This is a genomic window from Solibacillus sp. FSL R7-0668 (assembly GCF_038006205.1).
Taxonomy (GTDB): Bacteria; Bacillota; Bacilli; order Bacillales_A; family Planococcaceae; genus Solibacillus.
Window position 1 is genome coordinate 2,151,829 of record NZ_JBBOUU010000001.1, and the last position, 56,576, is coordinate 2,208,404.

At 38.0% G+C, this 56,576-nt stretch carries 70 protein-coding genes (2 of these 70 only partly in view); 22 read left to right on the top strand and 48 right to left on the bottom strand.

The annotated features are described in order from the left end of the window. The 12 genes from MKX47_RS10440 to MKX47_RS10495 all read right to left on the bottom strand — a co-directional run. Positions 1–2,173: the 5' portion of an S-layer homology domain-containing protein gene (locus MKX47_RS10440; RefSeq protein ID WP_340773757.1), read on the bottom strand. It extends 56 nt beyond the left edge of the window; 2,173 of the gene's 2,229 nt are visible here — the first part of the coding sequence; its start codon is at positions 2,171–2,173; its stop codon lies off the left edge, out of view. Positions 2,174–2,382: 209 nt separating this feature from the next. Continuing rightward, the gene (locus tag MKX47_RS10445; RefSeq protein WP_340773760.1) at positions 2,383–3,210 is read right to left on the bottom strand and encodes an ABC transporter permease; all 828 of its coding nucleotides are present in this window, start codon (positions 3,208–3,210) and stop codon (positions 2,383–2,385) included. Between the two features lie 15 nt (positions 3,211–3,225). Then, the gene (locus MKX47_RS10450; RefSeq protein WP_340773761.1) at positions 3,226–4,167 is read right to left on the bottom strand and encodes an ABC transporter permease; all 942 of its coding nucleotides are present in this window, start codon (positions 4,165–4,167) and stop codon (positions 3,226–3,228) included. Between the two features lie 15 nt (positions 4,168–4,182). Continuing rightward, positions 4,183–5,751, bottom strand: a complete 1,569-nt coding sequence (locus tag MKX47_RS10455; RefSeq protein ID WP_340773763.1) for an ABC transporter substrate-binding protein — start codon at positions 5,749–5,751, stop codon at positions 4,183–4,185. A gap of 19 nt (positions 5,752–5,770) precedes the next feature. Further along, positions 5,771–6,736, bottom strand: coding sequence for a P1 family peptidase (locus MKX47_RS10460; protein ID WP_340773768.1), 966 nt, complete (start codon positions 6,734–6,736; stop codon positions 5,771–5,773). Positions 6,737–6,767: 31 nt separating this feature from the next. Beyond that, complete coding sequence (locus MKX47_RS10465; protein WP_340773770.1) at positions 6,768–7,745, bottom strand: ABC transporter ATP-binding protein; 978 nt, start codon at positions 7,743–7,745, stop codon at positions 6,768–6,770. Beyond that, positions 7,720–8,748 (bottom strand): ABC transporter ATP-binding protein, encoded by a 1,029-nt coding sequence (locus MKX47_RS10470; RefSeq protein ID WP_340773773.1) that lies wholly within the window; start codon positions 8,746–8,748, stop codon positions 7,720–7,722. The genes MKX47_RS10465 and MKX47_RS10470 overlap by 26 nt, the downstream gene beginning before the upstream one ends. Before the next feature lie 21 nt (positions 8,749–8,769). Next, positions 8,770–10,218, bottom strand: a complete 1,449-nt coding sequence (locus MKX47_RS10475; protein ID WP_340773775.1) for an aldehyde dehydrogenase family protein — start codon at positions 10,216–10,218, stop codon at positions 8,770–8,772. Further along, complete coding sequence (locus MKX47_RS10480; RefSeq protein ID WP_340773777.1) at positions 10,218–10,964, bottom strand: SDR family NAD(P)-dependent oxidoreductase; 747 nt, start codon at positions 10,962–10,964, stop codon at positions 10,218–10,220. Before MKX47_RS10480 ends, MKX47_RS10475 begins: the two co-directional genes overlap by 1 nt. 1 nt (position 10,965) lies before the next feature. Beyond that, positions 10,966–12,057, bottom strand: coding sequence for a tartrate dehydrogenase (locus MKX47_RS10485; RefSeq protein ID WP_340777789.1), 1,092 nt, complete (start codon positions 12,055–12,057; stop codon positions 10,966–10,968). Next, positions 12,057–13,289: a M20 family metallopeptidase gene (locus tag MKX47_RS10490; protein ID WP_340773778.1), complete on the bottom strand. Its 1,233-nt coding sequence runs from the start codon at positions 13,287–13,289 to the stop codon at positions 12,057–12,059. The genes MKX47_RS10485 and MKX47_RS10490 overlap by 1 nt, the downstream gene beginning before the upstream one ends. A gap of 412 nt (positions 13,290–13,701) precedes the next feature. Then, the gene (locus MKX47_RS10495) at positions 13,702–14,232 is read right to left on the bottom strand and encodes a YusW family protein (RefSeq protein ID WP_340773782.1); all 531 of its coding nucleotides are present in this window, start codon (positions 14,230–14,232) and stop codon (positions 13,702–13,704) included. A 365-nt stretch (positions 14,233–14,597) separates the two neighbouring features. Here MKX47_RS10495 and MKX47_RS10500 point away from each other — a divergent pair, with 365 nt between their 5' ends. Continuing rightward, complete coding sequence (locus tag MKX47_RS10500) at positions 14,598–15,176, top strand: cupin domain-containing protein (RefSeq protein WP_340773785.1); 579 nt, start codon at positions 14,598–14,600, stop codon at positions 15,174–15,176. A 339-nt stretch (positions 15,177–15,515) separates the two neighbouring features. On the opposite strand, the gene thpR is transcribed toward MKX47_RS10500, so the two are convergent. From thpR to MKX47_RS10530, 6 genes are all read right to left on the bottom strand, one after another. Further along, positions 15,516–16,085: an RNA 2',3'-cyclic phosphodiesterase gene (gene thpR, locus MKX47_RS10505; RefSeq protein WP_340773787.1), complete on the bottom strand. Its 570-nt coding sequence runs from the start codon at positions 16,083–16,085 to the stop codon at positions 15,516–15,518. Between the two features lie 66 nt (positions 16,086–16,151). Then, positions 16,152–17,105 (bottom strand): magnesium/cobalt transporter CorA, encoded by a 954-nt coding sequence (gene corA, locus MKX47_RS10510; protein ID WP_340773789.1) that lies wholly within the window; start codon positions 17,103–17,105, stop codon positions 16,152–16,154. Positions 17,106–17,280: 175 nt separating this feature from the next. Next, complete coding sequence (locus MKX47_RS10515) at positions 17,281–18,186, bottom strand: NAD(P)/FAD-dependent oxidoreductase (RefSeq protein ID WP_340773791.1); 906 nt, start codon at positions 18,184–18,186, stop codon at positions 17,281–17,283. A gap of 153 nt (positions 18,187–18,339) precedes the next feature. Continuing rightward, positions 18,340–19,959: a Na/Pi cotransporter family protein gene (locus tag MKX47_RS10520; protein WP_340773793.1), complete on the bottom strand. Its 1,620-nt coding sequence runs from the start codon at positions 19,957–19,959 to the stop codon at positions 18,340–18,342. A gap of 641 nt (positions 19,960–20,600) precedes the next feature. Next, positions 20,601–20,825: a hypothetical protein gene (locus MKX47_RS10525; protein ID WP_340773795.1), complete on the bottom strand. Its 225-nt coding sequence runs from the start codon at positions 20,823–20,825 to the stop codon at positions 20,601–20,603. A 188-nt stretch (positions 20,826–21,013) separates the two neighbouring features. Next, entirely contained in the window at positions 21,014–21,907 is an 894-nt protein-coding gene (locus tag MKX47_RS10530) for a 3-hydroxyacyl-CoA dehydrogenase (RefSeq protein ID WP_340773797.1), read from the bottom strand. A gap of 130 nt (positions 21,908–22,037) precedes the next feature. Here MKX47_RS10530 and MKX47_RS10535 point away from each other — a divergent pair, with 130 nt between their 5' ends. The 4 genes from MKX47_RS10535 (at position 22,038) to MKX47_RS10550 (ending at position 25,195) form a co-directional block, all read left to right on the top strand. After that, positions 22,038–22,628, top strand: a complete 591-nt coding sequence (locus MKX47_RS10535; RefSeq protein ID WP_340773799.1) for a hypothetical protein — start codon at positions 22,038–22,040, stop codon at positions 22,626–22,628. Continuing rightward, the gene (locus MKX47_RS10540) at positions 22,622–23,122 is read left to right on the top strand and encodes a response regulator transcription factor (protein ID WP_340773802.1); all 501 of its coding nucleotides are present in this window, start codon (positions 22,622–22,624) and stop codon (positions 23,120–23,122) included. The genes MKX47_RS10535 and MKX47_RS10540 overlap by 7 nt, the downstream gene beginning before the upstream one ends. A gap of 31 nt (positions 23,123–23,153) precedes the next feature. Further along, complete coding sequence (locus MKX47_RS10545; protein WP_340773803.1) at positions 23,154–23,714, top strand: AAA family ATPase; 561 nt, start codon at positions 23,154–23,156, stop codon at positions 23,712–23,714. 224 nt (positions 23,715–23,938) lie between these two features. Further along, a complete protein-coding gene (locus tag MKX47_RS10550; protein ID WP_340773807.1) occupies positions 23,939–25,195 on the top strand; it encodes an RNA-binding domain-containing protein in 1,257 nt (418 codons plus the stop codon). 47 nt (positions 25,196–25,242) lie between these two features. Here the strand turns inward: MKX47_RS10550 and MKX47_RS10555 are convergent, their stop codons facing one another. Then, positions 25,243–25,617: a hypothetical protein gene (locus MKX47_RS10555; RefSeq protein ID WP_340773810.1), complete on the bottom strand. Its 375-nt coding sequence runs from the start codon at positions 25,615–25,617 to the stop codon at positions 25,243–25,245. A 33-nt stretch (positions 25,618–25,650) separates the two neighbouring features. After that, complete coding sequence (locus MKX47_RS10560) at positions 25,651–26,145, bottom strand: hypothetical protein (RefSeq protein WP_340773813.1); 495 nt, start codon at positions 26,143–26,145, stop codon at positions 25,651–25,653. Positions 26,146–26,286: 141 nt separating this feature from the next. Between MKX47_RS10560 and MKX47_RS10565 the strand changes: the two genes are divergently transcribed. Both MKX47_RS10565 and MKX47_RS10570 read left to right on the top strand, forming a co-directional pair. Beyond that, positions 26,287–26,859 (top strand): DUF5412 family protein, encoded by a 573-nt coding sequence (locus MKX47_RS10565; RefSeq protein ID WP_340773815.1) that lies wholly within the window; start codon positions 26,287–26,289, stop codon positions 26,857–26,859. A 43-nt stretch (positions 26,860–26,902) separates the two neighbouring features. Then, on the top strand, positions 26,903–27,151 hold the full coding sequence (locus tag MKX47_RS10570; protein WP_340773817.1) for a hypothetical protein: 249 nt from the start codon (positions 26,903–26,905) through the stop codon (positions 27,149–27,151). A gap of 136 nt (positions 27,152–27,287) precedes the next feature. Here MKX47_RS10570 and MKX47_RS10575 read toward each other — a convergent pair whose 3' ends face one another. From MKX47_RS10575 to MKX47_RS10620, 10 genes are all read right to left on the bottom strand, one after another. Next, positions 27,288–28,544, bottom strand: a complete 1,257-nt coding sequence (locus tag MKX47_RS10575) for a DUF4179 domain-containing protein (protein ID WP_340773819.1) — start codon at positions 28,542–28,544, stop codon at positions 27,288–27,290. Continuing rightward, positions 28,528–29,058, bottom strand: coding sequence for a sigma-70 family RNA polymerase sigma factor (locus tag MKX47_RS10580; protein ID WP_340773822.1), 531 nt, complete (start codon positions 29,056–29,058; stop codon positions 28,528–28,530). The genes MKX47_RS10575 and MKX47_RS10580 overlap by 17 nt, the downstream gene beginning before the upstream one ends. A gap of 289 nt (positions 29,059–29,347) precedes the next feature. Further along, positions 29,348–29,857 carry a DUF3658 domain-containing protein gene (locus MKX47_RS10585; protein ID WP_340773824.1) on the bottom strand — a complete coding sequence of 170 codons (510 nt, stop codon included), beginning with the start codon at positions 29,855–29,857 and terminating at the stop codon, positions 29,348–29,350. A 30-nt stretch (positions 29,858–29,887) separates the two neighbouring features. Continuing rightward, the gene (locus MKX47_RS10590) at positions 29,888–30,148 is read right to left on the bottom strand and encodes a DUF1835 domain-containing protein (protein ID WP_340773827.1); all 261 of its coding nucleotides are present in this window, start codon (positions 30,146–30,148) and stop codon (positions 29,888–29,890) included. Positions 30,149–30,175: 27 nt separating this feature from the next. Next, positions 30,176–30,655: a hypothetical protein gene (locus MKX47_RS10595; protein WP_340773830.1), complete on the bottom strand. Its 480-nt coding sequence runs from the start codon at positions 30,653–30,655 to the stop codon at positions 30,176–30,178. Between the two features lie 3 nt (positions 30,656–30,658). Beyond that, positions 30,659–31,174, bottom strand: a complete 516-nt coding sequence (locus MKX47_RS10600; RefSeq protein ID WP_340773832.1) for an LptM family lipoprotein — start codon at positions 31,172–31,174, stop codon at positions 30,659–30,661. A gap of 409 nt (positions 31,175–31,583) precedes the next feature. Further along, positions 31,584–31,808, bottom strand: a complete 225-nt coding sequence (locus tag MKX47_RS10605; protein WP_340773835.1) for a sulfurtransferase TusA family protein — start codon at positions 31,806–31,808, stop codon at positions 31,584–31,586. A gap of 12 nt (positions 31,809–31,820) precedes the next feature. Next, positions 31,821–32,870, bottom strand: coding sequence for a YeeE/YedE family protein (locus tag MKX47_RS10610; RefSeq protein ID WP_340773837.1), 1,050 nt, complete (start codon positions 32,868–32,870; stop codon positions 31,821–31,823). Positions 32,871–33,103: 233 nt separating this feature from the next. Beyond that, entirely contained in the window at positions 33,104–33,421 is a 318-nt protein-coding gene (locus MKX47_RS10615; RefSeq protein WP_340773839.1) for a hypothetical protein, read from the bottom strand. 191 nt (positions 33,422–33,612) lie between these two features. After that, positions 33,613–34,248 carry a pentapeptide repeat-containing protein gene (locus MKX47_RS10620; RefSeq protein ID WP_340773841.1) on the bottom strand — a complete coding sequence of 212 codons (636 nt, stop codon included), beginning with the start codon at positions 34,246–34,248 and terminating at the stop codon, positions 33,613–33,615. Between the two features lie 148 nt (positions 34,249–34,396). Between MKX47_RS10620 and MKX47_RS10625 the strand changes: the two genes are divergently transcribed. The 3 genes from MKX47_RS10625 to MKX47_RS10635 all read left to right on the top strand — a co-directional run bounded on the left by MKX47_RS10625 (position 34,397) and on the right by MKX47_RS10635 (position 35,503). Continuing rightward, entirely contained in the window at positions 34,397–34,768 is a 372-nt protein-coding gene (locus MKX47_RS10625) for a hypothetical protein (RefSeq protein WP_340773844.1), read from the top strand. Positions 34,769–34,837: 69 nt separating this feature from the next. Then, entirely contained in the window at positions 34,838–35,101 is a 264-nt protein-coding gene (locus MKX47_RS10630) for a hypothetical protein (RefSeq protein ID WP_340773847.1), read from the top strand. A 102-nt stretch (positions 35,102–35,203) separates the two neighbouring features. Further along, entirely contained in the window at positions 35,204–35,503 is a 300-nt protein-coding gene (locus tag MKX47_RS10635; protein WP_340773850.1) for a hypothetical protein, read from the top strand. A gap of 71 nt (positions 35,504–35,574) precedes the next feature. On the opposite strand, the gene MKX47_RS10640 is transcribed toward MKX47_RS10635, so the two are convergent. The 5 genes from MKX47_RS10640 to MKX47_RS10660 all read right to left on the bottom strand — a co-directional run bounded on the left by MKX47_RS10640 (position 35,575) and on the right by MKX47_RS10660 (position 38,729). Continuing rightward, positions 35,575–35,982, bottom strand: coding sequence for a hypothetical protein (locus MKX47_RS10640; protein WP_340773853.1), 408 nt, complete (start codon positions 35,980–35,982; stop codon positions 35,575–35,577). Between the two features lie 93 nt (positions 35,983–36,075). After that, a complete protein-coding gene (gene psiE, locus MKX47_RS10645; protein WP_340773855.1) occupies positions 36,076–36,504 on the bottom strand; it encodes a phosphate-starvation-inducible protein PsiE in 429 nt (142 codons plus the stop codon). 350 nt (positions 36,505–36,854) lie between these two features. Continuing rightward, positions 36,855–37,454 carry a class I SAM-dependent methyltransferase gene (locus MKX47_RS10650; protein WP_340773857.1) on the bottom strand — a complete coding sequence of 200 codons (600 nt, stop codon included), beginning with the start codon at positions 37,452–37,454 and terminating at the stop codon, positions 36,855–36,857. 85 nt (positions 37,455–37,539) lie between these two features. Further along, positions 37,540–37,854 carry a thioredoxin gene (trxA, locus tag MKX47_RS10655; protein WP_340773859.1) on the bottom strand — a complete coding sequence of 105 codons (315 nt, stop codon included), beginning with the start codon at positions 37,852–37,854 and terminating at the stop codon, positions 37,540–37,542. 242 nt (positions 37,855–38,096) lie between these two features. Then, the gene (locus tag MKX47_RS10660) at positions 38,097–38,729 is read right to left on the bottom strand and encodes a hypothetical protein (RefSeq protein ID WP_340773860.1); all 633 of its coding nucleotides are present in this window, start codon (positions 38,727–38,729) and stop codon (positions 38,097–38,099) included. Positions 38,730–38,860: 131 nt separating this feature from the next. On the opposite strand from MKX47_RS10660, the gene MKX47_RS10665 reads away from it, so the two are divergent. Next, positions 38,861–39,280, top strand: a complete 420-nt coding sequence (locus MKX47_RS10665) for a hypothetical protein (protein WP_340773862.1) — start codon at positions 38,861–38,863, stop codon at positions 39,278–39,280. 91 nt (positions 39,281–39,371) lie between these two features. Here MKX47_RS10665 and MKX47_RS10670 read toward each other — a convergent pair whose 3' ends face one another. Both MKX47_RS10670 and MKX47_RS10675 read right to left on the bottom strand, forming a co-directional pair. After that, positions 39,372–40,553, bottom strand: a complete 1,182-nt coding sequence (locus MKX47_RS10670; RefSeq protein WP_340773864.1) for an MFS transporter — start codon at positions 40,551–40,553, stop codon at positions 39,372–39,374. 605 nt (positions 40,554–41,158) lie between these two features. Next, positions 41,159–41,386, bottom strand: a complete 228-nt coding sequence (locus MKX47_RS10675) for a hypothetical protein (RefSeq protein WP_340773866.1) — start codon at positions 41,384–41,386, stop codon at positions 41,159–41,161. A gap of 166 nt (positions 41,387–41,552) precedes the next feature. Between MKX47_RS10675 and MKX47_RS10680 the strand changes: the two genes are divergently transcribed. Continuing rightward, complete coding sequence (locus MKX47_RS10680) at positions 41,553–41,816, top strand: hypothetical protein (protein ID WP_340773869.1); 264 nt, start codon at positions 41,553–41,555, stop codon at positions 41,814–41,816. Positions 41,817–41,855: 39 nt separating this feature from the next. On the opposite strand, the gene MKX47_RS10685 is transcribed toward MKX47_RS10680, so the two are convergent. The 5 genes from MKX47_RS10685 to glsA form a co-directional block, all read right to left on the bottom strand. Then, positions 41,856–42,698 (bottom strand): alpha/beta fold hydrolase, encoded by an 843-nt coding sequence (locus MKX47_RS10685; protein ID WP_340773871.1) that lies wholly within the window; start codon positions 42,696–42,698, stop codon positions 41,856–41,858. 28 nt (positions 42,699–42,726) lie between these two features. Then, on the bottom strand, positions 42,727–43,248 hold the full coding sequence (locus MKX47_RS10690) for a GNAT family N-acetyltransferase (RefSeq protein WP_340773873.1): 522 nt from the start codon (positions 43,246–43,248) through the stop codon (positions 42,727–42,729). 76 nt (positions 43,249–43,324) lie between these two features. Then, complete coding sequence (locus MKX47_RS10695; protein WP_340773875.1) at positions 43,325–43,810, bottom strand: tetratricopeptide repeat protein; 486 nt, start codon at positions 43,808–43,810, stop codon at positions 43,325–43,327. 88 nt (positions 43,811–43,898) lie between these two features. Beyond that, a complete protein-coding gene (locus MKX47_RS10700) occupies positions 43,899–44,186 on the bottom strand; it encodes a hypothetical protein (protein WP_340773877.1) in 288 nt (95 codons plus the stop codon). A gap of 275 nt (positions 44,187–44,461) precedes the next feature. Next, a complete protein-coding gene (gene glsA, locus MKX47_RS10705) occupies positions 44,462–45,382 on the bottom strand; it encodes a glutaminase A (RefSeq protein ID WP_340773878.1) in 921 nt (306 codons plus the stop codon). Positions 45,383–45,602: 220 nt separating this feature from the next. On the opposite strand from glsA, the gene MKX47_RS10710 reads away from it, so the two are divergent. From MKX47_RS10710 to MKX47_RS10730, 5 genes are all read left to right on the top strand, one after another. Then, the gene (locus tag MKX47_RS10710) at positions 45,603–46,043 is read left to right on the top strand and encodes an NUDIX hydrolase (protein ID WP_340777791.1); all 441 of its coding nucleotides are present in this window, start codon (positions 45,603–45,605) and stop codon (positions 46,041–46,043) included. 13 nt (positions 46,044–46,056) lie between these two features. Continuing rightward, positions 46,057–46,536: a GNAT family N-acetyltransferase gene (locus tag MKX47_RS10715; RefSeq protein WP_340773881.1), complete on the top strand. Its 480-nt coding sequence runs from the start codon at positions 46,057–46,059 to the stop codon at positions 46,534–46,536. Between the two features lie 9 nt (positions 46,537–46,545). Further along, complete coding sequence (locus tag MKX47_RS10720; RefSeq protein ID WP_340773883.1) at positions 46,546–47,535, top strand: S66 family peptidase; 990 nt, start codon at positions 46,546–46,548, stop codon at positions 47,533–47,535. Between the two features lie 64 nt (positions 47,536–47,599). After that, positions 47,600–48,064: an NUDIX hydrolase gene (locus MKX47_RS10725; protein ID WP_340773886.1), complete on the top strand. Its 465-nt coding sequence runs from the start codon at positions 47,600–47,602 to the stop codon at positions 48,062–48,064. A gap of 4 nt (positions 48,065–48,068) precedes the next feature. Further along, the gene (locus MKX47_RS10730) at positions 48,069–48,254 is read left to right on the top strand and encodes a hypothetical protein (RefSeq protein WP_340773888.1); all 186 of its coding nucleotides are present in this window, start codon (positions 48,069–48,071) and stop codon (positions 48,252–48,254) included. An 87-nt stretch (positions 48,255–48,341) separates the two neighbouring features. Here the strand turns inward: MKX47_RS10730 and MKX47_RS10735 are convergent, their stop codons facing one another. From MKX47_RS10735 to MKX47_RS10755, 5 genes are all read right to left on the bottom strand, one after another. Then, entirely contained in the window at positions 48,342–48,758 is a 417-nt protein-coding gene (locus MKX47_RS10735; protein WP_340773890.1) for a hypothetical protein, read from the bottom strand. Between the two features lie 124 nt (positions 48,759–48,882). After that, positions 48,883–50,040 carry a sensor histidine kinase gene (locus MKX47_RS10740; RefSeq protein ID WP_340773892.1) on the bottom strand — a complete coding sequence of 386 codons (1,158 nt, stop codon included), beginning with the start codon at positions 50,038–50,040 and terminating at the stop codon, positions 48,883–48,885. Continuing rightward, positions 50,040–50,723 carry a response regulator transcription factor gene (locus MKX47_RS10745; protein WP_340773895.1) on the bottom strand — a complete coding sequence of 228 codons (684 nt, stop codon included), beginning with the start codon at positions 50,721–50,723 and terminating at the stop codon, positions 50,040–50,042. Before MKX47_RS10745 ends, MKX47_RS10740 begins: the two co-directional genes overlap by 1 nt. Positions 50,724–50,821: 98 nt before the next feature. Then, positions 50,822–51,169 (bottom strand): DUF6176 family protein, encoded by a 348-nt coding sequence (locus MKX47_RS10750; protein WP_340773897.1) that lies wholly within the window; start codon positions 51,167–51,169, stop codon positions 50,822–50,824. Between the two features lie 12 nt (positions 51,170–51,181). Beyond that, the gene (locus tag MKX47_RS10755; protein WP_445683588.1) at positions 51,182–51,910 is read right to left on the bottom strand and encodes a DUF2087 domain-containing protein; all 729 of its coding nucleotides are present in this window, start codon (positions 51,908–51,910) and stop codon (positions 51,182–51,184) included. 413 nt (positions 51,911–52,323) lie between these two features. Here MKX47_RS10755 and MKX47_RS10760 point away from each other — a divergent pair, with 413 nt between their 5' ends. From MKX47_RS10760 to MKX47_RS10770, 3 genes are read left to right on the top strand one after another with little or no spacing between them, the layout of a single operon-like run. Further along, positions 52,324–53,190 carry a GNAT family N-acetyltransferase gene (locus MKX47_RS10760; protein ID WP_340773901.1) on the top strand — a complete coding sequence of 289 codons (867 nt, stop codon included), beginning with the start codon at positions 52,324–52,326 and terminating at the stop codon, positions 53,188–53,190. 15 nt (positions 53,191–53,205) lie between these two features. Further along, positions 53,206–54,018 carry an alpha/beta fold hydrolase gene (locus tag MKX47_RS10765; protein ID WP_340773903.1) on the top strand — a complete coding sequence of 271 codons (813 nt, stop codon included), beginning with the start codon at positions 53,206–53,208 and terminating at the stop codon, positions 54,016–54,018. Next, the gene (locus MKX47_RS10770) at positions 54,002–54,808 is read left to right on the top strand and encodes a DUF2785 domain-containing protein (RefSeq protein WP_340773906.1); all 807 of its coding nucleotides are present in this window, start codon (positions 54,002–54,004) and stop codon (positions 54,806–54,808) included. Before MKX47_RS10765 ends, MKX47_RS10770 begins: the two co-directional genes overlap by 17 nt. Positions 54,809–54,963: 155 nt before the next feature. Here the strand turns inward: MKX47_RS10770 and MKX47_RS10775 are convergent, their stop codons facing one another. Continuing rightward, complete coding sequence (locus MKX47_RS10775; protein ID WP_340773909.1) at positions 54,964–55,323, bottom strand: hypothetical protein; 360 nt, start codon at positions 55,321–55,323, stop codon at positions 54,964–54,966. 259 nt (positions 55,324–55,582) lie between these two features. On the opposite strand from MKX47_RS10775, the gene MKX47_RS10780 reads away from it, so the two are divergent. Together MKX47_RS10780 and MKX47_RS10785 are read left to right on the top strand one after the other, a co-directional pair. Beyond that, positions 55,583–56,488 (top strand): ABC transporter ATP-binding protein, encoded by a 906-nt coding sequence (locus tag MKX47_RS10780; protein WP_340773911.1) that lies wholly within the window; start codon positions 55,583–55,585, stop codon positions 56,486–56,488. Beyond that, a protein-coding gene (locus MKX47_RS10785) for an ABC transporter permease (protein WP_340773913.1) crosses the window boundary here: on the top strand, positions 56,488–56,576 show its 5' portion. The gene runs 1,516 nt beyond the window's last position; 89 of the gene's 1,605 nt are visible here — the first part of the coding sequence; its start codon is at positions 56,488–56,490; the stop codon falls past the right edge of the window. The genes MKX47_RS10780 and MKX47_RS10785 overlap by 1 nt, the downstream gene beginning before the upstream one ends.

Genomic DNA, 56,576 nt, shown 5'->3' on the forward strand with positions numbered 1-56,576 from the left:
GTGCTAATTGTGCATACGTTACTTCACTTTTTGGCTTTAGCTGATTATTTTCCGCTTCAAGTAATCCCATTGCATACGCTAATGCGACATAGCCACGTAGTTCCTTATCTACTTGTGCTGCATCACTGTAATTTAACGCATATATATCGCTATATTGCGCTACTTTATCTAGCTTCAGTGAGCCAATTACCCATTTTGCTAGTTCCTGATTTGAAAGGGATGCAGCCGCATTGAACGTTTTAGTAGACGCATCAAGCATGCCTATTTTCAATGCACGTGTTACAAATGGATATAAAGAATTATCTGGGGCAATGTCCGAAAACGATTTATTCGTCGTTTCATGCTCATTAAAACTAGAATCAAAATACATATATGTTACAGATTTCAGTAATATTTTTAGCGCTTCCTCTTTTGTCACGGGCGCATCTGGATTGAATGTTTTATCTATTTCTAAAATACCTGTATGAATTAAATAATTTAATTCCTCCGCAGCTGTTGGATGCTCGATTGTCGGCTTATTTGAGCTTGCCATACCAAATGCATCTAACCATTCCCCTGTTTTGGCATCAATGACCGCATACGCGCCTTCTTTGAAAATCGGTTGATATGCTAAGCTATAATGTTGCTCATTTCCTACTTTTGGATGGTTTACATATTGTAACTCCAGCTTTAACTGTTCTTTCAATAACTTTGAAGCTTCTTGTTGTGTCAAAATATCTTTCGCTGCTGGCCACTCGATATCATCATACGCGTTCACAAACAAACTTAATAAATCACCGGTTTCTGCATCGATACTTACTGAGATTTGGTCTCCTTCTACCGTTAAACCATTTACAATACGTGGGAACGTAAAGTAATAACTGTCATTGTACTCCTGGTAAAATGACCCAGATACTGGTAATGCATATCGATGTGCATAAGAAGGTACCCATTCTTTTACATATGCAATCGCCTTTTCTACTGCCTGTTGTCGTGTTAATTCTACTTTTTTATTACTATCATTATCTAGTTCCTTGAGGCTACTTTTAATATCACTATAATTAATAATCTCCCCTGTTGCTTTATCAATTATTAATTCTGTGCCTGTCCCACCATTTCTATAGCGATACATATATTGAATATTATATACGGCCTTACCCGTCTCCATTATTTTTTCTTCAATAGACTCAATCGTTAATTTTACACCAGGCTCATCTGTTGCAAGCAACTTTTCCGCCATCGCTTGTGCCTGCTCTAATGTTAAATTCGGCTGTTTTGCCGCTAATGGTTTCGTCACAATCGGTGTAATCTTTTGATTTGATATCGTAGAAGATAGTCCTTCTGGTGTGAGCCATTCCCCCGTAAGAGCATGTACACCTGATGTAACCTCGCTATTCGGCTGATAAACAAGCTTTACTGTGTGATCCCCTGTTGTATTATCTGTGTTAATCTTGTATGACAACTGCGCATTTAATGCATCCTGTATACGTTTGGCACTGACTGTTTCACTTTGCTTCTTGGACGGATCATCATACGTTAAATTATCTGTTACATCTTGATTTTTATAATAAGATGTTACTGTGCCATCCCCTAATACACTTATACTAATAGACTGATCTGAAATTGGTATACCAGACTTTTTCTTCGTAAACGTAAACGAATATTGAACGGGCTGCGTCAAAATAGATGATGAATAATAATTGTATTCATTTGGTACAAGCTCGTACCCTCCACTTTTATCAAACTTTTCAATAAACTTAGTCGCTACTTTTTGCGCTTCTACTTTTGAATATTTTGCTGGGAACAATACATCCTTTGAATTTATTGGTTGATAATGAAATTGTTCTAACTCTAACGATTCTCCAACGAATGTAAAGCTTCCATATATATATTGATTATCAATGTTCTTTGAGAAATTAAGTTCATAACGCACCGTAGAGTCTTTAGGATGCGAGAAGCCTGTCCCCATACGAAAATCTTTTTCAGTTACATTTGGAAACTCATTTGGAAATAGCGCTCGAAAACGCTTCATTAAATCACTTTTTGTTACCGTTGTATTCGTTTGCGCGACTTGTATTGGCAATGTCTCCATACGCTCAATACCTAACATTGAGGCGCTTGCCATTGGTGCTAATAAGCCAACAGATAGCGCTGTTGCAGATAACAATACACCCGCCTTTTTAATAATTACCATTCTTCATCCTCCTATCTCTTTTTCGTAAAACATATGTTTACACTACCATTATACATAATTTACAAATACAATATTCTATATTTGTAATAATAAACCAAATATGTAAGTGATCATTACTTCTTATCAGGCAAAAGATGAGTTTGGTTTCACAATCTAAAAAAAGCAATTCCTTTAGCATGTGAGTGCTTGGAAATGCTTTTTCTGATTTACTAGGCTTTTGAACGTGGGTCCATAAAATCGCGAAATGCGTTGCTGAGCATGTACAGCCCAAGTACTAGTAATGTGATAGCTCCCCCCGGTGCATATATGTACCAAGGTGCACTCGTTAAATATGCCTGTGAATCTTTTAACATACGCCCCCAACTTGGGTTTGGAGGTTGTACACCAAGCCCTAAATAACTAAGCGCCGCCTCCGCTAACATTGCCGTCGCAAATGTCACCGTCGCTGCTACAATAATTTGTGATGAAATATTAGGTAAAATATGACGGAACATGATTTTAAAAGGATTTACACCAATTAGTTTAGCAGCAAGTACATATTCTGCATCTCGGTGTTGCACAAAGCCACTACGGGCAATTCGTGCAATGCCTGGTATCGCTATAATACCTAACGCGATTGCGGTATTGACAACTCCTGGTCCAAAAATGGCCACTAACATTAACGCTAAAATAATGCCCGGAAATGCCATTAGAGCGTCCATAAAACGCATGCAAATTTCGTCAATCCAACCACCGACATAGCCAGTGATAGCACCGATTAAAATACCAAATGTCACGCCGATTACTACCGTTAATATACCCACTGCAAAAGCTGTTTGTGTGCCCTTCATAATACGGCTAAAAATATCACGACCAAATTCATCGGTCCCAAAGAAATACACACTACTTGGCCCTTTTAATTTTTCTGAAATATTCATCGCGTTCACATCAAACGGGGTGTAAAAAAAACTAACAATAATCACCAGGAAAAATCCGACAACGATTAGTAGACCAATGATTAAGTTAATATTTTTAGTATACCTTTTTATATTTTTCATCGTATCCACCTACTCTCATCGTAATCGAATTCTCGGATCTAATACGGAATACAAAATATCCACGATAAAATTAATCATGACAACCGCTACAGTAATATACATGACGATTCCTTGAACGAGAGGAAAGTCGCGATTACTAATGGCTGTAATGAGCAGCTGGCCAACACCTGGCAGTGAGAATACTTGCTCTACTATAATTGTCCCCGCTACCACCTCAGCCATTATAAGCCCAAACACTGTTAAAATAGGAATCATTGAGTTTTTTAACACATGCTTGTACATCACATTTTGCTCGGACATCCCCTTACTGCGAATCGTGCGTACATAATCGAGCTGCAATTGCTCTAAAACAGCAGTCCGTACATAACGGAAATTGACAGCAATTTGCGGAATCGCGATTGTTAAGGCTGGTAGCACTAATGTACTTAGCGCACCTGACACACTTTCTGTCCATGGAATATAGCCACTAATTTTAAATACATCAAACCTCATCCCAACATATAAAATCAACATCATCCCTAACCAAAATGATGGAACAGCCATACCAATTTGTGTCACTGTTGATAACGACACATCACTCAACTTATTTTGTCTACGAGCAGCGAACATCCCTAGAGGTATAGAAACGATTAATACTATGCACAGGGTGAGCCCGGCAAGCGATATCGTTACAGGAAGCCTATCAAATAATAAATCCTTTACTGGCATTGAAAAGCGAATTGAATTGCCTAATTCTCCTGTCAATAATCCCTTCATCCAATCAGAATATTGTTCATAAAGGGGGCGGTCCAAACCAAGTTCGGACCGCAAATTTTCAATTTGTGTGGCGTCTGCTTCCGTACCTAACATCGTACGAATGGGATCACCAGGTAAAATTTGAAAAACACCAAATGTAATTATAGATACTAGAATGATGGTTGTTATTAACAAGATGAAGCGACGTATTAAATACATCATACCGTTCATCCTTTCCTAGTTAGAGAACTTCACCTCAGACATATCATGGAACCAGAATGGATAGCTCTTCAGTCCACTTACCTGTTTATCTGAACCCCAAATAATTTGATAATCCGCGATATAAACAGCAGGTGATTGCTCTGCTAAAATTTCTTGTGCACGATGATAGTACGCAATTTGATTGGCCTGGTCTGTTTCTTTCAGTACATCTGTCATAATCTGGTCGTACTCAGCATCTTTAAATAAGAAAAAGTTTTCACCATCATTTGTTGAGATATAATCATTTAAGATTTCATAGGCAGAAGCCCGCCCTGTTAAGTCAATTGTCGTCATTTGATAATCACGACCGAAGTAAACGCGGTCTAGCCAAATACCCCACTCCACGACTTCAATTTCCACATCCACACCGATTTCTTTTAAATTGGCAACAACGATTTGTGCGATATTCGAATACATATCATTGTGTGATGATACTGTAATTTTTGTTTTAAAGCCGTCAGGATAGCCTGCCTCTGCTAGCAATGCTTTTGCCTTTTCCACATCATGTGTATACATTTTTTCCAATCCCGTTTTCTGGTAATCACCCATAGCTGGACTCATATTCGAGCCAAGCGGTACTGCATAACCTTCAAAAATAGAGTCAATGATATCGGGTTTACTAATTGCATAGTTAATCGCTTGTCGAACTTTTACATTATCAAATGGAGCTTTTGATTCGTTAAATGTCACGATTAACGATGAGTTATTATTTTGATGCGATAAATTATGACTACCTTCCACTTCACTTATACGTTGCCAAGGTACACTCGTTAAGTCGACCTCATTGGCCATCAAACTCATGATTGCTGCTTGATCATCTGATTGGAATGTAAATGTGACTTTATCTAAATAAGGTAAGCCCTCTTTCCAGTAGTTTTCGTTCTTTTTTAACACCAGATTTGTACCTGGAGAATATTTCACATATGCAAATGGTCCTGTGCCGATTGGGCTTTCATTATGCTTACCATCATTACTTTTTGGGATGATCGCAGATTGACGTGCTGTTAATGAATATAAGAAATTCGAGTTTGGTTCTTTTAACGTAATGACAAACGTGTTGGCATCGAGTGCTGCTGTTGAAGCGACATTATCGAAGTTATTCGACATTTTCTCACCACCACTTTTACCCATTAAACGGTCAAAAGAATATTGAATATCTTCTATTGTTATATCATCACCATTGTGGAATTTCACACCTGGGCGGATTTTAAATGTGTACGTCAAACCGTCCTCTGCGATTTCATAGCTCTCTGCAATACCTTCTTTTAATGAACCATCTGTTTCTGGTGCCATCAGTCCTTCAAAAATATTGAGAATCATTTGGTAAGAAATCGATGCTGTCGCTTTATGTGGATCTAAAAAGTCTGGGTCATCATTGACACGCACGACGATTTCTTGTGGTACTTCACCTACTGGCTCACTATCTCCCTCCTTGTTGCCCGGGCTCGCAGTATCTCCTCCATCATCACTTGAAGAACAAGCACTGATTACAAGACCTATTACTACTGTTAGTAAAAGTAATAACCAACTTTTTTTCATTTTCATAAAATTTCTTCCCTTCGTATTAGGCATTTTGAATACTTGAATAGCTTTCGGTATTGGCTAATTTGTCAGCTGATTTGACCCCTGCAAGGATCGCTTCTTCCATTACTTGCGTCGCTAACTGCCCAATATAGTCCACAGAATAGGATTTGTCTCCTGTACCTAACACAAAAATCGTATCGCCATCCAACATCGTATGGACAGGATAGATTGTACGTGCGAGTGCATTTTGTGTTAGTTGCGCAATTTTTTTCGCCTCCGCTTTCGTTATTTGTGCATTCACAGCAATGACCCCAATTGTAGTATTCGTTCCTGCAAGTGCTTGTGATTGAGCATGTTCTGCTAAATAAGCACAGCTATCGATCCAACTAGCAGTTTCCGAGTTGCGCGCACCTGCCAGTATCTCCCTTGTATCAGGGTCTTTCACATCTCCCACTGCGTTAACCGCAACAATCGCTCCGACAATAAGATTGTCTTTTCCTACGGTAGAGGCACTTCCCAATCCCCCTTTCATGCAAAATTGTGGACCTGCCATTTTACCTACAGTTGCGCCATATCCCGCACCAATATTACCGTTAGCAAATGCACCGACTTGCGCATTTGCCGCCGCTTCATAACCCATTTTCGCTGTAGGTCTTACGTGTGCATCCCCGATAAATAAATCAAACAGTACGGCACTTGGGACGATTGGAATTTTTGTAACGCCTGCGTCAATGCCGACCCCTTTTTCCTCTAAATAACGCATGACACCTGTCGCAGCCTCTAAACCAAATGCGCTACCACCAGCTAAGCAAATGCCATGCACACGATCAATGGCATTAATAGGATCAAGCGCATCTGTTTCACGTGTGCCAGGTGCAGAACCTCGCACATCAACACCACATACTGCACCGTTTTCGACAAGTAGGGCTGTGCATCCAGTAATCGCATCCCTATTTTCTGCATGTCCCACCTTCACACCAGGGACATCGGTAATATTGCCAAACATCGATCTCACTCCTTTAGATTGAAGATTCGTACTATTTATCATATAAAAAGCAGGAAACACGTTGATGTTCGTTTATTTCTTGCATGGTAGGTCGCACTTGAAGACACTTCTCCATCACAAACGGACAACGCGTATGAAACACACAACCTACAGGTGGGTTCATCGGACTCGGTAGCTCTCCCTGCAACGGAATGGTCGGTTTCGGTGCATCAAAGCTGACAACCGGAATCGCAGATAATAATGCCTGTGTATATGGATGCAGTGGATTCGCATACAATTCATTTTTCGTACCTAATTCTACAATTCGACCGAGATAAAGCACGGCTACACGATCACTAATATGTTTAACGACACTCAAATCATGCGAGATGAATAAATACGTCAATTGAAATTCATCTTGCAAATCCATCAGTAAATTCAGAACTTGCGATTGCACCGATACATCAAGTGCTGACACTGGTTCATCTGCAATAATAAATTCTGGATTTATAGCAAGGGCTCGTGCTATGCCAATACGCTGTCGCTGACCACCAGAAAATTCATGCGGATATTTATGCACCGCATCTTCTGATAAGCCTACTTTTTGCAATAGCTCCTTGACCCGTTTTTTACGTTGCTCTTTTGTAAGCGTCAATTGTAATGCCATTGGTTCTTCAATAATGGCACCAATTCGCATACGAGGATTAAGGGACGCAAATGGATCTTGAAATATCATCTGCATTTGATTACGATAATTTTGCAATTTACTACCTTTCAAATGCTGGATTTGCTGCCCTTTATACAAAATTTCACCTGCTGTTGGTTCAACAAGCTTCAAAATTGTGCGTCCAAACGTTGACTTCCCGGACCCAGACTCACCTACAATTCCAAGTGTCTCACCGTGATAAATTTCTAAGGAAATATCATCGACTGCTTTGACGACTTTTTTTGCTTCTTTCATCGACTTCCGCTTCACTGGAAAATAGGCTTTTAAATGATTGATTTTAAGTAAGACATCCTTCTTTGGCATAGGCACGCTCCCCCTTCTCTGAGAATAAGTGGCAACGTACTTTATGTGCTTTCGTAACATCCAGTACTTCTGGTTGAAGGGTGTGACACTGTTCCATCGCAAATTGACAACGTGGTGCAAAGCGACATCCTTCAGGTAACGCGTACGCAGGTGGGACAATGCCCGGGATAGACGGCAATCTTTCTACATCCGTCTGCAGACTCGGCATCGTTTTTAACAAGGCTGTCGTATATGGATGTTGCGGATTTAAAAACAGCTCCCTCACTGGTGCTTCTTCAACAATTTGACCTGCATACATGACCATGACACGATCAGCCGTCTCCGCAACGACACTCATATCATGCGTAATAAATAAAATGGCTGACCGATGCTCCTGCTTCATTTTCATCATTAAGTTCAATATTTGTGCTTGCACTGTTACATCTAGTGCAGTTGTTGGCTCATCTGCAATCAGAAGCTGCGGATTATTCGACATCGCAATAGCTATCATGACACGTTGACGCATCCCACCTGATAATTGATGTGGATATTCAGCAATCACTTTGTCTGCATTGGCAATGCCTACCTCTTGTAAAAGATGAATAGCTTTTTCACGTGCTTGTTTTTTGGTCACTTTTTGATGTCTCCGAATCGATTCTATTAGTTGATTGCCAATCGTAAAAACCGGATCAAGTGAAGTCATCGGCTCTTGGAAAACCATACTAATGTCATTGCCGCGTATATGACTCATCTCTTTATTTTTGTAGTCTAATAGATTATTGCCGTTAAAGTGGATTGTGCCAGCTGTGATTTCCCCCGGTGGTATCGGAAGTAGGCGCATAATGGCAAGCGACGTAATACTTTTACCACTTCCTGATTCACCTACGAGTGCGACGGTTTCGCCTTTGTGAATGGTAAAACTCACATCATCCACTACTTTGGCTTGCTTGCCATTTTTCAGCTGGAATTGAATTTTCAAATTGCTTACCTCTAATAGCACCTGTTGCGTGTTTATTGGTTCCATATGCTTCCCTCCTTCTCACGTTCAATTGGGTAGAGCATAACGAATAGCAATATTTTTCATTTGTGTATAATTTCGAAGTGCAACAAAGCCTTTTTCACGCCCAATGCCGCTTTTCTTATATCCTCCAAATGGCATTTGAATACCACCTGCTGCTCCGTAATTATTGATAAACACTTGCCCTGCCTGCACACGACTTGCGACATAATGCGCTGTATCTAAATCCTTTGACCAAACACCTGCTACTAATCCGTATTGTGTACTATTGGCCAGTGCAATTGCTTTTTCGACTGTGTCAAATGAAAAGACAGTAAGGACTGGTCCGAATATTTCTTCCTGCGCTAGAACGTGGGTATCTTCCATGCCATCAAGAATTGTCGGTTGAACGTAATACCCTTTCCCATAGCCCTCAATCGTCAATGTTTCGCCACCAACTACAACATAGCCGTCTTCCCTCGCTTGCTGTAATCGCCCTGAAATATTCATAAATTGACGTTTATTTAATAATGGCCCCATATCTAGATCTGCTTCTCCTGGACCCACTTTGAGCACTTTAAATCGCTCCACTAGTTGGGTTAAAAACACCTCTTTTGCACTTTCTTCAATCAGTAAACGTGCGCCTGCTGAGCAAGTTTGTCCTGCATTTTGAATGATGGCACGTAGTACACCGTCCAATGCCTGTTCCATCGGCGCATCTGCAAATACGATGTTCGGTGATTTCCCACCAAGCTCTAACGTCACTGGCACAATATTTTTAGCCGCTGCCTGCATCACGGCAATGCCTGTTGAGACAGAACCAGTAAAAGTAATGTGATTAATGTCTGGATGCGACGTTAATAGTGGTCCAACATCACTCCCTAAGCCTGTAACATGCTGGAAAATTCCTGCCGGCACTTTATCCGCAAACCACTTCGTTATTGCATGCGTCGTTAGTGGCGTATCTTCCGCACTTTTCACAATCACCGCATTACCTGTGGCAATGGCAGCTGCGACACTTCTTGCTGTAATTTGAATCGGATAGTTCCACGGTACGATATGTACGGTAATTCCAACTGGCTCCAGTACTACCGCATTTAAAATACCATCTTCAATCGGAATGGTATCCCCCATCACTTTATCCGCCGCTCCACCATAAAACTCAAAATAACGAGCTGCCGCTTCAATATCTGCACGCGCTTGTGATAACGGCTTCCCGACATCTCGGCACTCTAGTAAACTCCATTCTTCCGCATGCTCACGTATATATTGTGCTAACTCGATTAGTAGCTGACCCCGCTCAAATGCCTTCACCTTGCGCCATTCTTCACTGTCAAATGCCACACGTGCCGCGCGTATCGCTTCATTGACTTGCGCTTCATTTGCATTACTAATTTGCGCCAGCACTTCACCAGTAGACGGATTCATTACATCTAGGAATCGTTCTTCATCCGCGTAAACCCAATTGCCATTTATCAACATTGGAATTTTTTGCATTACAATCCACGGCCCCCATCAACATGTAACGTCGTACCCGTTACCATACTCGCTGCATCCGAAAGTAAATAACAAACGGCTCCTGCAATATCTGTAGGATCAACTAGGCGACCAAGTGGGACAGATTGGACAAATACTTCTTGCTTTGTTTGTTCAACGTCTTCATTTGATGCCGCAAATTGGGATAACATTTGTGTATCGGCTGGCCCTGGATGAATAGTATTCACTCGAATTTGATGCGGCGCAAGTTCAATGGCCAACCCACGAGAAAAACTTTCCGCGGCTCCTTTTGATGCGATATAAGCTTGCAACCCTGGGCGCGGCCGTACAGCTGAAATTGAGGCAATCGTGACAATCGCTCCTTTTTTACGTGCCTTCATATAGGGCACAGCCGCTTTTGTCGTAATAAATAAACTCTTCACATTCACGTCCATTAAACGATTCCACTCATTTATCGATACATCTTCAATAGGTGTCGCCGCCTGTGCAATGCCAATCGCATTGACAAGCCCATCGATTCGGCCATATTTGTCATAAATATTTTGAAAAACTTCATTTACTTTATCCTCATGAAGCACATTCACATCATGGAGTTGCAGCACATCACTTTCCCTATCAGCTAGTGATGCTACTGATAAATCAAGCCCAACAACAATTTTCCCTTGCTCTAGCAAATGCTTTAAAATAGCTTGTCCCATACCACCACCCGCACCTGTCACAATCACTACTTGCTGCTCAACTGCCATATTAATCACTCCCTGTTGCTATTGATTTCATTGCTACTATGACTTCACAAATCGCGTTACCCATTTCTTGTGTAGTTGCCTGACCGCCAATATCTGCAGTTTTGACACTACCTTCTCTTAGCACCTTTTCAATCGCTGTCACAATAAGCTCCTCTACATCTGGACGACCGATATGTCCAAACAGTAAAGCAAGTGACCAAATTTGGGCGATTGGATTTGCAATTCCCTTTCCTGCAATATTAGGTGCCGAACCGTGCACAGGCTCAAACATAGACGGAAACTCTTTTTCAGGATTGAGATTTGCAGAGGGTGAAAGACCAAGACCCCCAACAAGCGCAGATCCTAAATCCGATAAAATATCACCAAACAAATTCGAGGCCACAACGACTTCAAAATCTTGTGGTCGCTCCACAAAATACGCCACTAACGCATCAATATAAATAGATTCCAACTGAAGTGTTGGCGATGTATTCCCGAGCACCCTTTTCGTGTGCTCGTCCCAAAACTTCATCGAATGTATGATGGCATTTGACTTTGTGGCACTCGTAATTTTCGTTTTATGATGTTTATGCGCATAATTGCAAGCAGCACGCACAATATTTTCAATACCTATACGTGTCATAATCGTATTTTGAATGGTCATTTCCTGCGGTTGATCGTTGTATATACGTCCCCCACTATTAGAATATTCCCCTTCAGCGTTTTCTCGGAAAATGACAAAATCAATATTCTTACCATTTGCTAACGGTGAGGCAATACCTGATAGTGATTTAATCGGTCGGAAGTTTACATACTGCTGAAATTGTTTGCGTATCGGCATGATTAACTCCCACACCGTGACATCATCAGGAACGCGGTCATCACCAATTGCGCCAAATAATATCGCATCATATTGCGCCAATGTTTCGAGCGCATTGTTTGGCATCATACGCCCATGTTCTAGATAATAATCTGAACTCCATGGAAATATTGTTGCTTCTATTTGTAGTGTATGATCCTGTTCCTGTAAAACCTCCAGCACTTTGATGGCTTCTTTCATTACTTCCTTGCCAATGCCATCTCCTGGGATAATCGCTATTCGAGTCGCTGTTATCATATTTTATCGCCCGCAAGAAACTTTAGTGCTGCCAAACGATAAATCGCTGTCGTTTCGGCTAATTCTTCAATATCCACATACTCATTAATTTGATGCGGAATTTCGCGATCACCAGCACCTACTGTCACAATTGGCACACCATGCACATGGAGGAATGTGCCATCTGTTGCACCGGGTACACCGTTATAAATCGGTTTTTGTTCTGTTACTTCTGCAACCGCTTCATAGATCGCTTGTACGACAGGATCTTCCTTCGGGGTTGCTGTCGCTGGTCGGTTATCTAATACCGTCAACTCCACCTTGAAGTCTGGATCATCCGCTTGTAAGCGTTTAATAATGGCATCAATTTTGCCAAGGAGCTCATCATGATCTTGCGCTGGCACCGTCCGAATATCGAGCGTCGTCATACAGTGATCTGGAATCACATTAATTTGCGCATCCCCTTTTACTGGAGCACGTAAAATTGTTGGCGTAATCGAGGGCCAGTTCAACATAGGGTCTCTCCCTAAACGTGCCTGCTCTTCTTTTTCTAATTTTTCAAGCTCTACAATAAAGCGCGCCATACGCCAGTTCGGGTTAATGCCACTCCAAGATATCGCACCGTGTGCCATTTTACCGAAAATATCTACCTGTAAGCGAATCGCACCACGCTGTGCAATACACACATTATTTTCTTGTGGCTCACAAATAATTGCACCATCTACTCCGTCAGCCCAGCCGTTTTTAATGAAATGCTTAATACCAAGCATCAATCCCTCTTCATCACAAGGAATACATAAAATAATTTTGCCTGTAAACGCCTCCTGATCTAGCAGCAAGGACTGACAAGCTGTAATCATACAGGCAAGATTTCCTTTTGTATCATTTGTGCCGCGTCCATACATACGACCGTCCACAATTTCTGCGCCGAATGGATCATACATCCATGCCTCACGATTTCCTTCTGTTACAACATCCGTATGACCTTCAAACAGCAGCGTTTTCCCTGGTTTGCCAGAATCAATAATGCCAATAACGTTTGGTCTACCAGGCACCACTTCCTCTACATATGTTTCAATGCCAATATCTCGTAAATACTGCGCTATATAATTGGCTACTTCTTCTTCATTGCCATTTGGATCATTTTCACGATACACACTTTCTATTCGTACTAATTTTTGTGTCAACTCAATAACTGTCTTTCGATCACGTACGTACGATGCCTTTTTTTTTAAGCTTGCAAATGCCATCTAACTCTCCCCCATATCAAAAATAGTATAAAATTTCAGACTAATATCTATTACATATGAGAGAAGAAGCTAATAAAGTACCAGTTATTGTATACTTTTTGTTTAGCGCAAAGATATTTCAATTCTTTTGACTGTTAGTATTTTACATATTAGAACAATCACTCAATCTATTAGATTTCCTTAAAAAAAGAGCTGCTAACGATATCATTAGCAGCTCTTTTGCTCCCTTATAGCACCATTAAAAGTAAATAAACAGTTGCGATATAGCAAGAATTAATAAAACTAGCGTAATCCTCTGATTTTAGCCTTTTAGATACGCATTACATCCCCTACTTTTAAATATTAAAAAAAAGGACACTTTTAATGTCCTTTTTATTATGGAAAAGAGCCATTATTCAGCCCCTTTACATCATTATTTATTTAAATGATAATGTTTTTCTTCACCATTATCGAATTTCACTTCAAGGTCAAAGTACTGATAGTTCTCATCTAAAGCAAATGCCTTCATCACTTCTTTACGAACATCCTCATCGCTAGTAGCTTTATCAAATTTAAGTTGTTCTAATGCTTTGACAATTTTTTCGTAAGCTTGATCACCTTTATGCTCAACACCTGTTATTTCATCATCTACTTCCGCATAAATATAATTTCCATCGTTTTCATATTCAACATCATAGGATTTATTATCCGCATACTCTACCTCTAAATCAAAGTCCGTAAATGAATATTTTACATCTGTCGCTTTAATTGCCGTCTTTTCTTTTTCTTCCTCATTATGAATTGGTTCCGTTGTTCCTGTGTTATTATTATTCGTTGTTTCATTAACCGTACCATTATTTCCTGTAACTTCCTTATCCTTATCTACATCTGCATCGTTATTGTTACAGGCGTACAATAATCCTACTAATAATGGCAGTGTAAGAATTCCTCTAAATAATTTCATATGCTCTCTCCTCTTCAAGTCGCTCTGATAATGGCTTAAATTTTATGACCTCAATCTAATTTAAGCCATTAAAATCGTTCCCAAATTTAAAGGAAACTATTCATTTTTACTGAAAATCAAATACGTCTCTGCTCAATTGCATCCAGTTTTTTAGCATGGGACACGACCGAAATACAGTATTCGAAGTCTTTCAGCGAGCAAACTACCTAGGCATTACACAATCGAACTATAGATTGACAGGTATTTGATTTGAAATCTCGTCAGAATAGTGTGGATATACACTGTTAAGGAGAAAGGATAATATCCCTTTAAGTACATGAAGCATATGATGAGTTAATGATCATTTGTTTTGGAGGTATTTTACAATGAATAATCCTTATTATATGAATGTCCACCCTAATCCTTATTTCAGTTATGTACCAATGTATAACTGGGGGAATAATTGGGGTTCTGATTATTGGAATATGTCAAATGGAGCGAGTTATACAAACCCATTTTCGCCGTACCAAAATAGCCAAGATATGACTTATAGTCCTAGTTTAAAAGATCATGGAAGAGAACCGTTTGTTGTGAACCTCAATCAAGCAGCCAAGCACAATAACAACTTCCGCACTGCCATATGGACTGGAAAACATATGCAATTGACTTTGATGAGTATTAACGTTGGAGAAGATATAGGCTTGGAGAATCATCCTAATGTTGATCAATTTATACGTATTGAGCGCGGTCATGGACTAGTTCAAATGGGGAAAAACAAAAATAATTTAAACTTTGTCCATATTGTAGGTGAGGATGATGCCATTATCGTACCTGCTGGAACATGGCATAATGTAATTAATACTGGCCATACATCGTTAAAACTTTCGACAATTTATGCACCGCCAAATCACCCTTTCGGAACGGTTCATAGAACGAAAGCGGAGGCCGAAGCTGCTGAAGGTTAGCGTCTATAAATAGAATCGAAAAACAACTATAAAAAGTATATAAAATGATTTGCTAGATATAAATGACATCACAATAAATCCCGAAATTCCCATAAAAATAACAGTACTGATTAAGAGGAAAACTTTATTTTATTTTGTGATAGGTATTACAAAACTAATTAACATAGAAATAGTTGTGACAAATATTATTTTCGTCAAAAGTCCCCATGACACGATGATTAGATAATCAATGATTAGGTGAACGATGAATAAAAAGCTATAATAGAATACTACAGACCACCTGTTTACTCTTTTGTCCGCAAGATTTTGTTCGAATTATGAACGACTACATGTTAACCATTAGTTTAGTAAAGAAAAAGCTGCAATGGATTCATATTTTGGTGTACTTTCTAGATTCGATTTATATAAGACAATTTCACTTACTTGAAACGATAAAATTTTTTCTTTAAAAGGGTTATGCGTGACTAAATCGGCCATTTTGAAATCTTCATTTCCCCCCCATTTACGTGCTAATGTGATATGGGGATGATAAGGTCGTGTGTCTAAAGAAAAGCCCGCTGCAACACAAGTTTTATGGACAATTTCTTGAAGTTGAAATAACTGCTTCTCTTCATTCACTGCTCCCCAAAATACGCGAGGAGATTTTGGAGGACCAAACACATTCAGTCCTTCAATCTCTAACATAAAAGCTTTTTGACTCTTCATGGCGTCGCCAACTAATCTAATAACAGATGGACGTTTTTGTGGGGGTACTGAGCCAAGAAAAGCAAGGGTTATATGATAATCATTTAAATTCACCCAACGTTTAAACGGGAATATTGATTTAATTTGTGTCAATTCATCGTGAATTGCTTGTTTAACATCATCCGGAATACGTACGGCCCAAAAATAGTGAGTCTCTCTCTCCATATGCTTTCACCCCCTCTTATAACGAACTAGATCTACAAGGATCAAAATTTATTCTTTAGACGCATATTATTTAAACCAACCTCTTCTCATAAACCAGATAAACATTGAAACGCCCATTATCCCCATAAATCCAAGTGTCAGAATATAACCATATTTCCATGTTAGTTCCGGCATATGTTCAAAGTTCATCCCATAAATCCCGGCAATAAATGTTAAAGGAGCAAAAATGGAAGTGATAATTGTTAGAACTTTCATCACGTTATTCGTTTGATGTGAATTTAAGGAGAGATAGCTGTCTCTTATATCAGCAGTTAATTCTCTATCAGACATAATTGAGTCGGATAGTTTTAAAAGATGGTCATAAATATCAGAAAAATATTCTCTTCTTTCGGTTATTTTACTTAAACGATGAGAATTTAATATACGGTAGAGTACATCACGCATTGGGTTTACTGTATGCATTAGATTTAATAACATGTGTCTTATGTCGAATAGTTCATTCATTAGGAGGTTCATCGATTTATGATGCATGTTATCTTCAATTTTGTTTAAATCATCTTCAATTTTATAGATGATTGGAAAGTAATTATCGACAATTTTGTCTAACGTTCGATAAAAAACATAATAGGGGTCCCATTTTTCAATGTTCTTTTGCAACACCCTTTCCCATACCTGGTAAACTTCCTGGGATGGCGTATGATGGAATGTAACGATAAAATCCTCTCCAACGAAAAAATTTAGTTCTTCTTTAATAATTTCTTTATTTTCTTCTCGAACTAAGTGTGTAACAAAAAAAGTAAAGCCCTCGTAATAATCGAACTTGGGACGTTGAAGTCTATGTATACAGTCTTCAATAGCTAGTGGGTGAAAGTTAAAAGTATCTGCTAAATGTCTTATTTCTTCATCAGTTGGTTGATTAAAATCCACCCAAAACCATGTATAATTAGAAAAATTGATATTGTATATAGAAATTTCCGTTTCCAAATGATTGGACTTCGTAATTCCAATGAAGTTGATCATTATATTAACACCTTCTTAATGCTTTCAAGCTCCTAATAGTTAAGCTCTATTATGGTCAAGAAAACACTCTTCCATGCGATGGAATTCAGAAATCCTAAAAAAACGTATTAACTAAAGTGTTTAATTATATTTGCTAAACTCCTATTTAGTTGAAGCAGAAAATGTTCTGACCTAATCAAAATCGTTCCATCGATAGGTCAGTATTTACTGAAACTGCAGCTTTATTCCCTTTAGCAGCTGAGATCATTAAAGAGGATGGTTTAGATCTTTCTGTTTCCCCTGCAATATATACGTTTTTTTGCGTTGTTCTACCAACACCATCTGTTATAACTTTTCCGTTTTCATGAATTTCACAGCCAAGCTTTTCAGCAAATTGATTGGAGCGATAATAAGATGGGGCAACAAATCCACCCGTTCTTCTAATTGTTTCTCCTGTTTCAAACTCTATTTTTTGTAAGTATCCGTCATTACCTATTAAGCCTTTTATCTTATCCGATATAATTTTGATGTTGTGTTTTTGTAACTCTATTTCACCTTCTTTAGATAATAGAGTTCCATTCGTTAAGACAACCAAATCCTGCGACCAATTATAAATTAACTTAGTTAAATGCAATACATGCTCTTCTTTTTCAGCAATAACCACTAACGGTTTATCTTTTTGCTCCCAGCCATCACAATACGGACAACTAAATAAACTTTTCCCATAAAACTTTCTAATACTTGGTATAGTAAATATTTCTTGAATCCCAGTAGCGAGTATTATTTTTTCTGAAACATATTCCTGACTAGTAGATGTTTTGACCGTAAATCGATCATTATTTATATCTTTGATGATTTCCGTAACTGTTGCAGTAAAACATAATACGGACGGGTAATTCTCCAACTCTTTTAGCGCTATTTCTTTGAATGCTTGTGGTTTTATCCCATCTCGAGTAATAAATCCATGTGACGCTTGTGTCACTCTATTCCTATTCGTTCCATCGTCAAATAGAGCAATTTTTCTCCTAGCTCTTCCTAAAGTTAAACAAGCACTTAACCCTGAAGGACCCCCACCTATTATGATACAATCAAGGACATTCATGTTTTAACCTCCGTTTTGATTTTATTTTAGTTGGAATTGTTATTTGCCACAGAGAACTATATTATTTCCTGCATCATGAATTTTAATTCTTTACACACTAATCTGAAATATAAAAAAGGCGAAAACCCACACAAACAGGGTTTTCGCCTCTTATTATTTCACTGTATCTACAATATTTTTTGCGTGATCGCCAATTCGTTCTAAATTGCTAATAATGTCTGCAAAAACAATGCCTGCTGAACCAGAGCAAATGCCTTCGTTTAAACGATAAATATGCATTTTTCGCAATTTACGTTCCATCACGTCAATTTCATTTTCTCTTGCATATACTTCTTGTGCAAGTGCTAAGTCATTTTTTTCAAGTGCTTCTAAAGCTTGACGCACAGTATCCATCGTATATTCATACATTTCCACTAACTCTGCTTGTGCTTCATCACTTAGTTTTACTTTATTGGCATCGCGGTATTGTAAAAGCTCCACGATATTTTCGACATGGTCACCAATTCGCTCAATATCACGAATATTATCAAATAAATTATGATGTAACGTGGATTCAGATCGAGATAAAGCTTGTTTCGATAGCTTCACTAAATATTCCGTTGATTTACGATCTAAATTATTAATAGCTTCTTCTAATTGCTCGACATTACCAATGGCCTTTGTGTCACCTGTTTGTAAATAATGTAACGTTTCTTTCATGCCTTGTACACCGTAAGCGCCCATATGCATGACTTCCATTTTTGCTTGACCTAAAGCCAGTGATGGCGATTGCGCAATTAAATTTTCATCTAAATATTTCGGTTTATGCTCAATTAGAGAATCTTCTCCCGGTATTAGCTTCGTCACGATCCTAGCAAGAACACCGATAAATGGCAACTGAATTAATGTGTTGGCAATATTAAATGTCCCGTGAGCAAAGGCAATTTGCATTTTGCTTTCTAAATTTAATACCCCTGTAATCCACTCCACATACGCTGTGAATGGAACTAATAATAAAATAAAGATTATTGAACCAATTAAGTTAAAGATGACATGTGTTGCTGCGGCACGACGCGCGGCAACAGAAGCACCTAATGAAGCTAAAACAGCTGTAATCGTCGTTCCGATATTATCACCAAATAATACGGGTAACGCTCCTGCTAATGGAATAAGCCCCTCTGCATAAAGCCCCTGTAAAATGCCGACTGTCGCAGATGAAGATTGAACAATCAGTGTGAACACGGTACCGACAAGAAGACCTAACACCGGAATGTCACTCATTTGAACTGTTAAATCTAAAAACGGCTGCCAATCACGTAAAGGCTTCATACCGCTACTCATCATTTCTAACCCAATGAATAAGCCCGCAAATCCAAATAATACTTGTCCAATATTTTGAATGGTACTTTTCTTAAAGAAGAATAAAAACACAGCCCCAAGCGCCATGATTGGGTAAGCATACGCGCCAACATCAATCCCGATAATAAATGCCGTTACTGTTGTACCAATATTGGCACCCATAATAACACCTATCGCTTGTCTTAATGTCATAAAGCCCGCACTTACAAGCCCAACTGTAATTACCGTCGTCCCTGAGCTGGATTGAATTAAAACTGTTACCACTATCCCGACAAGTACGCCCATAAATGGATTGGTCGTAAACTTATCTAATATATCACGTAGTCTATCACCCGCCGCTTTTTGTAAGCCATCTCCCATATACTTAATGGCGAACAAGAATAGCCCTAAACCACCTAAGAATTGAAATATCATCTCTTGAAAATTAACTTCCATGTGTCAACTACCTTTCAACGTTATGTGACTTATTATGCAATTGCTTATAGGTAAATGTAAATTGCTTTTACAATCTCTTAACATTCAATTAATAATATTTTCAAATTCCGTGCATAATTCGACATATTTTAAGTGAATGAAACGATTTGATTACTTGCATTAGCAGAAAGTGATGGGGCTTTTCTAGGATATTAGAGCTTTTCTTAGGTTAATTTGAATTTTTAGGGTGTTTATTGGCTCATAGTTGAGGATGACATGTAGATTCACTCCTCAGTGCATTCAATTCGTTTCAAAAATGCTTTATTGTGTGCGTTTATACTGAATTTAATGGTAAAATACGGTTAATCGAGCATAAAGTTCTGAAAAACGAGCATAAAAATGAAAATTCGAGCATAAATCACGAAAAAACGAGCATAAATCACGAAAAAACGAGCATAAAAATCAAATATCGAGCATATTTCCACGTAAAGTGGTCATTCATACCGCCTATCTATAAATAATTGTGAATAACAACCCTAAAATTCGGTGATGAACCTGTTTATTAGAATCTTTACATAACTTATTAGAACAATCACACTATATATTAGAAGAACCTAAAAAAGAGAGCTACCCACAATAATATGAGCAGCTCCTTTGCTTGCTTATCGCATCATTAAAAAGAACATAATCATTTGCGCTATAGCCGGTATGAATAAGGCGAGTATTAACGAAAGGATTGCCCCCATTTTCGCCTTTTTGATGCGTGTTTCATCCCCTACTTTTAGCTGTTGGAAAAAGGTTAACGTAAAATAAAAGCAGCTAATAAAAAATAGTGGCGGAATGAATGATAACCAGTATACCAAGCCAGATTGACTCATTAGTTCCATAAGTTTTCCCCCTGCAATCGACATTCTATTCATTGTACCATGAAATCAGCCTCTAAATTTACATTTCTTCTCCATATACAATGACTTCGGAACTTATTCCTCATCTAACTCAAACTTAAATATTTCATTAGAATGATGCACTAAAAAAACCGCTAACAAAAGCTTAGCGGTTTTTAAAAATGATTCAATTAGTTTGATTTCGTAAAGTTCGGGTCTAAGTAGGCTGGGTTCGGATATTTATAGAAGCCTTCTCCTGTCGAAATCCCCATTTTTCCCTGGTCAATCATTTCACGTTTAATTTTTTCAGCAACGAATTTAGCTGCTGGGTCTTTTTCTGCGCGCATTAAGTTTAAGTTGTACGGCGTTTCCATACCAACAATGTCATAAATTGCGAAAGGTCCGCGTGGTGCGCCTGTTGAAATCATCCAGTTTTTGTCGATTGTTTGTGGATCGGCAATATCTTTTACCCATAATTCCATTGCGGCTGATAAGAATGGCACTAACAATGTGTTTAAAATATAGCCTGGTTGCTCCTTTTTCAGCACGAATGGAATCATCTGAATGGCACGTGCGAAATCCGCTACTTGCTCCACATATTGTACATCTGTACCTGGATGTCCCATAACCTCTGCAGTGTTATTTTGCCAAATCGAATTAGCAAAGTGTAACGCCAAGAATTTTTCGGGACGCCCCGTAAATGCTGCAAACTGGCTTGGTAATAATGTCGATGAGTTTGATGCAAATACTGTTTTTTTCGGTGCAACCTTTGCTAAATTCTCATAGAAGCTTTGTTTGATTTCGATACGCTCAGGTACAGCCTCAATTACGAGGTCAGCATCCTTTGTCGCCGCTGCTAAATCTGTGAAATAAGAAAAACTAGCCAATGCTTTTTCCGCGCGCGCCTCATCTTTAAAATAAGCACCATATGTGTCTTTCAATGCGATCATTCGTGTTTTGGCTGCTTCAATTGCGCCTTCATTAATATCATAAACACTTACGTTAAAGCCAAAGAAAGCCGATTGGAATGCGATTTGGCTACCTAAAACACCACTACCTGCGATTGTTACATTTTTGAAATTCATAAGAACCTCTCCTTTGAAAGAATAGTAATAATATTGCTTATACCTTTATATTAAAGCGCTTTCATGTGATATGATACGTATAAACAACGGTTATTTTATAAACAAATTACATATAAATGTAGGTGAAACCATGACACACGAACAATTTCCATATTTGCTATTTTTAAAAATGTATCGAAGTGACCTGCAAAATGAAGCGACCGCGTACATCGAGAGTATTCCCGATTTAACCGCAATTGAAAAGCGCCAATTTCATCTTATTTCAATATCATTTTTGCAATTTTTAGCTAATCAAATGAAGCAGCAACAAGTTAATTTAGAAGCACTCCGATATTGGGTGCGTGTGCATCAGCATAGTTTGCCAGTTGATAAAACGCGCTATTTTCCAATCACAATGGAACATGTTTTACGTACAGTATTAGATTCAGTTGACCATTCCAACAAAGAAGCCATTTTAGCAACCCATGTGGAGATTATGAATCAGAGTATGCGCTCGTTTATGCAATTGCTTGAAAAGCCGATTGCTGCAATCGAATTATCCCAAACTTCATTCAAACAGCTTGATGCGTTTAGTATAGATTTGATTCAATTGAATGGTACTGAGGATTTACCATTACTGCTTGTGAAGGCTGAGGAAATTTTTCAATTTAAGCGCTGCATTTTTTTAGTTACAACCCATGGCTCAATAAATTTTCCGGTGTTATTGGAGCAGATTTGCTAAAAGTCCAACGCATGCAAGGAAATATTGAATTAGAGCCTGTTTTTGCATTAAAAAAGCCCATTTTCTTAAAGGAACCAGCGCCTTATGTGCAACAGGTTGCCATTGATTTATTTGAGCTTTCCTCCGTCATATTTATTCCGATTGAATATGAACAGCAGCTATATGGCTGGATATCCTTTGACCAAATGGGTGAAACATTTGAATGTGACAACGAAAAATTGTTTTTACTTGAACAAGCAGGCAAGCGTCTTGGTATGTACTTGGCTCGCAAACAGCTGCGCAATCAATTGAATCATCGCATACAGCTAAGCGAGAAGGAATATACGATTTTGTATTTGCTTGCGGAAGGCTATAAAAATAAAGAAATTGCCAGTGTTCTGTTTTTAAGTGAATATACGGTGCGTGATTATGTGCAACGATTAATGGACAAATTACAGGCGAACAACCGCACCCAAATTATTTCGACCGCTTTTCGTATGGGGCTGGTGGAATGATTTTTCGAAATAACAACTAGAGGAGGTAGCTATGAAACGAATCGTTATTTTAACAATCGGTCCTACCCATAGTGGAAAAACGACAATTGCGCGGCAGCTTGAACAGGCGTTTCCCCATTTTATTGTCCTCGATCAAGACAAACAGGCGGAATTTTTAAATACGCATTATGAAAAGCTTGTACCACAAAGCGGACCAAATACACTGAAATTTCTTATATCTGAAACATTATTGCACTATGCCATTGCCCAAACTTCATACAATTTGATTTTGTGCAATAGTAATATCCATAAAGCACCGCGCCAGCAGCTATTAGCACGCTTCTTCCCTGCAGAGCAATTTGTTCGCGTATATATTCACTTTGCTCTTGCACAAGACGTGTTACAAAACCGAATTGACAACACATTACGGGACACAAAGCTATTTCGTGACGTAACTTATACATATGAGGAATTGCTAGAAAAACAGCTTCCACAAATCGATTCCCCCACTTGTGATGAGGTAGATTATATTTTGACGATTCATGAACAAACGACAACGCAGCAGTTAGTAAGTGAAATCGAAATGATTATACATAAGGAGCAATGTACATGACGATAATCGGCGTATGCTTCGATTCGTTCAATCATCAATAGCGTCAAAAAAACGCGTTTATCGAAATACTAGAGCAAAAGTGAGATTTCCTCTCGCTTTTTTGTGTTTTGGAGATATTTTATCAGGTTATGAAACATATATTCATTAAAGAAGCTGTGAATTGGCGAATCGATTTTAATCGATTCCTATTGATTACAAAAAAATAATCGTTAGAGGTGACATTGATGGATAAACAAAAATCTTCGACAGTAGAATTCAAACGTAAATTAACGAATGATGTAAAAAGGGAAATTATTGCATTTGCGAATACTCAAGGTGGCGAGCTCTATATTGGTATTGATGATGACGGCTCCGTAGTAGGTTTAAAAAATGCCAAGAAAGCATTCAAATTGGTTAAGAATACGCTACGTAATAGCATTCAACCAGATATTTCAGGACATAACTGTATAGAACTTGAAACAATTGACGACAAAGAAATCATCAAAATTTCTGTGTCACGTGGTACTAAACGTCCCTATCATTTGAAAAATAAAGGAATGAATCCATCCGGTGTATTTATTCGCGATGGTAGTTCGATTACAAAGGCATCCGAAGAAAAAATCCGTCAAATGATTCTCGAAACAGATAGCACCCATTTTGAAACAATGCGCAGTATCCAACAAGACTTAACATTCCACGATGCGTTAGAAGTATTTAATAAACAGGGGAAAAAGTTTGGTCCGAAGCAGCAACGAAAGCTTGGCTTACTAACAGAGGACGGTTATTTTACTAATTTAGGTTTACTTTTTTCGGATCAATGTGAACACAGCATTAAATGTGCACGTTTTTTAGATTCCGATAAAGTCGAAATTCAAGAGCGCAAAGAGTTTAGCGGGTCGATTTTAACTCAGGTTGAACAAGCCTTAAGCTATATGAATCATTCCTCTCGTAATGACGAGGAACATGAACGCTTCCCTGCTTATGCTTTACGTGAAGCGTTAATCAATGCCGTTACACACCGTGATTATAGCTATAATGGGAGCATCCTCGTTCACCTATACCAAAACGAAATTGAAATTATTTCTGTTGGTGGTTTGGTAAAAGGATTGACGGCCGAGGATATTGAACTTGGCGTTTCACAAAGCCGCAATGCAAAATTAGCGCATGTTTTACACCGGTTAAAATGGATGGAAAAGTACGGTACTGGCTTGCAATGTATGGTTGAAAGCTACAAAGATAGCACAGTGTCACCTACTTGGCAAATCGGACCGAATGCCTTTGTTGTGACATTACCGAAAAAACCATTACTAGTAGTGCAAACGGAAGATGAACCTTTGACGGCTTGGTTGTCCCATCACCCTGAATTTTCAGCAAAAGAGCTCGAAACCTTTTTAAATAAAAGTAAGACAACGGTGCGCAAAATTTTAGATAAGCTCATTGTAGCCAATCAAATTGAACGCATCGGACATGGACCGAAAACAAAATATCAAATTATCAATTGAGTGCTCACCTCACGTTATTTTTTACGTGAGGTTATTTTGTTGCAGCACTACTTTTTCTCCACCACTAAATACCGATTATCCTTCACTGAATAATCACCGTATTCCCTACTTAATGTGACGGAGCTTAGCTTCTTTTTATCATTGACAAAGACAATTTTAAAATTCGACTCCAGCACTTCTCCACCACCGAAACCCATCGAAATGCCGAGCGATTCTTCCATCATTTCCGTTGTTGTATAAGGACCGAATGCAACAGCCTTTGTCCATTCAAAATTCGTGACTTTGGTTAAATCAATCGTTGTTTCCCCTTGTTCCAGAAAATTAATTAATTTCCCTCTATCCACAGTATATTGTGAAGCATTAAATGCCCAATAAAAAATGACACCGACTATAAGTGCAACGCTTATAATAAAATATTTCATAATAACTCCAATCAAAAGTATTAATTACTCGAACTATTGATGCCATTCCATTAAGTAAACTTTTTTGTATGCTTGACTGTAAACGCCAATAATATAATCATTGCCACCATTTTCTGCTTGATGAAAATAATAATCCCCTACCGAAAATTCGACCGGATGCTCATCAAATGCTTCGCGAATAGCTATCTGTGTTTCTTTATCACTTAGATGCGTATCGATTGTATTGGCTATAAAACGATTGACCTTGCCTAAAATAACCTTCTCATTTTGAGCTGTAATCTCAGTGAAGTTTGCTTCGTTCGCTTCAGGTAGCTCCTGTTCATAAAGCATCACCGAATACCATTCGCCGTCTCCGCGCGCTGGATATTTTGTTGCCCAAACCTTCTCGAAACGTTGTGGCTCTGGTAATGGAACACCCCATCTTTCCTCATAACTTTCCACAATTTCAAGCATCGTTGGCTCTGGCCAAGGCTTGAAAATAAAATAGAGAGTAATGAATAGACAGCCCATTATTAGTACCCTTTTCACTTGCTTACACTCCTTTTACATAGGTACGTATTTTAATGTAGAAAGTTCCATTCGGTCCTATCGTTGTTACTTAAACTATTTAAAAACGGAATCCTATTTTCCAGTGCGTCGTCTTTACTATAGATGAAATGGGGGGATTTCATGAATCTTGGGCTACGGTTCATTGAATTAATCGTATTTTTAGTCACGGCTATTTTGACCGTCATTTTAGCAATTCAACTCATTCGATATTCCTTTAAGAAAATACCTTTTCCTAAAAAACTGACGATGGCAACCGCTGCAGGGCCCACGTTATTACTCGCAATTTTTATTTACATTCAATATTTCTTTACGTTTGGGCTCATTGAAAAAGATAATATGCAACCAGGTGTGGGACCGATCTTTTCCCTTAATGAAACCTATGCTGCAACGGTCTATTATGAACCTTATGGTGGCGTTTTAGGTGGGGTCAATGTGTGGATGGAGGTAAAAAACGAAAAAGAGGATTCCACAAAAATTGTTTATTATGCCGATGCGAAAAGCGAAGTTGTTGTTCATTGGGAAGATGATACAACACTAGCGATTACCAATGTTGATCCTAATGATCCTAATGATCCAAATATAAATCGAAACATAACCTTAAAAATTGAACACGAAATATATCATGAGAACGGCTTGGCTTGTCAGAGCTTGTTATTGTTGAGTAGCTATGAAACTTGTTATCAATATGAATGAAATTTCGTTAAAAGTTCACGTATAGGGATGGAGGTCAAATACTTTGAAAATCAAGACGTTTATTCTCGGTGTTATCTTTGTATATCTATTGATTAGCCTTCCTACGATGCTAGGGATTGGGTATGTGATTGATTGGGTTTCAGAAGCAACCTTACTACAAAAGTTTAAGGAATACGTGATTAAAGGGCTTACAAATAACGATCTTATCAAAATATTAATTTCAATAATCTCCAGTGCTATCTTAAGCCTGATTCTATTTAAGCGCAAAGCAAATACAAGTAAGTGGATTTGAGGTCTTTTGTTATGTACTTCTAAGCATTTCAAATGTTCATAGTAACAAAATTATTAAGTGGATTTTAAACAGTGTGAATTATCGATTATCCTGCATACTAAAAGGCGCTACCTGTTTTTGGTAACGCCTCTTCGTCCTATTTTACATCTAGTTCAAAACGTTCTAACACTTCAAGCTTTGGCATCTCCAACAAACTCACGTAAACATCTCCGCCAGTATCTTGGTATGTTAACTCATACTCATTTGGTCCCACTGCATGTACATACTCCGTCACAAGGCTCTCGCCAGCGCGATTTTGCACGTGTACACTAGGGTCGAAATCATAATCAAACGCAAACGAACTCTCTACCTTAAACGTTAACGTACGCAAATGATCCTTTTCCACAATATCCGTTATAACAAGCTCACCCATTTTGCCAAATGAAATACGTTGCGGCAATGTTTTGCTTAATCGTTTGTTAATTTCATTTCGTTCGTAAATGAGTGGCTCGTAATATAGTTGCACCACCATTTTACTTACATCATCCGCTAATGGTTCAATAATATATTTAAATTCCGGCGCATCCGATTCCCCTCCTGTGTTAAAGTCCAAAACTTTTAGAGGCATGCCCTGTTGATCGGTAATGGTTGCCTTTAATCGTTGCTCCCCCATCAACATCGTGGTAAAGTTTGCAGCAAAACGCATTTTTAATACTGTTGAAGTGTTAGATGTCTTAAGCTCTATCACTTCATAATCAATGCCGTCCACTTGCCCTTGTTGATTGGTGGCAATCGTTTTTTCATTGTTCGCAACTTTTTGTATTGGTGTTGTGATCTGCCAATCCCCCTTAATCCCCTCGATATATCGAATTTGAATGTTTACCTCAAAGGCATCCGGTAATTCTTCCTCAAAATCTAATTCCCATAACCCCCGATAGCCTGTGTCACTTTCTAATTCCCGTAAACCTTCAGCCTGATTCACAAGATTACCATCTACGTAAATATATAACGGATAAATATCACGAAATTCGTCCATTGAAAAAATGACATGCATCCGTTCCCCATCAAAAACGATTTCCTCAAAGGTTACCGTAATATCTGAACTCGTCACCGATTCATTTAACACAATCTTATTCGCATCAGACAACGCCACTTGAAGTCCGATATCCTGCTGTTCAATATCGTAATAAAGGTTACCGATAATCGGGACCGTCGCTAGTACACGTGCCACGGAAGGAGAAATATAGCCTGAGAGAAGCACGAGAACTAGGGTTGAAACAAGCCCTAATACGAGTTTCATCATACGTTTTGGGCGTTTCTTCACATTTGCCTGCACACCAATCATAATCGCTGCATCCAATTTGTCGAGTGGTACATCGATTTGCTCTATTGCTTTTTTAATATTGTTCTCCATAGTGACTTCCCCCTTTTAACACATATTTTTTTAACTGCTGGATGGCTCTATGTAAATTCGTTTTGACCGTTCCCTCAGGACATTGCAGCAGTTGAGCAATTTCTCTCACTGGTAAGTCTTGATAATATTTCAGTATAATAACCGCTTTATATTTTTCATCAAGCTGCTCAATCGCCTCAAGTAAATCGAGTTTTTCATCGATTGCGGGCTCATTCACTATTTCAGTGATTGGCTGTTCCATATAGATGATTTTGTTCTTTTTTCGAATGCTTTCAAGTGCTGTGTTTATGCAGATTTTTGTCAACCATGTAGAAAAATAAGCTGGCTCCTTCACCGTGCTAATGCTGGCAAATGCCCGCGCCACCGTTTCCTGTACAACATCCAATGCATCATTCTCATTTTTCATATATAGATATGCCATATTATAAATTTTGAGCTTTTCGTGTTGTAGCAATTCCACAAAGGCCTTTTCATTGCCTTTTTGTGCTTTCTTCAATAAAGATTTTTGCGTCAACGTCCTCCCACCTTTCTTACTTGTTAGATGTACTTCACTACCAAAACGTTTCAAATTTTTGAATAAATTTACCATAAATAAAAACCAGCGCTTCTCAGATTATTTACCAATGTTCGCCTTTTCATTGTACTTTCAGGAATTTAAAACTGTTTCGCAATTTATAATGTTCATATTCTCTGTATTACCAACTCGCTCATTTTGAGGGACAGCTTTAAAACACCAAATAACCCCACACTTCTACAATGTGAGGTTATTCCTATAATTTTCTTATCAATAATGTAGCACACGCTTAACATTGCACTTCATACATCCGCATCTCCCGTAAATCCCCGTGATAATTCACCGCACCCTGCTTAATTAATGTCAGCAAACGATATTCAATCCACGTATCATGAATATCATGCTCACTAAAGCCCAGCACATGACCGATTAGGCGCGGCGCTCGAATAAATTCTTCGTTCATTTCCTGCTGGAGCTCCTTTAAATACTGCAAAATCAGCGCATCATCCCGCGTTTCGACATCCTCTAAAATTTCGCCACGATGCCATGTACGAAGAAGTGAACTCCCCTGCATCAATTGTTTAGCTTGTGTGGAAAAATGTGCGATTTGCTGCGTCGATAGCTGGTCATACTGCTTTTCATGAAGCATGGTGCGCATTTTCTCAGCGCTTATTTCACCAGAATGTCGAATGAGCTGTTGGAGATTGCGTTCATGATGTAGAAACAGCATATTTTCAGTTGTATTACAATGAAAAATAGCACAATTATTGTTAGCAAGCACATGACAAACAATACGCAAACCAAATTGCTCCGCAGCATTTTCACTTGCCTAAATAAGAACGGACTCCCCTTCAGCAACGGCTTCCAATTGCTTGATGGCCTGTTCAAAACGAGATGTCCAGTCCAAACCATCGATTCGAAATGCCCGCTCTAGCCAAGCTGCGCGTGCATTCAAGCCTGCTGTCGTGAATAATCCCTGAATCGGTCCCTCACCTAAAAAATTTGGGAACGCAATGATTTCAGCCTTATCCTTTTTAAAGGCAAACCTCATCGAACCCGCAGCTGATTCGCCGAAAATAATATGAATCATCGAACTTCCTCCTTAATCAAAGTACAACTAAACCAATTGCACACGTATATATTCCTCTCCCTCAATTTCTTGTAATTGAGCAAGATTGAGTTCGTTTATGGAAATCGTATGCTTTTTAAGCTTTGGTAGCGGGTAATCCCCTGCCCAAAAGCGTAGTAATTCCACATTTTGCTTCGGCGAAAGCTGTTCTTTAATATATTGTAATAGATCGCTTAAAAAGTCCGCATTCCAATTTCCTTCGACGCCATAGATGAATGCTTTGTCACTATAATGCGCTAAATCATAGGGCGGAATTTCCCACTGAAAAACATGCAATTTGCCGAAAGCTGCTTCATCCGGCGCATGTAAAATTTGCACGTCATCATCCATCGAGTGCCAAGGTTGCTCTGGGAAATGCTCCGAAATCGGATACATTTTTTTCATTTCACGTACCGTTACATAGTCAATCCCGGTACAATCTACTTCATTCATTTTTTTGTCTGCCACGAATATGCTGTATAATGTCATCGTTTACTGTCCCCTCATATCCTTAAATGACGCACCTGCTGGTATTATTTCAGTTTGCCAGCGCCCGTCTTTATTTTTCCATCCAACCTCTAATTCATAGTTGCTCACAATGTCTCGGATTTGCTCTTTTGTAAAATCCTTCGTATATAATACAAGGCGGAATGAGTCTCGTTCGAAACTACCATTTCTAAAATTGCTTCCTTTTCCATCGCCATTCATAAATCTAATTCCACCCTCAAACCTAACTGCATCCATTAATTGACCAATAGTATCATTAGGCGCCACCGTTAGTTTATCGAATTTTTTACCATTTCGTACCTGATAATCGAAGACAAGTGTCGCATAGTTTTGCTTAATCTCTTGTTCTGTAAAATTGGTCGTACGTTCCATTAACAATTTAAATTCCTTGTCATTGACATCCTGCAATTCAAATAATAATTCATCATCTAATGTTGGCTCCTTTTGTCCACAGCCTGCGAGCACAAGCAGGCATAGCAGTGTGAAAATGAACTTTTTCATCCAATCACCTCTACATCATTGTCATTTATTTACCAATTCAATGCAAGAGCTCTACAATAATTGCTTCATCACCGAAACAAGGGGCAGACTCTTAAAATCTTCTATAGATAGGCGGTATGAATAACCACTTCACGTGGAAATTTGCTTGATATTCGATTTTTATGCTCGGTTTTATGTGATTTGTGATCGAATTTTCAATTTTATGCTCGGTTTTTGATATTTGTGCTCGATTAACCGTATTTTACCATTATTTACAGTATAAACGCACATAATAAAGTATTTTGAAACGAATTGAACGCACAGAGGAGTGAATCTGCATGTCATCCCCAACCTATAGTGATGAGCCATAACAATGCACAAAAAAACACGTAAAATCCAATGGATTCTACATGCCTTTTTCGTACAATTATTATTTTTTCTTAATGGTAATCGTCCAAGATGCTTCGCCGAGTTGCTCATAGTTTGTTACTTCGTGCCCATCTTCTGCTGCCCAGCGTGGAATAGATTCTGTGCCTTGTGTGCAGTCGAATTGGACTTCTAACTCATCGCCAGAGCTTAATTCTTTAATGGCTTCTTTTGCTTCGATTAATGGGAATGGACAAACCATCCCTAATACTTCTAATGTTTTTTTCATGTTTTTCTCTCCCTAATTACGCACAACTGCACGTTGTTTTGCCGGACGCACGAATACAAAATAAGATGCTGTCCATGTACCTAAAATCATAAATGCTAATGCAATCCAGCCAGACCAAGTCATCATGGCCGTCATGACTAGCCCGTTACCGATTGAGCAGCCACCTGCAAGACTTGCGCCGAAGCCCATTAAAATACCGCCCGCTGAAGATCGTACAACTGTTTTTGAGTCCGGTGTACGTAAACGGAACTCGCCGCTCATTTTTGCTGCGAAATACGAGCCAAATAAAATACCTAAAACTAAGAACACACCCCAGTTAAGGATATCTAAATTCCCTGACACTAAAAATTGTAAAATGTTTGCAGAAGGTGTAGTCACCCCAAGTCCGAAAATACGCCCTGTTGCTGCACTTAATGGCCATGCGACGGTTGCAATTAAGCCGATTAAAGCCGCAGATGCATATGGATTCCAACGTTTTTCGAATAAAATATGGGCTAATCCAGATTTTTTCGGCTTTAAGCTTGGAATTTTCACGCGTGGCTTACGTAATTCACGGAACACAATAAATGCTACTAATGCCACAAACGGAATGACTAAAAACCAAACATTAATGCCAAATGTATTGGCAATTGAATCCGTCCCAACAACTGGTGACCGTGCATCCACTGTAAATTGTGCTAAAGGACCTGATTTCATTATTGCTGCCATTAACATATAGAATGCTAATGCAATCCAGCTTCCAATTAACCCTTCACCTGCACGATACCAAGTACCTGTCGCACAGCCACCCGCTAAAATAATCCCGATACCAAAAACAAATGCCCCTGCAATCGTTGCCCATAATGACAACTGCCCTGCTTGGTATTCAAAGGCACCTGCTTCGATCAATACAAACACACCAACTGCTTGCACCGCAATGGCTACAAGCAACGCGTAAAACATACGATTATCTTTTGCGATATACATATCACGGAAACCGCCTGTTAAGCAGAAACGCCCACGCTGCATCACAAAACCTAATAAAGCACCACAAAGGATGCCCGTTAAAGCCATTTGTAACATCATCTCTCCCCCTAAACGTCAATACCTAGTTATTCAATAGGTTTATACTACAATAATTTTTTATTCCCTTACAAGTAGATTGGAATCAAATCATCATTTTCATATCTTATTAGTTGGTTTTTACGTTTAAAGAAGAAAATTATTGTTTGAAAATTTCGTTAGCATTTATTTGTTATTAAAAAAGCAGCTCACAAATAAAACGCGCATTCAAACGAACACACGGTCAGAATCATTTACTCTTTATATTGTAAAAATTTATCTAAGTAGACCTTCTCTTTTTCAACAATGCCTTGCAAATTTTCATAGGTTATTTCTAGGTAAACATTGCTAAGCGCAGCCTGTAATTCAGCTTCCGTAATATTTTTTGCATTAAACACAACGCGGAATTCATCATGGATAAAGTCTTCCGAGTCATTCATCTGAGACCAACCGTTTCCTGTTGAATACACAGCTTCACCAAAATTATCTTGAAAGAAATCAATCCAATGCTGCGATAACTCGGCTTGAACTTTTTCACCAGGTAATTTACTTACATGATAGCTATATAACAATACTTTATAGTCTTTTTTAACTGTTGTTCAGGAGTAAGCTTGTCATTGTTCAAAAATAGGTCATTTTCTATTAACTCACCTACTAGAATAATTAGTTCATCTGCAAGATCAGAATATATAAATTAGAAAACGCAAAAAACCTCACTTTTCTACTCCGTGAGGTTATGTATCTCATTTTTCTATCGACACTACTAATCTTTAATAACTAACCCCATTAACGTTGAAAAAAGAATAGCTTGTGAAGTGGATACGATACATCCTTTTAAAGCTTCAATTGAAATCGTTAAATCCTCAAAACTTGAAGAACTGATGTCTATACCCTTAAGTGACGTGTCCTCAAAGCTCGCTTCATTTAAATTACAATAATTAAACTCAACTTTTTTTAACTTACAATCATAAAAGTCCGCATTTTGCAGCGAATTCTCCTGAAAAACCACTTTTTCAAGCTTTGAACCACCAAAGCTCGACATATTCAAAATCGAGTTCTCAAATTTTACATTTCCAATGGATGATTCCGAGAAATTACTGCCAAGCAATTTACAATTAATGAATTCCACTCGATGAATCGACGCTTTCGTAAGATTGACATTGGATAAATCACAGTTTTCAAATCGCACATCCAGCAAATCCATTTTACTGAAATCTGTATGGATGAATGTGCAATTCTTAATAATAGAACGATAAAGTTGCATATGGTCTACCGATTCATCAGAAAAATCTGCTCCTGTTATCAGGCTATTTTCGTGTATTGGGTCCTCCTCATAATACAAATCATGGAATCTTTTCTCCGTTAACTCTATCGGGATTTTTGGACGATCAATTTTCATAAGCTGCCTTCTTTCAATCATTTTTGACTAATATTTTCTTCAGTATAGCGCATTTTCTCCAGCATCTATGACATTTTAGAAATCCGCTTCATTCTATAGTCATTCCACCGATAATAAAAGTAAATATTTTACACATTCGGAGGTTCATATGAATATACATTTCGGAAGTCATAACCATTATAGCACTCTAAAAAAAGAGGGCTCGAATTGCTTAGCGGATGCTTTATTTTTAGATCAAAACAAAAAATCAAAAGCTGCCTACGAAATCAAAAAAGAAAACGGCTATATTCGCCATTACGTTACGAAAGCAAACGGTGAAAAAGTGATAATCCAAGAAACAAAGTTACCAAAATCAAAGAAAAACGAACAAAGCGCTGGTGATGTAAAGGATATGGTCACGGAAATGATGATGAACCAGCTAACAAAAACGCTGGATAAAGAACCGTTCAATAAAATTCATAAAACGGGCTTAGCCGCTCAAAAGGAAAAGCAGCTCGAAAAATATGCGACAAGTATTTAGTATTATTCAATACGCAAGTGTTTTCTGTGTAATATTAGGTTAAAACAAATTCGAAATGTGGAGGGGAACATGACGAACAATTCGAGTTTAATGAAGTTAAGCGGGATTTTATCGATAATTGGGATTGTCCTCATTTTAGGCAGTGGCTGGATGGGTAAAACATTCAGTAATCTATGGCTTCAAGCAAATGGAGGCAGTGTGGATACTCAAATTTTTCTTTTTATGCTGAATAGTTTCCGCAATAGTGTCCTTTTGATCGGTGGTATTATGTTTGCGGTTTGTTTACCAACTACTATTTATGCTTGGTATCAATCGTTGGAGAAATCAGACTGAAACGAAGCCAGCTGGGATTCACTACCGTCCAGCTGGCTTATTGTTACTCCACTGCGCCTACCATATGTTATAATTTGTAAAACTCAATCACGGAGGCACTTTATGAAAATTATTAAACTTTCTTTTCTGTCACTATTTATTGGGTTACTTTTAATTTCACATGCCACACCTGAAATGGCGATTCGCTGGCATGTCTTTTTTATGGGTCACCCGATTTCCGCTATTAAAGCTGACATTGTCCCGTATGAATATAGTAATAATCAGCTAGTTGAATTAGACAATTCACAAGGCTTTGAAATGATCAACCCGCCAATTGAACGTGGAACTCAGGGTGAATTAGATACGTATATCGTGTCAAAAAAATGGTTGTTTTACTTTGCTAAATTTGAAAGAGATATTTAGGAACTGGGAATCCCCCTTCTACCATCAAGACATACAAACCGATTAATGATATCAACCTAACAAAACGATGCTCAAACAAATCTTATATTTTTCTTAATAACCGTTTCAACCAACGAAAAAATTACACCTGCCACACTAAACAGAAGAATTGAGGTAATAATACTTAGATTAAATTCTTCTACAAACCGCGCATCATAGATGATTTCAAAAAATAATGCCCCTATTCCCCCTCCGAAAAAAGTAAATAGAATCATTTTGATCGCTGGTTTTTTTAAATATTTACTGATGAGAAAGGTTAGAGGTAAAAATGAAATGGGATATAACATGACAATTAAAGATACGTCAATAAATAATAAAGGACCAAAATATTCCGATGTCATTATTTTATTCCCTTCTATTAGTTCTACGCCAAATGCTGCACAGGAAAAGAACAGTACAAATGGTATCCACATGATTAAACTATGATAAAAATTTTTCATCTTCCACCTTTTCTTAACGAATTAATCTATTTATGATATCAAGTTTCATCCAACTTTAAAAGCCTACTCGCAAGCATACAAGTAGGCAGAAATTTATGTTTTTCTCAATGGTCGCTCCCTCGGCGTGACATTAATAATATAGTAACCAATAATTAAAATTAATATAACTGCCGCAAAAATGAGTGTGTCCATTGCAGACTCATGCTCGACGATAATGAGTCGCAGCATTGCCGTTATCCCAATATACATAAAATAACGAAGCGGGAAGTGATAATCCTCTTTAAAGTATTTCACAATCATCGTGATGAACTCAAAGTACAGGAAGAATACGAGAATTTTTGCTAAAAAATATTTGTATTCCTGCTTTTCACCAGCAACAATAAACTTTAAAAATTCCACCATTTCAATTATGAGCATGACGCATAAAGCTAACGCAAGCACCGTTAAACCAACATTCAAAATCATTTGCAACACTCTCGGAATCACTTCTTTAAATGGCTTCGGATCCGTTAAACGCTTCATTAAGACGCACCTCCAGACGGTATATTTTCAGATTATTCCATCATTTGGTGAATGTCAATTTTGTAAGCGATTACTATTTTGAAATTTTTTTCTGGGGGTATGCGGTTTAATCGAATGGGAAATGGGGATTTTTGGGGATTCGCAAATATCTGTTGAATTTCGCAAATAACCCCGAAATTTCGCAAATAAAACACATTTATCGCAAATATTTCGGAAATTTCGCAAATAAAATTCAAAAGTCGCAAATATCTCTCCCGCCGCACAAAGCAGATTGGCCGAGCTCACCAAATTCATAGAGAAATGACAGTGATGAGCTTTAAAATCCCGTGACGAAAAGTCGTTTCATCCCTTTACATTCTTTTCTTCACTATCAATTGAAGAACTTTACTTCTCCCGTTATGACCAATGCCTTCCACTCGCTCTACTTCTACACATGCGAAATGAAGGATTTCATGTTGGCTTGCCCAATTCTTTAGTGCGGATTCGTTGTATAAGTAGTCGATATCCTTTGGGCCACCAGTTTGATAGCGCAATTGTGCATCTTCATACACTTCCATTAAAAAGATACCCCCCGCCTTTAATGAACCCACAATTTTATCTAACACTTCGGATTGATCCGCTTTAGCAAAATGGCCAAAAATCATGACCGCTCCGTCATATACATTTTCTTCTAAAGTGTCTTGAATTAAATCTTTTAGCTCTGTCTTCACCTGTACATCCTGTGACTTCGCTAATGCTGCCGTTTTCTGTAACCCTTCCTGTGCATAATCAAATGCCGTCACATCATGCCCCTTTGCTGCTAAAAAAACGGCATTTCGGCCTTCACCTTCCGCATAACAGGCAATCTGTTTCGATTGTCCAAAGACATTTACTTGTTGCTCTACAAATGCATTCGGTTTCGTTCCGTAAAAATACGTAGCTGATTTGAATTTTTCATCCCACTGGTTCATCTTAAACATTCCTTTCGCTATCTAAAACTGATTTTGTATAAAAAGGGTGTCCCAAAATTTCTTTTCGGACACCCTCTTCACATTTTTATTTATTGTCGTTAATGAACTCGATTAACGCTTCTTTTGGCATAAAGCCTGCTGTTTTTGCCTTCACTTCTCCGTCTACAAATAATAACAGAGATGGAATCGACATAATGCCATATTGTCCAGCTGTCACTTGGTTTTCATCTACATCTACTTTTACGATTTTTACTTCGTGACCGATTTCTGCATCTAATTGCTCAAGGACTGGCGCAATCATTTGACATGGTCCGCACCAAGGAGCCCAAAAGTCGACTAATACCGCTCCCTCTAAAATTTCCTTTTCAAATGTTTGATCTGTTGCATGTACAATTGCCATACGTATAGCCTCCTAAAATTTTTAATATTTCATGACGAAATCATTTATTTGCTCACTTATGCTGTGAACAATATGTGTTCTATAAGTAGCTTATTTATAATATATACCCCGGTAGGTATAATTTCAAGTAAATTGTCCTCACTTTTTGATAGCTGGCAAATTCTTAATAGCCATTGGGAACTGGGCCTGCACGATGTGGCGTTCTCCCCGCAGTCCCCACAATTTAAATCGGATTGTTACATTTATCGATTGTGAATAGTAATCTGAGTAGTCTCTAGCCCTAGTCGTTGTTTCAATTCTTCCGTAATTGTCAATGTAAAAGTCGCCCCTTCCGCTACATCTACATATTTATGATGGATTCCTGTGACAACGGTGCCATCTGTAACCGTTGTTTCAGTAGGTTTACCATTCAGTTTTAAATGTTCCATATAATCGCCACTTAATTTCCCTTGCATAAAGATTTCATTGGGTAACACTTGATAGACGGGCTGCCCTTCTGTCAACGAAATCTCAATTGAATTTTCTTGTATTTCAACAATACCATTTGGCAGAACCGTTACGTCATTTACTTGCAGTTGATAGTCCCATAACTTAATTGCTACCTCTTGTAATTGAGCATCGCTATAGCCTTCCATCAGGTCATTCATCAATTGCTTATAAAAATCCGCTTCCTCTTTCTTATAGTTCAAATCTGTTTGAATCTGCTCCAACTCTGCCTGAAGTGCCTCATTCTGCTTTTCTAATGTGTCAATTTCAGCGCTTTGTTGTTCTGAAGGCTGTGTCAAAGCATTTACTTCATCATTATTTTTTGAGTTATTATCTGAGCAAGCAGAGAGAAAAAACATAAGGCCTAAGCATCCGATTATTCTTTTCACCTAATTCACACCCTTTGATTTACATTATTTAACTAAATATACCAATTGTATTACCTCCTAGCAACCTACGTTCCATTTTCTTCGTCGTTATTGAAAAGTTGTGCTATATTCAAAGTGTCAGGAGTGAGTTGATGAAGAAGTTTTTAACAATTACCGCAATGATTCTTATTATTCTAGGAGCAGCTGGCTATGCTGTGTGGCTTTTTGGGACCAATATTGCTTCAGAAAAAATAATCGAAAAAGTGGAAGCTACTTTGGATGACGAAAATCTACAAGAAGTAAAATCCTATATCGAGAACGATTCGCAGGTTCAAGAAATTGTACGCGAGGCAGCAACGATAAATCCCGATACCCTGCCCTTCCAAACGAAGGAAGAAGCGACACGTCTGTTAATAACAAAAGTGGGCGTTAATCGTTTACTTGCTATTCAGGAACAAGCGCAAAACGGTTCCATGAGTAAGGATGACGTATTATCCGAAATTGAAGGTACACTATCTGAAGAAGAAATTTCCGCTTTAAAATATGTTTTATATAAGGAACTGAATAAGTAATACTTACATTTGTAAGGTAGAAAGGCTCGATTCCAAATTAGCGGAATCGAGCCTGTTTTTATTTTGTTTCCAACCATTCATTTGAAACGATCTATTCAAATCGTTTTCTCACACAACTAAAGTAGATTGCAGACAGTAGTAAAAGTACCCCTGCACCAATGAAGAGCCATTGTACAGAGATGATAGTTGCTAACGCCCCAGCTAACAAGGTTGATAAGCCAAATAGTAGCGATGTTAAAACACCTTGGGCACTATACACTTTTATGAGCTGATCATCTGTTGCCTTTAATTGAAGCCATGTGCCAAGTAGGATCCCTTTGAATTGGTCAAAAACACCAAATAATGCGCTTAATAGTAGTGCTACGACCGCCACTTCGTTTAATCCAAATGCTAACAGTACAAGCGCAACGGCGAATGATGAAATGATCACAATGTTTTTTAAATTTCTCTCAAAAACTTGTTCGAATTTGGTACAAATAAAGCCACCGATTAGCAAGCCCATAAAGAAAGCAGTATTAATATACCCCCACCATGCCTCAGATGCATGTAATACATCGGCAACAAAAAGATACATAATAGCTGCAACCCAAACGACATTTGCAATGGATTCAAAAATAATCATTACGTGAATTGTACGGAAGGAATGATTTTCCCAAATCAAACTAAATCCCTCCGTTAATTGTTGTTTTTTCGTAACGTTCTTTTTTCTTTCGAATGGCTTGGAATCTTTTATGAGAATAATAAATAGGGTCGATAGGACAAATAATAGCAACGTCATCCAAATGACCATTTCTCCACTTGTCGCTGCCACAAGTATCCCACCAAGTGCCCAACCACCAAGCTGTGTCAATTCATTCAGCATGGATAAAATACCATTTGCCCGTAGAAGCTGTCCCTTTTCTACGATTCGAGGGAGAAGCGCGGTGCTAGCTGGAAGTGCAAGCCCATCTAAAAAAGCAACCGTAAAAATGATGATGAATATAAAAAATAATGATAATTGAAAAAGTGATGCTACTGCCAAAATCAACAACAAAATTGTTTTGAATGCTTGTGAAATGACAAGCAATTGTTTTAGGCGGTAACGATTGAATAGCAGTGGTGCAAGACTGCTACTAATCATGCGACCAGTCATATTTAAAAATGGTAATAATGCCATATAGAATGGCGATTCGCTTGCTTGATATAAAATAGAAATTAACCCAACAATATATAAAACGTCACCTAAATTTGCGAATAGCTGACTAATCCATAAAAAATGAAACGATTTTCTCATCTTCACTACCCTTTCTTGTAAAAAAAATTAAAAGGTAGTTAAACTTACACTCGTATCTCCTCCAAGTCATTCCTTGTATCATGATCGAATAGGTACATAATTGACTCACTTGATTCACAATAAATAACATTTTAGTTTTGGTAGGAAGATGAATCATCACCATACGTTGGGGATGACTTGTAGTTTCATTTAATATGATTTAAAACCGAGGAAATATTGGGTATTTTCGGGCACTCGCACGGAAATAGGCTAAAATCGCACGCATTTCTCAAAAAACGCACGTAAATTTAAAATATCGCACGTATCTGGCGTAAAACCGCACATAAACCTGGAAAATTCGCACGTAAACCTGGAAAATTCGCACGTAAACTCAAAAATCGTTATACTCTAGAAACTAGCATTTTCTACAAAGTTTAAACATTCTTACAAGAATAACCACTTTCACAAAAAATAACAAGTACTTATTGAAAACTTTACTTATCAGCAGTATATTCTAAAGAAATTAATGTACTTTCATTTTGAATACATCCATTCGAAATCATTATTTTTTTCATTGCATCATTATCATTCCAGTGATACCTAAGTAGGATTTTGCTTTGATTTCACTATTTGTGATTTAATGGGGTTTCTGGTCGTTTGGCGCAATATTTGCAAGTAGGATCACCACAATTTGATTCCATCCAACGATTACATTTATCACAAAAATAACTATCAAAATCATCGTAATATACTAAATTAAACTTGCATTTGGGACAGAATTTATCCGTTTCAATTTGACCATAAAATTCAAAATCCCCTATCCTCACCTTGCCGCATGCCTCTGTTATGTTCATTAAAACCCTCCACAAAACTATTTAAACAACATTTATGTAATTGAATATTAATTTAACATATATTAGGTACACCACCAAATCAAGGTTTCGATGCGATTAATGTATCTTCATTTTGCTTTATGCGTCTATAATTATAGAAATTCCTAACACAAAAGGGGTGAAATAATTGAAAAAAGTCATATTTGGAATAACTAGTCTCGTTTTCGTATTCTTAATAATCTATTATTTAGTTCCTACTATAATAATGAACGATGTAAAAAGTAAGGTAATTGAAAAAAATTCGGGCATCGAAAACATTGTAACGATCAATCAAACAGGTGCATGGGGAGAATGGTTTCTAGAATTTGTATTAGTTGTTGAAATAGAGGGACAGCCATTTCGTATTTGGGTAGATCGTAGCGGAGATATTACAGATAAGGAGCAGCTATAATTCAGTTGAAAATGCTGCCCCTTTATTCAATCTTTTGCCTCACACACTTTCTACCGTTTCCTTCACAAACGCTTCAAATTGCTCCAGCTCTTCAATATAAGGATTGTGATTGGATTGTTCAAATACGGTTAACTGTGCATGTGGTAACAATTTGGCTATTTCATATGTAAACTCAATTGGACATTGTGCATCATAGCGGCCGCCAAATATATAGCTTTGAATCGTAATGTTTGCTAATGCTGAACGAACATCATAATTTTTCACTTCTACTTTTCTAAAATAATCAAGCGCTGGACCGACTGTTTTGCCACTGTTCGGAAGGGATAGTGTCAGCTTTAATTTTTCCTCATTGTAATACGACATTAATGACCATTCATACGAGAGCTTTTGGCGTTGTTCCACAGGTGTAGCGGGGTTATTTAAGAGCTCCATAATTTCTATGATGCGCGCAAAATTCGGATTGTCCGCGCAATACATGCTTTCAGGGTGACTTGCATAAGCCTTACTCGCCGCTGTACAGCCCGCAATTATTTTCGTTAAAGCGTGTGGTGCTAAAATCGCATATTGTAATGCCAGCATGCCACCTGTAGAATGCCCGGCAAATGCCCATTTTTCAAAGCCTAATGCCTCGCGAATTGCCTCTAAATCCTTGATGATTTCTGAAAAAGCCATTTGATTATCTGCTGTGACTGGTGATGAATTTCCTGCACCGCGCACATTGATTAAAAACACCACATAATGCGCTGTAAACGGATTGGCAAATAAATTGCCCCGTGCATCAAATTGTGAAAAATAATGCGTAATTGCAAGAGGTGCACCTTGCCCTTTTGTAAAATATTCAAATGTTCCACGCTTGGTTTCAATGATATGCTGTTTCCACATAGACTCGCCTTCTTTTCTTAAAATAGTATTACGATAATTTTTCTAACACCGTATCCACACTGTTCCACACATACACTTCTTCGTCGATTGGTACTCCATCAAACGTAATTGAAATGGTTTTCAAATACTCCGCGCCGTAGTATTTGTAAAACTCACGTGACGTATTGTCTGCTAATACCTCGACATATACTTTATGAAAGCCTTGATCTTTAAATGTATGCATGATCTGTTTTAATAAAAGCTTTCCGACGCCCTTCCCTTGCCACTGTTCTAATAAATAAATGGCCGATAAATCGGTAGCACCCGGCTCTGTATTTGTATCGCGCTTTTCCCCTACAACAAAGCCGATAATTTCCTCGTTTTCCTCTGCAACAAATACATTTCTAGCAGGATTGGCCAAATTATTTTGCCAAAGCGTTGTCCGTTGTTCATAGCTTAGCTTGTCTAAAAAGCTTTGTGGAATAATATTTTTATAGGTCGTGCGCCAGCTATCCACATGTACTTTTGCGATATTGGGTGCATCTTCTTGTTTTGCTGTTCGAATGATCATATCCATTCCCCCTCTAAGTTTGTTACATTTGATAATTTACAGAATTTATACGATAATCCGAGTGCATTTTTGCTTTTTATTTCCAAACAGTATCTAATTTATCTGAATAGAAATCTATTGCTTTTTTATATTTAAGTATTTCATCATCCGTTGTTGTATTAATTAAACAGTTAAGTAATAATTCCATTGCTTTGGTATGTTCATTCAAATTATATAACGTCATCGAATAAAATGTCTGAATAGCCCTGTTATTTGGGAATAATTCAATTCCCTTTAAAAATACATTTTTTGATTTTTCATATTCTCCTAATGTCCTATACGTACTCCCTAATCCTAATAAAGCTCCTTCTAATTCCTTCGAAGACAAGCCTAATTGAATACTTTTCTCATAAAAGGGGACTGCCTGTAATTCTTTTCCTAATAAATCAAAACTCCAGGCACATTGATAGTTAATCGATGCATTTTCAGGGAAATCCTGCACTAGTTCCAGTAGTAATTCATTAGATTCTTTATAATTTCCATTTTCCCGTAAATCAATTGCTTTTTCTAATCTTATTCCCACAATCCCCGTCCCCCTTTTGTTTTAAGCACTGTAAATTTCATAAATCAAATTGAACCGCAATAGCAAATTCGCTTATTTCAACCATTTTTTATATAAAGAAATTTGAGATCACCAATCCGATAGGAATCATTATCCAGAGTAAAAGCCCACCAAATACTATTTTTATATAAGACGTATTTTCTAATTTTCCTTTAGAAGAGGTTTTCCAAATCAATAATGCACAAATTGCCCAGATTAGAAAAGTGAAAAAGAATGCTGGCATAATCGAATTCGCATCGCCTATTGCACCCTCCGCAAAGAACCAAGAAATTAAAAATGCAACAATACCACTTAAGATGATATTCCCCAAAACTAAAGTTCCTTTTATTTTGACCACCCCTTTTTATCTTTATTGTTAGTATACAGTTTATCTACCCATAATTTCACATATATTCAGATAATTTATGGAGTTCCCCCAACAATCAACGAAATAGTTGAACAAAATGGCTCGGAGGATCTAATTATTCGCTTTAAAATGGATGTTTTGTTTTAGCATGTTTTCACTTACCGATTTTCCCCCTGAGTTTTCAGCGCGATGTAAGGTAAGTGAAAATTATTTATGCCAAACGAATAGAACGCCTAAAAGCCTGCACATCACATGCAGGCTTCTTCTCATAAACAAAATAACTCATACTGCTTCGACATTTCTGTTAAAAAATCAATGCCCGCAACACTGTTGCCAACATCATCAATTGCTGGTCCATAAAGTCCAATCCCAATCGGCCCCTTTAATTGCTCAATTTCTCCCTCTTTTACGACGGCAATAATGGCACCAGATACCCCACTTTTGGCTGGTAAACCAACGAATGCAGCGAATTTCCCTGAAAAATTGTACATGCCACATGTCATCATTAATGCTTTGGCAATATTGATTACTTGTTTGCTGCACACGGCTTCACTGTTTTGACCATTTGTCGCTAAATACAACGCGATTTTTGCTAAATCTGAAGCATTCACTGAAATCGAACAAAGCTGTAAATAGACTTGGAGCGCTTCTTCAACATCGGATTTTAAAAAGCCATTTGCCTGTAAAATGTAGGCAATGGCACGGTTATAATCAGCAGAATGATATTCTGACATAAATACTTCATTATTGACCGATACTTGTTTGCTTAATATTTTTTCTATGAAAGCAGTTACGGATTTTACCCGCTCAAACATTGATTCCCCGGGCAATAAAGAGGCTATAGTAATTGCACCTGCGTTAATCATCGGATTGAACGGCTTGTTATTGTTACTTTCAAGGCGCACAATCGAGTTAAATGAATCTCCTGTTGGCTCGACATCTACATAACGCATGATTTCCTCTATCCCATGATGATTTGCTGCTACCATAAAACTTAGCACCTTAACAACACTTTGAAGCGTAAACGTTTTTTTGCAATCTCCAAGCTCGATTTGTTCGTTCATTGACATGAGGCTCACCGCAAGCATGGTTGGATCTTCTTTGGCTAATGCTGGGATGTAAGATGCTGCATTCCCTTTATGCGTCATTTGTTGTGCATGTTCATATATTTTTTGAATGTTTTTCATTTATCTTCTTGCTAATCAAAATAATTAGCTTCCCCCTCGCAATATTTTTAACTTTGGCGTTTATTAGGCATTCAAATTGTGTTAGTTAATGATGGTAGAAAAGATATTTTACTAAAGAGACAAATGTATTTTTACATTATGATTTTCTCCATTTTCACGATTTTCATTATACTGTATAATTTTAACAAACAAAGATAATTAATGGAGAAAAAACTTGAAAATGAATTCATATCAGTTTATCGATTTTTTAGTAATTCATGAGCATGAAATGGACAACTATTCACCGATTGCAGGTTCCTATGCTATCGTAAAATGTTCAGGTAAATTTTTAATTTGCTATAACAAGTGGCGTAATCAATGGGAATTCCCTGCTGGTAAACGAGAATTACATGAATCAGCTAAGCAATGTGCGATGCGTGAGCTTTACGAGGAAACTGGGCAAATAGTTTACGATCTTAGATTTATAGGTTTAGTTAAATCGAAAAATGACTTAAGCGGTAAACTGAAATTTAATCCTGTGTACATGACGGAAGTTCAAACATTGCAACCATTTATTAAAAATGATGAAATCGAAAAAACTATGCTTTGGGATATGACTGAGGAAATAAATCCTTTCGATAGCCTTGATAAAGCTTTCATTCCCTATTTACTCGATTTATAAAGGAGAATAGTAGGTGACTTTAAAACTGACTGAATCAACACAGCAGGAAGCACCCACCCTATTGGCAATTCAAAAACAAGCGTTTCAAGCGGATTTATTAACATATGAAGACATCACTTCAAGTCCTGTGAATGAAACGCTGGAACGTTTACACTTTAAAATCCAACAGTTCGAACACTTTACAATTTGGGTAGATAAGGAAATTATTGGTGGCATTGATATTCGCAAGCTAGCAAATAGCCATTACCGTCTCAACCGAATTTTTATTGCCGATGCTTTTCAAAATAAAGGACTCGGTTCACAAATTATGCAGCTTATTGAAGATAAATTCCCTGATGCCCGGAGTTGGACACTTGATACGCCGCATTTAAATACGCGGAATCATCATTTTTATGAAAAATTAGGCTATGTCAAAGTCGGTGAACATCAAATTTCTGATAAGTTAACACTGTTTGATTATGAAAAAGTCATGTCAACATTTAAAGAAAGTTAGGTGAATGAAATGTTTCAGCCATTACAAAAAGGTGATAAAATCGGTATTTTTTCTTCATCATACCCTGCAACCGTATTCGAAAAAAAACGTTACACGCGTGCGAAAGCTTTTTTGGAAGAAAAGGGGTTTGAAATTGTTGAAGGAAGTTTAACGGGGAAGGAAGATTTCTATCGATCTGGTACTCCAAAGGCCCGCGCTGAAGAATTGAATGCCCTTTTACGAGACCCTTCCATCAAAATGATCATGTCTACGATTGGTGGGACAAACTCAAACAGTCTACTACCTTATATCGATTATGAGGCATTTCGATACGCACCTAAAATGGTTGTTGGGTATTCAGACACAACGGCGATTTTACTAGCACTCTTTGCGAAAACAAATATCCCAACCTTTTATGGACCAGCTCTCATTCCTTCTTTTGGTGAGTTTGAGCCGCTTGTTCACGATACGTACGATTATTTCGAACGCTATTTTTGTCATCCCATTCTACCGTATACGATTAAAAAATCCGCCTTTTGGTCAGATGAAAGACTTAACTGGCTTGAATATGAAAAGCCAAAAACACTTTATGAAAATGAATGGATTGCAGTTAATGAAGGCATCGTCGAAGGACGCTTAATCGGTGGAAATAACAACACGATGTACGGCTTTATCGGCACCCCGTATTTCCCTGAAATCAAGCATGGTGACATTTTGCTTATTGAAGATTCACTAAAAGATGCAGCAACTGTTGAAAAGAACATTGCCATGCTGAAGCTACACGGCATTTTTGATAAGGTAGCTGCAATCATTCTCGGGAAGCATGAGCTTTTTGATGATGAGGGCACTGGCAGAACATCGCTTGATCTGCTTTTAGAGCAGCTTGATGGCAAATCCATTCCGATTTTAGCAGAAGTGGATTGTTCACATACGCACCCAATGTTTCCATTAGCGATCGGTAAAAAGATTCGTGTCAATACGTTTGAAAAAACAATTACTTGTATTGAGCGTTGGCTGTAAATATAAGGAACTAACTCTTTTTCAAAACGTCTTTTGTAAATAATAGACAAAAGGAGTTGTGAATGTGGGTTATATCATGAATTTACGTAAAAAAATTGGCACCGACCCGATTATTATGGTTGGTGCCCGTGTATTAATTTTCAATGAACATGACGAGCTATTAATGCAGCACCGAATTGACAATAGCTGTTGGGGTTTAGCAGGCGGCTCAATGGAATTAGGTGAAACGTTAGAAGAAGTTGCCTTACGTGAAATGTATGAGGAAACAGGTCTCACTGCACATCATTTAAAGCTATTTGCTATTTTCTCTGGCAAAGAATTTTACTATCAATATCCACATGGTGACGAAGTGTATATCGTCTCGACAGCCTATATATGTACTGACTATAGTGGTGTCTTGCGCTGTGATCCTGAAGAAGTGAAAGATTTACAATTCTTTCATTTAGATGCGCTGCCGGAGCATATCAGCCCACCAGATGTCGTGGTGATTCGGGAGTATTTAGGGAAGTTGAACGAGGAAGGTGGTTGAAAACATGCTCATGATGATTATTTTTTTACCAGCACTTTTAGCTATTTGCTTATTTTATGCGTACGCAAACTTGATTCAGAAAATGATTGATAAACGACAAACGCGTGATCAAAAACGATTATGTGCAGCACTCACCTTTTTATTCGTTGCGGTTTTGATGTTTTGTATTTTGATGATACTTGGAGGCTAAATTGCGAGATATGAAAAAAACCAACCCTCTGAAATTTATCAGAAAGTTGGTTACTTCAACTAATTGGGAGCCCTTAAAATTTACTAATTATTTAGCTTCTGTTGATGGTACTACTGGCACTGCTTCTACCGATTTGCTTTGTTCTTCAAGCTGTGCCTTTAATTCATCGACTGTAATACCTTGTTCTTTAGCTAGCTCTTCTAAGCTAAGTGCTTCACTTGAATTTGTCATGCCACCAGCGTTTTCAGCTGTGTTTGACACCATTGCACCTTCTGCTTGCACAGAATCCGTTACACTAGCTGCCTCTGTTAGCTTGCCTTCTTTTTCAAGCTGTGCAATTAATTCATCGACTGTGATGCCTTGCTCCGTTGCCATCTCTTCTAAGTTGACCGGTTCACTAGACTGTGCAGCGCCCCACATATCTGTATTACTCGCAGCATAAGCTGAGCCTGCAACGATTGATAAGCCGAACACCATTGACGTCACTACTGTTTTTTTCTTCATTTTTATTTCCTCCTACCAGGTTTTAGTCTCCAAATAGAATGTGGTAGCCCTACCTGTTCTATTGGATATCACCACTATAAAACAACCGGTGTTAAATTCATGTTAAGAGGAATCCGCGCTTATCCTATGCTTGCTCAAGAAAAATTTGGAAGCACGTGCACGTCCCACCAGCTTCATTGCTTGTCACTGTAATTTTCCCATTGTGCTTGTTAATAATCCCCTCCACAATGGCTAGCCCTAAGCCCGAGCCCCCCATTGCACGAGAGCGTGATTGATCGACCCGATAAAACGGCTCAAAAATATTCTTAATTTCCTCATCTGAAATACCAATGCCCGTATCCTTTATTGCCACCATAATTTGATGATCCCTTGATTGAACTTGGATGTTTACCGCGCCGCCAGCATGATTATATTTAATCCCATTTTCCACAATATTATAAAACGCGCGATAAAGTAAATCGATATTTCCTAGTACTTTGTGATCCTCGCCTTCCAAATAAAGCTGAATCTCCTTTTCATCCGCAATCGGTGAAAGTTCAGCCACCACCTCTTGTAAAATCGCCTTCAAATGAATGGTTTCCTTCTCAAATTCATCATTCATATTGGTCATTTCTAATAAGGTCACGACAAGCTCGGATAATCTCTTTGTTTGCTTTTCAAAAATAGTAATTAGCTCATCATATTGTTCGATAGAATGGGTATTTTTCTTTTTAAATACGTCGATTTTTGTTGTTAAAACCGCGAGTGGCGTTCGGAGCTCATGTGCTGCATCGGCAGAGAAACGCCTTTGCATCATAAATGCAGCGTTTAGTTTATCCATCATTTCATTAAACGATTGTGTTAGTTCCGCAATCTCATCATGTGTTGGTGGTATGTCCATCGATTCAGATAAATTATGCACCGTTCGATTCTGAATTTGACGGTTCAACGTCGTGAGCGGCTTTAGTACCTTGCCCGATACATAGTAAGTCAATGTGCCACCGACAACAATGACGACAAGCATATACAGCATACTTTCAAACTGAAAATCCGTTCTTGCTTCTTGTGCATTGATCGACGGAGTAAGGGGCATTTCACTTGATGTTGTTTGGAAGCTGTCCATTGCCTCCCCTTTCTTATCCACCTGTTGAGCCGGCGTTGAAGAGGTAGCAACTGCATCAATTTTTGTCGCCATATTGCCAGCAGACAGATTGAGAATGACCGTAAGCCCAACACAGCAAAGGGTTAGCAAAATGACCATCATTGCCGTAAGTCGTAGCCGTATGGGCATTTGTTTAAACATTAGTTATCACCCACATTTTTCGACATATAGTAGCCCTCTCCAATCTTTGTACGGATTGGATCATACTCTAAAAGCGCCTTCACTTTTTTTCTTAAGGTTGCGATATGCACTCGAATCGCGCCACTAAAGCTATCCGCACTAGCATCCCAAACATGCTCAATCAATTCTTCTTGACTGACCACCTTTTCCTGATGAAGCAGGAAATATTCAAGCAATGCCAATTCTTTTTTCGTCAGGTTTAGTTCATTTTTACCGACAAAGACCATTCGTTTTGATAAATCCATACTTATATCCCCGCAAGCTAAACGGTTATTTTCCTGTACAAATTTGCGCCGGATTAAATTTCGGATTCGTGCCTCCAATTCCGCAAAGGCAAATGGTTTTGTTAAATAATCGTTCGCCCCGATGTCTAATCCTTTGACTTTATCAAGTACACTGCCCCTTGCACTAAGAATGAGCACTTTTACGTCATTATTATGTGCTCGAATTTTTTCTAGCACCTCAAAGCCGTCCATTTTAGGCAGATTGATATCCAATAATATTAAATCATAGTCGCCAACGTAGGCCAGCTCATACGCATCATCGCCATTACTACAAGTATCGACTGCATAGCCTTCGATTCGAAGCCCCTCTGTAATCGCCTCCTGTAAATCGATTTCATCTTCCACTACAAGTATTCTCATATCGTAAACACCTCTATTGTTTAGTTTACCATGATGCGTGTTAAATCTTTGTTAAGTAGAAGTGGCGGAATCTGAATTGGTCGTATAGCCCCAATGCCTTAATCAACCATACTGGCACGAATTTTTTTTGGAATCATCACGACTTTTGTAGTTAAATCAACAGAGCCAAAGCTTTCATCAATGCATTCATCCCAGTATTCTAGATGCTTTATATCGATCCAATGAGTTGAATCATCAACATTCGCTCCACCTTCTCCATGAACGGAATACCAATATAAATACTCTTCACCATTCAAAATTTCATGAAAAATCGTTTCCACATACATTTTTTCACCTTCAAGTGTAACAAGTACATCTTCCATATGCGCATTCAAAAAATTTAACCATTCTTGCACTTTGGCAGTTTTACCAGGCTTTACACGATAGCGCGTCAATTCCACATTCATCTAAGTATCCCCCTATTTCTTCACCCAATATTCCGAACCGTCATTACTGCGCTCCATAAAGCCGTACTCAATTAAATGCCGGCGCAATGAGACAAAATCGACATGGACGGTTTTTAATATTTCATTTACTTCTTTTTCAGCATAATGTTTGTCCGTTTCAAAGCGCTTTAAAATATGCTGCAATAGAATCAGCTTTTTCTTTTCCTTACTTGGAATCGTATCAATCCCACCATCTAACCCATTTTTGAAATACGTTGCTAACACCTTTTCACGTTCATTTTCTTCAATCCCATAACGTTCATCCACTTGTCTCGCCCCTTTATGAATCGCGTAGTGCTCTGGATTTTTCATGAGCTGCATTAACGCGATAAAAATTTTGGCTTGCTTTTCCTTTTCACGTAGCTTAAATCGATGCTGTCGAACCGTTGAGACACTCGTCAAATTACTCGCTGCGACAATTTCCTGATCCGACTTTCCTTCAAAAAAGTATTGCAGCATATCAATTTGCACATCGGATAAGCCCGTCACCTTTTTATCAAGCGCCAGCAACGCATGAAATGGTGAACGATGTACTTGTTCTAGATGCTTTTTCATCATGCCCTCCGCTGTGAAAAAGCGCCCCTCATATGGAAATACTTCATGTGCATCATATTGCTGTGAGCAAAATAAGCATTCATAACAATCCTCGCGCAGTTCATAGCCCTTCTCCAACACATCAACCGAAATATTCTGAATATCCAAATTAATCACCTCTACAAAAATTTATACTATATATTTATTTAATTGTAAACAAAATTAAAATAATTTTAATTATAATAAACAAAATGTTATTTCGTTTATAAATTCAAAGTGTCGTTTCTAAAATAATAAATATGGGGGTGATTTATCTAATCATCTTCTGTATCGCTTCGATGTGTGGGGAGTTATTTGCGACTTTTGAGTTTTATTTGCGAAATTTCCGGTATATTTGCGATTTCCATAGGTTATTTGCGAAATTATGAAGATATTTGCGATTTTTAACATATATTTGCGACTACCTAAAAATATCCACCACTTTTTAATAAAACCGCAAGTCATGCTCAACTTAAGGTAAAGGCCCCATAACATTCCATATTTTGTTATACTATTCATTAACAATATTTAGGGGGTTTACTATGACCACTTCTGAACAGCTTACAATTGATCAATTAGAAGAAGCGGCAGCCTTTATTGCCGCGCTAAACACTAACAAGAAGTTTCATATTGGATTTTGTGATACGGAAATAGAAGATATTTTAAACGACCTACACGAGGATTTTATCGTAGAAAACCAAGTGAATATCTTTGTTTCGCGTCATGCAGGTCATATTACAGGACTCGTAGGTTTTGATATTTACGACGGAATTGGCGAAGTTTGGGGACCGTTTTCAAGTGAACAGCATGCCGAAAACCAGCTACAGCTTTGGCATTTTGCGACTGCAAAAATTGATGAAATCAGGAAATTTATATTTTTTATTAATAAAGAAAATACATTTCAGCAGCAATTTATGGATACAATTGAGGCAAAAAAATCGAGTGACGAATTGTATTTAAAACTTGCAAAAGCAACTTTTCAGCCTGTTGAAGCGGTTGAAAGCAAGCCCTATTCTAAACAGGATTTCGCACAATTTGAAGCCATTCATTCACAGGAATTCCCGAATACATATTATAGTGCGAAAACAATTGTAGTAAAGCTTCATCACAGCGCGAATCAGCTTGTTATATTGAAGGAAAATCATAGAGTACAAGGCTATGCCTACTTTGAAACCGATGACACGCAACAATCTTCGCATTTAGAATTTATAGCAATTGCACCGGACTACCGCGGGCAAGGTCTTGGCAAACAGCTTTTAAATGAGGCGTTAACACTGATTTTTAAAAATGAAGCCATTACGCAAGTGACATTAACGGTAAATAATACGAACACGGAAGCCAATCGCCTCTATTATCAAACCGGCTTTCAAAAGGTTGATGCGCTTGTGAGTTATCTACTTACATTTTAGAACGGAGAGTTAACGATGTGGACAATTTATGGAGATACGACCAGTTCAATGGCGATAGTTGCCATCCCTGCTTTAGGTGAGCGGAAAGAAATGTTTATTCATCTGGCAAATGAAATGAACAATATAAAATGGATTGTTTTTGATTTACCCGGTAGTCATAAGCAACGACAAGCAGATGATTCAATACCAACATTTTGTAAATTAATCAATGAGGTTTTGATGGATCAGCAAATAAAACAAGCCCATTTTATCGGAAATTCATTGGGCGCATGGGCGATTCAAGCATTCGCTACCATGTTCCCACATAAGGTTCAGTCACTTGTGTTATTAGACGGTGGGCATTATTTTTTAGGGGAATGTGGTGAGGAACACGAAGACATAGAACTTGCTTCCAATATTGAATCTTTCGAGGATATCCATAGCGCAGTTCATGAATTAGCTCATTCTATGACCCATTTGGAAAAGGAAGCATATGAGAATTTTGAACAATATTTTTTAGGAAATTATATTTTACATAATGGCTTTTATGCACATCATTGTGACGAAATAGCCTACAATTCTCTTTCTAAAGAACTTTTGACTAAAAATTACTGTTTAAAACAAGCTGAAATTCCGATACAGCTTGTTATAGCTGATGCTTCAGCAGATGATTTTTCTAAATCAAAAGCACATGATTTTATAAAGCAATTCCTCCATGCCCATGTTTGCTTTCTTGAACATGGACAACATTATTTACCATTAACAAACACGACAAAACTTGCTGCTATATTGAGAAGTTTTTATGAACTATATTCAGGAGGAATATTCAAAAATGAATCAACCTATTAAAGTACTAGAACAAATAAGTAATAAATCATTTAATCCTAACTTTGAAAATCTAGATCAATTACTCTCTTATATGTTAAACAATATCGGTAATCCCGATCCATACATTCGAGATACCCTCATTTACAGCGGCTTTTGCGAGCTCATTTTAAATGATCATCTTACGGATTCACAGCTTATTTTCATTGCGGAAACTTGTTGTGATGATGCGCATCTTTATTTCAACATCAACGAACAGCAAAGTGATGCGGTGCTGACGCGTTCCTTTTCAGCACTTGCTATTCAACTCGTGTTATACAAAGACCAAAGCGAACGATTTTTACCGCAACCATTGGCAATACAAATACTCACTAAAAGCATCGATTACTTAAAATTCGAGTACGATTACCGTGGTTATATTGAAAACAAGGGCTGGGCGCATAGTGTGGCACACGGGAGTGATTTACTTGCTCGGGCGGTTTCCCATCCCTTATTTGATGAAGTTTCCTCATTAGATGCCGTGCTTACTATCGTGCAAAAATGTTTGCAAACCGATTATGCCTATATCGACGAGGAAGACGAGCGCATGATGCCTATTTTCGATGCCTTATGCGAAAAAGGGCTTTCCGACGATTCTTTAAAATATTGGCTTCAAAAGTTACAGCAATCAAGACATGAAGATGATTTAAAGCATTATCGCATGCATTGGAATATTAAAAAATTCATGTATACGCTTTTTGCCCATTGCGTTCGAAACGGAAAAAATGAGCAAACAACGAACTGGATTTATTCGGAATATATTTGTGTGAAATAATATTTGAAGCGCTTATTTGTAGCTATATAACATCGTTGTATACGCTCATTTTGAGAAAAAATTACCAACTGACTTTAATCAATATCGATTAAAGACAGTTGGTGTATTTGCTATTTTTCAATTTACTATAAAAAAAGTTCCGACTATCAGACATTTCATTCAAATAATTCATCATCTGAAATATCCCAATTCGCTGCTTTTTGATAAATTTCTTTATCTTCATCTGTCGCAAAATCTTTGAAATCATGCTTTTTTACGCCGTTCGCTTCAGCCTTACGTATGCGCTCTCCCATTTTCAGCTCAATAATTTCCTCTTGCAGCATCGCAATTGCTTCTTTCATTAACTGATAATCCTCGATTGATAATAAAACCGAATCTGGTTTGTTGTTTTCAAGAATTAGTCGTGGCGCTATTTTTGCACTTTTTCTTAAACCTGAAAAATTACGAGCAGCTTCAGAAGCAGCAATTAATTGTTCAATACCAAACCCTTCGTTAAATGCTTGCATCTTTGCCATTGTGTTGCCCTCCTCATACTTTGCTTACTGTAAATACATCATATTATAGCGTAAAGTTTCATGTTTTTTTATACATAAATTTCAAGTTTCTGAATGACATTAGCTCTTCGGTATTGGCAAAACGGTTGAAGTATAGCCTATTTTGCAAAGAAACAACATAAATCATTCCTAAACTATCGCAAAGGTCGTTTCTTTCATTTAATATGAATTTAATAACATTGAAAATTCAAAACTTTTTAATTAAATCGGAGGCAATCAAATGACCGTATTAAGCGCAACGAATGTAACGAAAAGGTTTGGCCGTTTCACCGCATTAGATGGTGTCAATATGGAATTGAAGAAAGGAGAGGTTTTTGGATTTATTGGTCCGAATGGTGCCGGAAAATCAACCGCGATTCGTGTGCTGCTCGGTATTTTAAAGGCGACGGAAGGAGACGTAAAAATTTTTGGGCTGGATGCTTGGAAGGATGCCGTTGAAATCCATAATCGCATTGCCTATGTACCGGGAGATGTCAATTTATGGCCGAACTTAACGGGTGGTGAGGTCATTGATTTATTGATGAAAATGCGTGGTGCAATCGATAAAGGCCGACTACAAGCGCTGATTGAAAAATTCAATCTCGACACGACTAAAAAATGCCGAACGTATTCAAAAGGAAATCGCCAAAAAGTAGCGTTAATTGCGGCCTTTGCCTCAGATGCAGACCTCTATATTTTAGATGAGCCGACTTCAGGGCTGGACCCATTAATGGAAATGATTTTTCAGCAATGTGTGCTCGATGCCAAAAAAGCAGGGAAAACCGTTTTACTGTCCAGCCATATTTTATCTGAGGTTGAAAAGCTATGTGACCGAGTCGGCATTATTCGCCAAGGGAAAATGATTGAAACCGGTACATTAGAGGAGCTACGCCATTTAACACGTACCAATTTCTTTATCGAAACAAAACAACCGGTAACAGACCTAGCCACGATAAAAGGTGTCTATAATATTCAAAAGCAAGAGCGCGTGCTTACGTTCCAAACGGATTCGGATGCACTCGATGCGGTCATTAAGCATATTAGCTCATTTGGTATTGTTCGATTAGAAAGCGCACCGCCCACTTTGGAGGATTTATTCATGCGTCATTATGAGGAGAGCTCTGATGAATCAGGGGGTGTTTCATAATGGCGAAGCATTTGTATAAAAATACAGGGCAATTAGTGCGTAGTATGATGAAAAGAGACCGGATTCGTCTTCCTATTTGGATTGGCTC

What these genes read in the sequence shown, in the direction of transcription:
- MKX47_RS10445 (WP_340773760.1), bottom strand. Translation starts at nt 3,210, where the DNA reads ATGAAAAATATAAAAAGGTATACTAAAAATATTAACTTAATCATTGGT.
- MKX47_RS10450 (WP_340773761.1), bottom strand. Translation starts at nt 4,167, where the DNA reads ATGATGTATTTAATACGTCGCTTCATCTTGTTAATAACAACCATCATT.
- MKX47_RS10455 (WP_340773763.1), bottom strand. Translation starts at nt 5,751, where the DNA reads ATGAAAATGAAAAAAAGTTGGTTATTACTTTTACTAACAGTAGTAATA.
- MKX47_RS10460 (WP_340773768.1), bottom strand. Translation starts at nt 6,736, where the DNA reads ATGTTTGGCAATATTACCGATGTCCCTGGTGTGAAGGTGGGACATGCA.
- MKX47_RS10465 (WP_340773770.1), bottom strand. Translation starts at nt 7,745, where the DNA reads ATGCCAAAGAAGGATGTCTTACTTAAAATCAATCATTTAAAAGCCTAT.
- MKX47_RS10470 (WP_340773773.1), bottom strand. Translation starts at nt 8,748, where the DNA reads ATGGAACCAATAAACACGCAACAGGTGCTATTAGAGGTAAGCAATTTG.
- MKX47_RS10475 (WP_340773775.1), bottom strand. Translation starts at nt 10,218, where the DNA reads ATGCAAAAAATTCCAATGTTGATAAATGGCAATTGGGTTTACGCGGAT.
- MKX47_RS10480 (WP_340773777.1), bottom strand. Translation starts at nt 10,964, where the DNA reads ATGGCAGTTGAGCAGCAAGTAGTGATTGTGACAGGTGCGGGTGGTGGT.
- MKX47_RS10490 (WP_340773778.1), bottom strand. Translation starts at nt 13,289, where the DNA reads ATGGCATTTGCAAGCTTAAAAAAAAAGGCATCGTACGTACGTGATCGA.
- MKX47_RS10495 (WP_340773782.1), bottom strand. Translation starts at nt 14,232, where the DNA reads ATGAAATTATTTAGAGGAATTCTTACACTGCCATTATTAGTAGGATTA.
- MKX47_RS10500 (WP_340773785.1), top strand. Translation starts at nt 14,598, where the DNA reads ATGAATAATCCTTATTATATGAATGTCCACCCTAATCCTTATTTCAGT.
- thpR (WP_340773787.1), bottom strand. Translation starts at nt 16,085, where the DNA reads ATGGAGAGAGAGACTCACTATTTTTGGGCCGTACGTATTCCGGATGAT.
- corA (WP_340773789.1), bottom strand. Translation starts at nt 17,105, where the DNA reads ATGATCAACTTCATTGGAATTACGAAGTCCAATCATTTGGAAACGGAA.
- MKX47_RS10515 (WP_340773791.1), bottom strand. Translation starts at nt 18,186, where the DNA reads ATGAATGTCCTTGATTGTATCATAATAGGTGGGGGTCCTTCAGGGTTA.
- MKX47_RS10520 (WP_340773793.1), bottom strand. Translation starts at nt 19,959, where the DNA reads ATGGAAGTTAATTTTCAAGAGATGATATTTCAATTCTTAGGTGGTTTA.
- MKX47_RS10525 (WP_340773795.1), bottom strand. Translation starts at nt 20,825, where the DNA reads ATGGAACTAATGAGTCAATCTGGCTTGGTATACTGGTTATCATTCATT.
- MKX47_RS10530 (WP_340773797.1), bottom strand. Translation starts at nt 21,907, where the DNA reads ATGAATTTCAAAAATGTAACAATCGCAGGTAGTGGTGTTTTAGGTAGC.
- MKX47_RS10535 (WP_340773799.1), top strand. Translation starts at nt 22,038, where the DNA reads ATGACACACGAACAATTTCCATATTTGCTATTTTTAAAAATGTATCGA.
- MKX47_RS10545 (WP_340773803.1), top strand. Translation starts at nt 23,154, where the DNA reads ATGAAACGAATCGTTATTTTAACAATCGGTCCTACCCATAGTGGAAAA.
- MKX47_RS10550 (WP_340773807.1), top strand. Translation starts at nt 23,939, where the DNA reads ATGGATAAACAAAAATCTTCGACAGTAGAATTCAAACGTAAATTAACG.
- MKX47_RS10555 (WP_340773810.1), bottom strand. Translation starts at nt 25,617, where the DNA reads ATGAAATATTTTATTATAAGCGTTGCACTTATAGTCGGTGTCATTTTT.
- MKX47_RS10565 (WP_340773815.1), top strand. Translation starts at nt 26,287, where the DNA reads ATGAATCTTGGGCTACGGTTCATTGAATTAATCGTATTTTTAGTCACG.
- MKX47_RS10575 (WP_340773819.1), bottom strand. Translation starts at nt 28,544, where the DNA reads ATGGAGAACAATATTAAAAAAGCAATAGAGCAAATCGATGTACCACTC.
- MKX47_RS10590 (WP_340773827.1), bottom strand. Translation starts at nt 30,148, where the DNA reads ATGATTCATATTATTTTCGGCGAATCAGCTGCGGGTTCGATGAGGTTT.
- MKX47_RS10595 (WP_340773830.1), bottom strand. Translation starts at nt 30,655, where the DNA reads ATGACATTATACAGCATATTCGTGGCAGACAAAAAAATGAATGAAGTA.
- MKX47_RS10600 (WP_340773832.1), bottom strand. Translation starts at nt 31,174, where the DNA reads ATGAAAAAGTTCATTTTCACACTGCTATGCCTGCTTGTGCTCGCAGGC.
- MKX47_RS10605 (WP_340773835.1), bottom strand. Translation starts at nt 31,808, where the DNA reads ATGAAAAAAACATTAGAAGTATTAGGGATGGTTTGTCCATTCCCATTA.
- MKX47_RS10610 (WP_340773837.1), bottom strand. Translation starts at nt 32,870, where the DNA reads ATGTTACAAATGGCTTTAACGGGCATCCTTTGTGGTGCTTTATTAGGT.
- MKX47_RS10620 (WP_340773841.1), bottom strand. Translation starts at nt 34,248, where the DNA reads ATGAAAATTGATCGTCCAAAAATCCCGATAGAGTTAACGGAGAAAAGA.
- MKX47_RS10625 (WP_340773844.1), top strand. Translation starts at nt 34,397, where the DNA reads ATGAATATACATTTCGGAAGTCATAACCATTATAGCACTCTAAAAAAA.
- MKX47_RS10630 (WP_340773847.1), top strand. Translation starts at nt 34,838, where the DNA reads ATGACGAACAATTCGAGTTTAATGAAGTTAAGCGGGATTTTATCGATA.
- MKX47_RS10635 (WP_340773850.1), top strand. Translation starts at nt 35,204, where the DNA reads ATGAAAATTATTAAACTTTCTTTTCTGTCACTATTTATTGGGTTACTT.
- MKX47_RS10640 (WP_340773853.1), bottom strand. Translation starts at nt 35,982, where the DNA reads ATGAAAAATTTTTATCATAGTTTAATCATGTGGATACCATTTGTACTG.
- psiE (WP_340773855.1), bottom strand. Translation starts at nt 36,504, where the DNA reads ATGAAGCGTTTAACGGATCCGAAGCCATTTAAAGAAGTGATTCCGAGA.
- MKX47_RS10650 (WP_340773857.1), bottom strand. Translation starts at nt 37,454, where the DNA reads ATGAACCAGTGGGATGAAAAATTCAAATCAGCTACGTATTTTTACGGA.
- trxA (WP_340773859.1), bottom strand. Translation starts at nt 37,854, where the DNA reads ATGGCAATTGTACATGCAACAGATCAAACATTTGAAAAGGAAATTTTA.
- MKX47_RS10665 (WP_340773862.1), top strand. Translation starts at nt 38,861, where the DNA reads ATGAAGAAGTTTTTAACAATTACCGCAATGATTCTTATTATTCTAGGA.
- MKX47_RS10670 (WP_340773864.1), bottom strand. Translation starts at nt 40,553, where the DNA reads ATGAGAAAATCGTTTCATTTTTTATGGATTAGTCAGCTATTCGCAAAT.
- MKX47_RS10675 (WP_340773866.1), bottom strand. Translation starts at nt 41,386, where the DNA reads ATGAACATAACAGAGGCATGCGGCAAGGTGAGGATAGGGGATTTTGAA.
- MKX47_RS10685 (WP_340773871.1), bottom strand. Translation starts at nt 42,698, where the DNA reads ATGTGGAAACAGCATATCATTGAAACCAAGCGTGGAACATTTGAATAT.
- MKX47_RS10690 (WP_340773873.1), bottom strand. Translation starts at nt 43,248, where the DNA reads ATGATCATTCGAACAGCAAAACAAGAAGATGCACCCAATATCGCAAAA.
- glsA (WP_340773878.1), bottom strand. Translation starts at nt 45,382, where the DNA reads ATGAAAAACATTCAAAAAATATATGAACATGCACAACAAATGACGCAT.
- MKX47_RS10710 (WP_340777791.1), top strand. Translation starts at nt 45,603, where the DNA reads ATGAATTCATATCAGTTTATCGATTTTTTAGTAATTCATGAGCATGAA.
- MKX47_RS10720 (WP_340773883.1), top strand. Translation starts at nt 46,546, where the DNA reads ATGTTTCAGCCATTACAAAAAGGTGATAAAATCGGTATTTTTTCTTCA.
- MKX47_RS10730 (WP_340773888.1), top strand. Translation starts at nt 48,069, where the DNA reads ATGCTCATGATGATTATTTTTTTACCAGCACTTTTAGCTATTTGCTTA.
- MKX47_RS10735 (WP_340773890.1), bottom strand. Translation starts at nt 48,758, where the DNA reads ATGAAGAAAAAAACAGTAGTGACGTCAATGGTGTTCGGCTTATCAATC.
- MKX47_RS10740 (WP_340773892.1), bottom strand. Translation starts at nt 50,040, where the DNA reads ATGTTTAAACAAATGCCCATACGGCTACGACTTACGGCAATGATGGTC.
- MKX47_RS10745 (WP_340773895.1), bottom strand. Translation starts at nt 50,723, where the DNA reads ATGAGAATACTTGTAGTGGAAGATGAAATCGATTTACAGGAGGCGATT.
- MKX47_RS10750 (WP_340773897.1), bottom strand. Translation starts at nt 51,169, where the DNA reads ATGAATGTGGAATTGACGCGCTATCGTGTAAAGCCTGGTAAAACTGCC.
- MKX47_RS10760 (WP_340773901.1), top strand. Translation starts at nt 52,324, where the DNA reads ATGACCACTTCTGAACAGCTTACAATTGATCAATTAGAAGAAGCGGCA.
- MKX47_RS10765 (WP_340773903.1), top strand. Translation starts at nt 53,206, where the DNA reads ATGTGGACAATTTATGGAGATACGACCAGTTCAATGGCGATAGTTGCC.
- MKX47_RS10770 (WP_340773906.1), top strand. Translation starts at nt 54,002, where the DNA reads ATGAATCAACCTATTAAAGTACTAGAACAAATAAGTAATAAATCATTT.
- MKX47_RS10775 (WP_340773909.1), bottom strand. Translation starts at nt 55,323, where the DNA reads ATGGCAAAGATGCAAGCATTTAACGAAGGGTTTGGTATTGAACAATTA.
- MKX47_RS10780 (WP_340773911.1), top strand. Translation starts at nt 55,583, where the DNA reads ATGACCGTATTAAGCGCAACGAATGTAACGAAAAGGTTTGGCCGTTTC.